The organism is Billgrantia endophytica (assembly GCF_002879615.1).
GTDB lineage: Bacteria > Pseudomonadota > Gammaproteobacteria > Pseudomonadales > Halomonadaceae > Halomonas > Halomonas endophytica.
In genome coordinates this window covers 20481-72260 of sequence record NZ_PNRF01000015.1, presented here as the reverse complement: position 1 = coordinate 72260, position 51780 = coordinate 20481, and the positions used below count along the sequence as shown (strand labels likewise).

At 64.6% G+C, this 51780-nt stretch carries 50 protein-coding genes and 1 pseudogene; 28 read left to right on the top strand and 23 right to left on the bottom strand.

The window, feature by feature from the left end; all coding sequences use genetic code 11:
- From C1H69_RS08245 to pqqA, 7 genes and pseudogenes are all read right to left on the bottom strand, one after another.
- A pseudogene (locus C1H69_RS08245) lies at positions 1 to 1109 on the bottom strand (S-(hydroxymethyl)glutathione dehydrogenase/class III alcohol dehydrogenase).
- Between the two features lie 213 nt (positions 1110 to 1322).
- Positions 1323 to 3842, bottom strand: a complete 2520-nt coding sequence (locus C1H69_RS08240) for an insulinase family protein (protein ID WP_102652926.1) — start codon at positions 3840 to 3842, stop codon at positions 1323 to 1325.
- Positions 3839 to 5002, bottom strand: coding sequence for a pyrroloquinoline quinone biosynthesis protein PqqE (pqqE, locus tag C1H69_RS08235; RefSeq protein ID WP_102652925.1), 1164 nt, complete (start codon positions 5000 to 5002; stop codon positions 3839 to 3841). Before pqqE ends, C1H69_RS08240 begins: the two co-directional genes overlap by 4 nt.
- Positions 4995 to 5294, bottom strand: a complete 300-nt coding sequence (gene pqqD / locus C1H69_RS08230) for a pyrroloquinoline quinone biosynthesis peptide chaperone PqqD (RefSeq protein WP_240609881.1) — start codon at positions 5292 to 5294, stop codon at positions 4995 to 4997. Before pqqD ends, pqqE begins: the two co-directional genes overlap by 8 nt.
- On the bottom strand, positions 5291 to 6070 hold the full coding sequence (gene pqqC / locus C1H69_RS08225) for a pyrroloquinoline-quinone synthase PqqC (RefSeq protein WP_102652923.1): 780 nt from the start codon (positions 6068 to 6070) through the stop codon (positions 5291 to 5293). Before pqqC ends, pqqD begins: the two co-directional genes overlap by 4 nt.
- Before the next feature lie 108 nt (positions 6071 to 6178).
- Positions 6179 to 7108, bottom strand: a complete 930-nt coding sequence (gene pqqB, locus C1H69_RS08220) for a pyrroloquinoline quinone biosynthesis protein PqqB (protein ID WP_102652922.1) — start codon at positions 7106 to 7108, stop codon at positions 6179 to 6181.
- A gap of 85 nt (positions 7109 to 7193) precedes the next feature.
- Positions 7194 to 7265, bottom strand: a complete 72-nt coding sequence (gene pqqA / locus C1H69_RS08215; RefSeq protein WP_102652981.1) for a pyrroloquinoline quinone precursor peptide PqqA — start codon at positions 7263 to 7265, stop codon at positions 7194 to 7196.
- A gap of 352 nt (positions 7266 to 7617) precedes the next feature.
- Here pqqA and C1H69_RS08210 point away from each other — a divergent pair, with 352 nt between their 5' ends.
- From C1H69_RS08210 to C1H69_RS08175, 8 genes are all read left to right on the top strand, one after another.
- Positions 7618 to 9441, top strand: coding sequence for a methanol/ethanol family PQQ-dependent dehydrogenase (locus C1H69_RS08210; protein ID WP_102652921.1), 1824 nt, complete (start codon positions 7618 to 7620; stop codon positions 9439 to 9441).
- A 157-nt stretch (positions 9442 to 9598) separates the two neighbouring features.
- On the top strand, positions 9599 to 10075 hold the full coding sequence (locus C1H69_RS08205) for a c-type cytochrome (RefSeq protein WP_165789441.1): 477 nt from the start codon (positions 9599 to 9601) through the stop codon (positions 10073 to 10075).
- Between the two features lie 34 nt (positions 10076 to 10109).
- Positions 10110 to 10943, top strand: coding sequence for a quinoprotein dehydrogenase-associated putative ABC transporter substrate-binding protein (locus tag C1H69_RS08200; protein ID WP_165789440.1), 834 nt, complete (start codon positions 10110 to 10112; stop codon positions 10941 to 10943).
- Positions 10940 to 11593 (top strand): hypothetical protein, encoded by a 654-nt coding sequence (locus C1H69_RS08195; protein ID WP_102652918.1) that lies wholly within the window; start codon positions 10940 to 10942, stop codon positions 11591 to 11593. Before C1H69_RS08200 ends, C1H69_RS08195 begins: the two co-directional genes overlap by 4 nt.
- A gap of 53 nt (positions 11594 to 11646) precedes the next feature.
- Complete coding sequence (locus C1H69_RS08190) at positions 11647 to 12858, top strand: ABC transporter substrate-binding protein (protein ID WP_102652917.1); 1212 nt, start codon at positions 11647 to 11649, stop codon at positions 12856 to 12858.
- Positions 12846 to 13847 carry a PQQ-dependent catabolism-associated beta-propeller protein gene (locus C1H69_RS08185; protein ID WP_102652916.1) on the top strand — a complete coding sequence of 334 codons (1002 nt, stop codon included), beginning with the start codon at positions 12846 to 12848 and terminating at the stop codon, positions 13845 to 13847. The genes C1H69_RS08190 and C1H69_RS08185 overlap by 13 nt, the downstream gene beginning before the upstream one ends.
- Complete coding sequence (locus tag C1H69_RS08180; protein ID WP_102652915.1) at positions 13844 to 14608, top strand: ABC transporter ATP-binding protein; 765 nt, start codon at positions 13844 to 13846, stop codon at positions 14606 to 14608. The genes C1H69_RS08185 and C1H69_RS08180 overlap by 4 nt, the downstream gene beginning before the upstream one ends.
- Positions 14605 to 15414: an ABC transporter permease gene (locus C1H69_RS08175; RefSeq protein ID WP_205738437.1), complete on the top strand. Its 810-nt coding sequence runs from the start codon at positions 14605 to 14607 to the stop codon at positions 15412 to 15414. Before C1H69_RS08180 ends, C1H69_RS08175 begins: the two co-directional genes overlap by 4 nt.
- Positions 15415 to 15467: 53 nt before the next feature.
- On the opposite strand, the gene C1H69_RS08170 is transcribed toward C1H69_RS08175, so the two are convergent.
- The 9 genes from C1H69_RS08170 to C1H69_RS08130 all read right to left on the bottom strand — a co-directional run bounded on the left by C1H69_RS08170 (position 15468) and on the right by C1H69_RS08130 (position 21521).
- Positions 15468 to 16223 carry an ABC transporter ATP-binding protein gene (locus C1H69_RS08170; protein ID WP_102652914.1) on the bottom strand — a complete coding sequence of 252 codons (756 nt, stop codon included), beginning with the start codon at positions 16221 to 16223 and terminating at the stop codon, positions 15468 to 15470.
- A complete protein-coding gene (locus C1H69_RS08165; protein ID WP_102652913.1) occupies positions 16220 to 16960 on the bottom strand; it encodes an ABC transporter permease in 741 nt (246 codons plus the stop codon). The genes C1H69_RS08170 and C1H69_RS08165 overlap by 4 nt, the downstream gene beginning before the upstream one ends.
- Positions 16957 to 18000 (bottom strand): ABC transporter substrate-binding protein, encoded by a 1044-nt coding sequence (locus C1H69_RS08160; protein ID WP_240609880.1) that lies wholly within the window; start codon positions 17998 to 18000, stop codon positions 16957 to 16959. Before C1H69_RS08160 ends, C1H69_RS08165 begins: the two co-directional genes overlap by 4 nt.
- 127 nt (positions 18001 to 18127) lie before the next feature.
- Positions 18128 to 18523 (bottom strand): c-type cytochrome, encoded by a 396-nt coding sequence (locus C1H69_RS08155; RefSeq protein ID WP_102652912.1) that lies wholly within the window; start codon positions 18521 to 18523, stop codon positions 18128 to 18130.
- A 7-nt stretch (positions 18524 to 18530) separates the two neighbouring features.
- Entirely contained in the window at positions 18531 to 18890 is a 360-nt protein-coding gene (locus tag C1H69_RS08150) for a hypothetical protein (protein ID WP_102652911.1), read from the bottom strand.
- 121 nt (positions 18891 to 19011) lie between these two features.
- Positions 19012 to 19407 (bottom strand): hypothetical protein, encoded by a 396-nt coding sequence (locus C1H69_RS08145; RefSeq protein WP_240609879.1) that lies wholly within the window; start codon positions 19405 to 19407, stop codon positions 19012 to 19014.
- A 100-nt stretch (positions 19408 to 19507) separates the two neighbouring features.
- The gene (locus tag C1H69_RS08140; protein ID WP_102652909.1) at positions 19508 to 19816 is read right to left on the bottom strand and encodes an AzlD family protein; all 309 of its coding nucleotides are present in this window, start codon (positions 19814 to 19816) and stop codon (positions 19508 to 19510) included.
- Complete coding sequence (locus tag C1H69_RS08135; protein WP_102652978.1) at positions 19813 to 20529, bottom strand: AzlC family ABC transporter permease; 717 nt, start codon at positions 20527 to 20529, stop codon at positions 19813 to 19815. Before C1H69_RS08135 ends, C1H69_RS08140 begins: the two co-directional genes overlap by 4 nt.
- Complete coding sequence (locus C1H69_RS08130; protein ID WP_102652908.1) at positions 20526 to 21521, bottom strand: LLM class flavin-dependent oxidoreductase; 996 nt, start codon at positions 21519 to 21521, stop codon at positions 20526 to 20528. Before C1H69_RS08130 ends, C1H69_RS08135 begins: the two co-directional genes overlap by 4 nt.
- A gap of 246 nt (positions 21522 to 21767) precedes the next feature.
- Here C1H69_RS08130 and C1H69_RS23540 point away from each other — a divergent pair, with 246 nt between their 5' ends.
- The 4 genes from C1H69_RS23540 (at position 21768) to C1H69_RS08115 (ending at position 24987) form a co-directional block, all read left to right on the top strand.
- On the top strand, positions 21768 to 21944 hold the full coding sequence (locus C1H69_RS23540) for a hypothetical protein (protein WP_165789439.1): 177 nt from the start codon (positions 21768 to 21770) through the stop codon (positions 21942 to 21944).
- A gap of 12 nt (positions 21945 to 21956) precedes the next feature.
- A complete protein-coding gene (locus C1H69_RS08125; protein ID WP_102652907.1) occupies positions 21957 to 22655 on the top strand; it encodes an extensin-like domain-containing protein in 699 nt (232 codons plus the stop codon).
- Between the two features lie 104 nt (positions 22656 to 22759).
- On the top strand, positions 22760 to 23707 hold the full coding sequence (locus C1H69_RS08120; RefSeq protein ID WP_102652906.1) for a cobyrinic acid a,c-diamide synthase: 948 nt from the start codon (positions 22760 to 22762) through the stop codon (positions 23705 to 23707).
- 50 nt (positions 23708 to 23757) lie between these two features.
- Positions 23758 to 24987, top strand: coding sequence for a toxic anion resistance protein (locus C1H69_RS08115; protein WP_102652905.1), 1230 nt, complete (start codon positions 23758 to 23760; stop codon positions 24985 to 24987).
- 6 nt (positions 24988 to 24993) lie between these two features.
- Here C1H69_RS08115 and C1H69_RS08110 read toward each other — a convergent pair whose 3' ends face one another.
- Together C1H69_RS08110 and C1H69_RS08105 are read right to left on the bottom strand one after the other, a co-directional pair.
- A complete protein-coding gene (locus tag C1H69_RS08110; RefSeq protein ID WP_240609878.1) occupies positions 24994 to 25341 on the bottom strand; it encodes a sll1863 family stress response protein in 348 nt (115 codons plus the stop codon).
- 148 nt (positions 25342 to 25489) lie between these two features.
- Positions 25490 to 26638 carry a PQQ-dependent sugar dehydrogenase gene (locus tag C1H69_RS08105; RefSeq protein WP_102652904.1) on the bottom strand — a complete coding sequence of 383 codons (1149 nt, stop codon included), beginning with the start codon at positions 26636 to 26638 and terminating at the stop codon, positions 25490 to 25492.
- A 111-nt stretch (positions 26639 to 26749) separates the two neighbouring features.
- Here C1H69_RS08105 and C1H69_RS08100 point away from each other — a divergent pair, with 111 nt between their 5' ends.
- Together C1H69_RS08100 and C1H69_RS08095 are read left to right on the top strand one after the other, a co-directional pair.
- A complete protein-coding gene (locus C1H69_RS08100; protein WP_102652903.1) occupies positions 26750 to 28129 on the top strand; it encodes an MFS transporter in 1380 nt (459 codons plus the stop codon).
- A 6-nt stretch (positions 28130 to 28135) separates the two neighbouring features.
- Complete coding sequence (locus tag C1H69_RS08095) at positions 28136 to 28882, top strand: sulfite exporter TauE/SafE family protein (protein WP_102652977.1); 747 nt, start codon at positions 28136 to 28138, stop codon at positions 28880 to 28882.
- Positions 28883 to 28907: 25 nt separating this feature from the next.
- Here C1H69_RS08095 and C1H69_RS08090 read toward each other — a convergent pair whose 3' ends face one another.
- The gene (locus C1H69_RS08090; protein WP_102652902.1) at positions 28908 to 30140 is read right to left on the bottom strand and encodes an E22 family MetX-like putative esterase; all 1233 of its coding nucleotides are present in this window, start codon (positions 30138 to 30140) and stop codon (positions 28908 to 28910) included.
- 153 nt (positions 30141 to 30293) lie between these two features.
- Here C1H69_RS08090 and C1H69_RS08085 point away from each other — a divergent pair, with 153 nt between their 5' ends.
- From C1H69_RS08085 to C1H69_RS08060, 6 genes are all read left to right on the top strand, one after another.
- Entirely contained in the window at positions 30294 to 30854 is a 561-nt protein-coding gene (locus C1H69_RS08085; protein ID WP_102652901.1) for a retropepsin-like aspartic protease family protein, read from the top strand.
- Complete coding sequence (locus C1H69_RS08080) at positions 30829 to 31821, top strand: YihY/virulence factor BrkB family protein (protein ID WP_102652900.1); 993 nt, start codon at positions 30829 to 30831, stop codon at positions 31819 to 31821. The genes C1H69_RS08085 and C1H69_RS08080 overlap by 26 nt, the downstream gene beginning before the upstream one ends.
- Entirely contained in the window at positions 31818 to 32870 is a 1053-nt protein-coding gene (locus C1H69_RS08075) for an NAD(P)H-dependent flavin oxidoreductase (protein ID WP_102652899.1), read from the top strand. The genes C1H69_RS08080 and C1H69_RS08075 overlap by 4 nt, the downstream gene beginning before the upstream one ends.
- Positions 32871 to 32902: 32 nt before the next feature.
- Positions 32903 to 34654: a VRR-NUC domain-containing protein gene (locus C1H69_RS08070; protein WP_102652898.1), complete on the top strand. Its 1752-nt coding sequence runs from the start codon at positions 32903 to 32905 to the stop codon at positions 34652 to 34654.
- Positions 34651 to 36990, top strand: coding sequence for an ATP-dependent DNA helicase (locus C1H69_RS08065; RefSeq protein ID WP_102652897.1), 2340 nt, complete (start codon positions 34651 to 34653; stop codon positions 36988 to 36990). The genes C1H69_RS08070 and C1H69_RS08065 overlap by 4 nt, the downstream gene beginning before the upstream one ends.
- A gap of 86 nt (positions 36991 to 37076) precedes the next feature.
- Positions 37077 to 37256 carry a PLD nuclease N-terminal domain-containing protein gene (locus C1H69_RS08060; RefSeq protein WP_102652896.1) on the top strand — a complete coding sequence of 60 codons (180 nt, stop codon included), beginning with the start codon at positions 37077 to 37079 and terminating at the stop codon, positions 37254 to 37256.
- 68 nt (positions 37257 to 37324) lie between these two features.
- On the opposite strand, the gene C1H69_RS08055 is transcribed toward C1H69_RS08060, so the two are convergent.
- Together C1H69_RS08055 and C1H69_RS08050 are read right to left on the bottom strand one after the other, a co-directional pair.
- On the bottom strand, positions 37325 to 37870 hold the full coding sequence (locus tag C1H69_RS08055) for a GspH/FimT family pseudopilin (protein ID WP_102652895.1): 546 nt from the start codon (positions 37868 to 37870) through the stop codon (positions 37325 to 37327).
- Positions 37871 to 38004: 134 nt separating this feature from the next.
- Positions 38005 to 38268, bottom strand: a complete 264-nt coding sequence (locus C1H69_RS08050) for a PP0621 family protein (protein ID WP_102652894.1) — start codon at positions 38266 to 38268, stop codon at positions 38005 to 38007.
- Between the two features lie 98 nt (positions 38269 to 38366).
- Here C1H69_RS08050 and C1H69_RS08045 point away from each other — a divergent pair, with 98 nt between their 5' ends.
- Complete coding sequence (locus C1H69_RS08045; protein ID WP_102652893.1) at positions 38367 to 39998, top strand: NAD+ synthase; 1632 nt, start codon at positions 38367 to 38369, stop codon at positions 39996 to 39998.
- Positions 39999 to 40045: 47 nt separating this feature from the next.
- On the opposite strand, the gene C1H69_RS08040 is transcribed toward C1H69_RS08045, so the two are convergent.
- Complete coding sequence (locus tag C1H69_RS08040) at positions 40046 to 40867, bottom strand: outer membrane protein assembly factor BamD (protein ID WP_102652892.1); 822 nt, start codon at positions 40865 to 40867, stop codon at positions 40046 to 40048.
- Between the two features lie 121 nt (positions 40868 to 40988).
- Here C1H69_RS08040 and rluD point away from each other — a divergent pair, with 121 nt between their 5' ends.
- The 5 genes from rluD to ilvN all read left to right on the top strand — a co-directional run bounded on the left by rluD (position 40989) and on the right by ilvN (position 48365).
- Positions 40989 to 41948, top strand: coding sequence for a 23S rRNA pseudouridine(1911/1915/1917) synthase RluD (rluD, locus tag C1H69_RS08035; protein WP_102652891.1), 960 nt, complete (start codon positions 40989 to 40991; stop codon positions 41946 to 41948).
- A complete protein-coding gene (pgeF, locus tag C1H69_RS08030) occupies positions 41945 to 42700 on the top strand; it encodes a peptidoglycan editing factor PgeF (protein ID WP_102652890.1) in 756 nt (251 codons plus the stop codon). Before rluD ends, pgeF begins: the two co-directional genes overlap by 4 nt.
- A gap of 370 nt (positions 42701 to 43070) precedes the next feature.
- Positions 43071 to 45653, top strand: a complete 2583-nt coding sequence (clpB, locus tag C1H69_RS08025; protein WP_102652889.1) for an ATP-dependent chaperone ClpB — start codon at positions 43071 to 43073, stop codon at positions 45651 to 45653.
- 496 nt (positions 45654 to 46149) lie between these two features.
- Positions 46150 to 47874 carry an acetolactate synthase 3 large subunit gene (locus C1H69_RS08020; RefSeq protein ID WP_102652888.1) on the top strand — a complete coding sequence of 575 codons (1725 nt, stop codon included), beginning with the start codon at positions 46150 to 46152 and terminating at the stop codon, positions 47872 to 47874.
- Positions 47874 to 48365 carry an acetolactate synthase small subunit gene (ilvN, locus tag C1H69_RS08015; protein ID WP_102652887.1) on the top strand — a complete coding sequence of 164 codons (492 nt, stop codon included), beginning with the start codon at positions 47874 to 47876 and terminating at the stop codon, positions 48363 to 48365. Before C1H69_RS08020 ends, ilvN begins: the two co-directional genes overlap by 1 nt.
- Before the next feature lie 49 nt (positions 48366 to 48414).
- On the opposite strand, the gene ilvY is transcribed toward ilvN, so the two are convergent.
- A complete protein-coding gene (ilvY, locus tag C1H69_RS08010; RefSeq protein WP_102652886.1) occupies positions 48415 to 49302 on the bottom strand; it encodes an HTH-type transcriptional activator IlvY in 888 nt (295 codons plus the stop codon).
- Between the two features lie 179 nt (positions 49303 to 49481).
- Here ilvY and ilvC point away from each other — a divergent pair, with 179 nt between their 5' ends.
- Positions 49482 to 50498: a ketol-acid reductoisomerase gene (gene ilvC, locus C1H69_RS08005; RefSeq protein ID WP_102652885.1), complete on the top strand. Its 1017-nt coding sequence runs from the start codon at positions 49482 to 49484 to the stop codon at positions 50496 to 50498.
- A 148-nt stretch (positions 50499 to 50646) separates the two neighbouring features.
- Positions 50647 to 51525 (top strand): CDP-diacylglycerol--serine O-phosphatidyltransferase, encoded by an 879-nt coding sequence (pssA, locus tag C1H69_RS08000; protein WP_102652884.1) that lies wholly within the window; start codon positions 50647 to 50649, stop codon positions 51523 to 51525.
- Positions 51526 to 51780: the final 255 nt, after the last annotated feature.

Here is a 51780-nt window from a genome sequence, read left to right as displayed (position 1 = left end):
TCAATAGTGCAGCACCGTACGGATGCTCTTTCCGGCATGCAGCAGGTCGAAGGCCTCGTTGATCGTCTCGAACGGCATGTCGTGGGTGATGAACTCGTCGATCTTGATCTCGCCGTTCATGTAGCGCTCCACATAGCCCGGCAGCTCGCTCCGGCCCTTCACGCCGCCGAACGCCGAGCCACGCCACACCCGGCCCGTCACCAGCTGGAACGGCCGCGTCGAGATCTCTTCGCCGGCCCCCGCCACGCCGATGATCACCGACTCGCCCCAGCCCTTGTGGCAGCACTCCAGCGCCGCGCGCATCACGTTGACGTTGCCGATGCACTCGAAGGAGTAGTCCACGCCTCCATCGGTGAGGTCGACGATCACCTGCTGGATCGGGTCCGAGTGCTCCCGGGGATTGACGACGTCGGTGGCGCCGAACTGGCGGGCCAGCTCGAACTTGTCCGGGTTGACGTCGATGGCGATGATGCGGCTGGCCTTGGCCATCAGCGCGCCCTGGATCACCGCCAGGCCGATGGCGCCCAGGCCGAACACCGCGCGGTGGAGCCAGGCTCCACCTTGGCGGTGTTGAGTACCGCGCCGATGCCGGTGGTGACGCCACAGCCGAGCAGGCAGATCTTGTCCAGCGGGGCCTCCGGCGAGACCACCGCCAGCGACACCTCGGGCAGCACGGTGTATTCGCTGAAGGTGGAGCAGCCCATGTAGTGGTGCAGCGGCTTGCCTTCCAGCGAGAAACGCGAGGTGCCATCCGGCATCAGCCCCTGGCCCTGGGTGGCGCGCACCGCCTGGCACAGGTTGGTCTTGCCCGAGCGGCAGAACTTGCACTGCCCGCACTCGGCGGTATAGAGCGGAATGACGTGGTCGCCGGGCTTGAGGCTGGTGACGCCGGGGCCGACTTCCTCGACGATGCCGGCGCCCTCGTGGCCGAGCACGGAGGGGAACAGCCCCTCCGGGTCGGCGCCGGAGAGCGTGAAGGCGTCGGTGTGGCAGACGCTGGTGGCCGCGATACGAACCAGCACCTCGCCGGCCTTGGGCCCTTCGACGTCGATCTCGACAAGCGCCAGCGGCTTGCCGGCAGCCAGGGCGACGGCGGCACGTGATTTCATGGGGCGCTCCTTGTTATTGTCATCGTTATTGTCACGGGTCGTTGCCGTTGCGCGATTGCCACAGCGTAAAGGATTGACACTGAGGTCAGTCTAGGTGAACCGCATCGGGAAGATTGTGTCGCCATGGCACAAGTGCGTTGCCCCCTGGCAACATTGCGACGGATTGAATTGCCAGTGGGCGCCATAGTGAACGCAGCGGTGGAAGCGACAGGTTCAGCGCGGGGCGTGCAGCCACCAGTGGCATGGCAGTTCGCCCGCCACCAGGGACTCGGCGAGGCGGGCAAGGTCTTCGGTGCCGAGTGAGGCCAGCGATTGCGCCTCTTCTTCCCAGGGGGCCAGCCGCCATGTCGCTCCGGGTGTCTCGATGGTGGGCCGACGGCGCAGCGCCTGCCAGGCGCGTGCGATGGCCTCCGGGCGGGTTTCGGGTGAGCCCTGCCGGGAGGCCAGTCCGCGACGATGCCGTGCCAGTTCGGCCGGGTCCAGGCGGGCCAGTTCCTTTCCCCGCGTCATGATGAAGTCGAGGATGGCCTGGCGAAGGGCATCCGGCGGGGCGCCGGGCGACTGCACCACGTAACCGAGCCGTGGCCAGCCGGCGGATTCCCGGTAGCGCACCGCCGCCACGTAGCCGAACCGGCGGTGCTGACGCATCTCGTGATGAAAGGCGGCGTCGTGACACTGGGCCAGCAGTTGCATCAACCAGCGGCTGCGCGAGCTGTCGTCACCCCCCATCACTTCCAGCATCACCGCCTGATCCTCGCCCTGGGGTGGTAGCCAGGTGGTACCGCCGCTGGCGGGCCTGTCCGGTGAGACGGCAGCTGCCAGGAACTCGCCGAGGGCGGGATGGCTGCTGAACTCGCGGGCGTGATCCCGGGCGTCACAGGCATCGATATCGCCGCTTGCCCAGCACAGCAGGCGCGAGTCGCCGGCCCCTCGTGCGCCGCCAGGTGGCGGTCTTGCCTCGAGGCGATCCAGCATGCGCTGGGCGACCAGTCCCGTCGCAGCGGAGGGCGGTACCTGAGCCGCTTCCCCATGGGCCGCCCGCCATGCGTCCAAGGCCTGCTCCACCAGGGGAACGAGCCGGGTGGCTTCTCCCGATGCCATCAGCCAGTCACCCCGGCTGTCGCCTTCCGTCCTCAGGGTCATGCCATGCGCCCAGGCGGCCTGGCGCAGCGCCAGGCTGCGCTGTCGCCAGCGAACGAGACGAGCCGTCTGATCCGATGCCGCCGCAGGCCAGCCCAGACACCAGCTCGCCTCGCCAGCGGAGCCCGGCCAATCCAGCCCGCCCCACCAGAGGCTGAGCCTTTTTTCCTGCAGCAGGCGTCCCGGCCTTGCGCTGCCCCCGTGGCGCCGTGACGGGCGGGGTGGAAACGTCGGTGCGCCCAGCCCGGGCAGGTCCCGTGGGGAAGCCATGGCGGGCAGCGGCAGCTGCCGGAAGCGGGTGCCGGTCTCTTCCAGCACGTTCCAGCAGGGGGTGGCGTCGGGTGGGCGCTGCCACAGCAGCCGGCACTGGTCGGCGGTCAGCCGGGGCGTCAGGGCGTCAAACGGCATGTCGCCGGGCGTCGTGGCGATGCTCATCCCGCCAGATGCCAGACGGCGGGCCCACCGGCGGGTCCAGGCGTCGAAGTCGGCCGGCTCCGGCCATGGTGTGTCGAATGGCTCGACGAGGGCGGCATCGAGAGCCTGGCGACAGCAGGCCAGTAGCACCTCCAGAGGCGGGTCGGGGGCGACGAGCTCGAGTCGCAGGGTCAGGGCGTTCCCGGCACCAGGAGCGATCGTGCCGACACTCAGGTCGGCAAGGTCGGTCGCCCGTTGCAGGGCAACCGCCAGGGCGCCATCGGCCAGCCTTGCCCTCAGGGTCGAGAGGCCTGTCATGTGGATCTCGTCCATGCCTTCGGGCAGCGGCCAGAGCAGTTCCAGCACCGAGGCATGGGAGTCGGTGACGGTGTCCGGCAGGCACCACATCACCCCATCCGGTGCGTTCCAGCGCCAGGAGCGGGCGTCGCCGGTCATGGGCACGGCACGATGGGCGGCGAATGCCTTGCCGTGGCGCTCCAGCAGGGTCAGCTGTGCCTCGAGCGGCTGGGGGCCGAGCATCACCAGGGCCATGCGCTCGGGCCGGTAGTGGCAGCGGTGGAAGTCGCGCAGCTGCTGGGTCAGCCGTTCAGTATCGTCGCCCAGTGTCGTGCGATTACCGGCGTGGCAGGCCCTGGCCGGATGCGTCGGCCGGCACAGCAGGCCAAGGGCGGCCAGGCGATGCAGTGCCGGGTCGGCTCGCCGCGCGTGGAACTCGGCATCGAGCACGTCCACCTCCCGGGCGATGTGATGGGGGGCGAGCAGCGGCCGAGACAGCAGGTCGATCAGCCGTACCAGGCCCTCCTCGGCGGCATCCGGTGGCAGATGCAGGTGGATGTCGGTGGTGGTCTCGTCGGTGCGGGCGTTGTAGCGTCCGCCCAGGCGTCCGACCCAGCCGCTCAGTTCGCTCTCTCCGGGAAAGCCTTCGGAGCCGAGGAAAAGCGAATGTTCGAGCAAATGTGCCAGGCCTCGACAGGTCGCCGGCTCGTCCAGATAACCGGCACCTACCGCGCCGACCAGCCGCAGCTGCCGCGCCTCGGGCACTTGTGCGGCCAGAATCCACAGACCGTTGGCCAGGCGCGCCGAATGCAGCCGGCTACCCGTTGGCAACCCCTCGCGCCGGGCCGCGTCGATGCTCGCGGCGGACGGCGGTGCGCTCATGCGCGGCAGAAGATTCGAGAGGCGTGGACGTTGCGCAGCGTCAGTTCGTTCAGCGTACGGGCGTCGCCGGCGGCTTCGCGGCGGGCCGCCTCGATCAGGTGGTGATCCGGCGAGAGGTCGCAGACCGGGTCGGTGGCCGCCGGGTCCCCGGTGAGCAGGTAGGCCTGGCAGCGACAGCCGCCGACGTCCCGGCGGCGCTCGTCGCAACTACGGCAGGGCTCCTGCATCCAGCTGTCGCCGCGGTAGCGGTTGAACGGTTCGCTGTCGTACCAGATCTCGCGCAGCGGCCGCTCGCGGACCGTGGGGAAACTCATCGGCAGCATGCGGGCGCTGTGGCAGGGCAGCACCGCGCCGTCCGGCGCCACGGTCATGAAGATCGCGCCCCAGCCACCCATGCAGGCCTTGGGGCGGTCGGAATAGTAGTCGGGCACCACGAACAGCAGGCGCATGTCGCGGCCCCGTTCGGCCAGCGTCTCCCGCCAGCGCCGGGTGGTGGCCTCGGCGGCCTCCAACTGGGCTTCGCTCGGCAGGAGCCCCGCGCGATTGAGGTGTGCCCAGCCGTAGAGCTGGCAGTTGGCGAGCTCCACGGCGTCGGCGCCCAGGTCATCGCATAGGGCAATGATGTTGTCGAGCTGGTCGATGTTGTGGCGGTGCAGCACCACGTTGAGCACCATCGGATAGCCGGCCGCCTTGACCGCCCGGGCCATGGCCAGCTTCTTCGCATGCGCCTTGCGCGAGCCGGCCACCGCCGCGGCGACATCGGGGTCGGAGGCCTGCAGGCTGATCTGGATATGATCGAGCCCGGCCTCGCGCAGGGCCAGGATGCGCGCCTCGTCGAGGCCCAGCGCCGAGGTGATCAGGTTGGTGTAGAAGCCGAGCCGGCGCGCCTCGGCCACCAGCATTTCCAGGTCCTGTCGCACCAGCGGCTCGCCGCCGGAGAATCCCATCTGCACCGCACCCATCGCGCGAGCCTGGGTCAGCACGTCGATCCATTCGTCGGTGGTGAGCTCCTCCTTGACGTCGGCGAAGTCCAGCGGGTTGGAGCAGTAGGAGCACTGCAGCGGGCAGCGATAGGTCAGCTCGGCGAGCAACCAGAGCGGCGCGCCGGTATGACCGTGCAGGGGCTGGTTCGCGGCAGCGGTGTCGGTATGGTCAGTCATGGTGGATCCACCCTTGTCGGTCGGCATCGGACAGGAACTCATGCACGTCCTGCTCGATCGCCGCAGCGGGGGCGTCGGGGAACTGCGCCTGCAGGGTTGCCACCACGGCATCCACATCGCGCTGGCCGTCCAGGGTGGTGAGAATGGCGCCGGCGCTGTCGTTGAGCTGCACCATGCCTTCGGGGTAGAGCAGCACGTGGCGTTGCTGGGCCTCCTCCCACTGCAGGCGCCAGCCGGGGCGCAGGCGATAGACCGTGCTGCCGTTCATGCCGGTGTCCGCGGTAGTGCTCATGTCAGCCCCCGGTGATAGACGCGCTGGTCGGTGACGGTGTGGTAGGGCGGCCGTCCGAGCTGGTAGGCCATGCTCATGGCATCGAGCATCGTCCACAGCACATCGAGCTTGAACTGCAGTATCTCCAGGGCGCGCTCCTGGGCCTCGCGGGTGGCGCATACGGCCATCGCCACCTCCAGGCCGTGCTCGACGTCTCGTCGGGCCTCGGTCAGGCGCTTGCGAAAATAGCCGTAGCCGGCCTCGTCGATCCAGGGGTAGTGGGTCGGCCAGGTGGCCAGGCGGCTCTTGTGGGCCTCCGGGGCGAACAGCTCGGTGAGCGAGGAGATCGCCGCCTCGCGCCAGTCGGCGCGGCGCACGAAATTGACGTAGGCGTCCACGGCGAAGCGCACTCCCGGCAGCACATGCTCCTGGGACCAGAGTTCGTCACGGGTCAGGCCCACTGCCTCGCCCAGGGTCAGCCAGGCTTCGATACCGCCATCGTCGTCGTCATGGCCGTCGTGGTCGAGCAGGCGCTGGATCCAGCGCCGTCGGGTGGCGGCATCGGGACAATTGGCCAGCAGGGCGGCGTCCTTCTGGGGAATGTTGACCTGGTAGTAGAAGCGGTTGGCCACCCAGCCTCGCAGCTGTTCGGGAGTGGCCCGTCCCTCGGCCATGTCGACCTGGTAGGGGTGATGAATATGATAGTAGGCGCCCTTGGCCATCAGGGCCTCGCGGAAGTCCGCGGGACTCATGGCCCCCTTCGTGGCGTTGGCCAGCGGCGACGTGATACCTGTCATTGCGAGGCTCCTCTTTCCTTCCGGTTGTTGTTCTCTATCCGGTGATTCCAGCCGGGCCGAAAGCGACGTCGATCTCTCATCATTGAGACGACCATCGCTTCTGCGGGTTCAGATCTCCAGGCGCATACCGTCGCAGGCCACTTCGATACCGGCCCGGTCCAGGGAGGCGCGCTCCTCGGAGCGTTCGTCGAGAATCGGGTTGGTGTTGTTGATGTGGATCAGCACCCGTCGGGTGGTTTCCGGCAGGCTGGCCAGCTCGGCCAGCAGGCCCCGCTCGCCGGCCAGTGCCAGATGACCCATATCGCGCCCGGTGGACTTGCCGACACCGGCGCGAATCAGTTCATCGTCATGCCACAGGGTGCCGTCGACCAGTACGCAGTCGGCTTGGCCGAGAAAACCGCGTACCCGATCGTCCAGTTCCCCGAGCCCCGGGGCATAGAAGAGTTGCGTGCCACGACGCCTGTCCTGGATCAGCAGGCCGATATTGTCGCCTGGGGTCGGTGCCCCCCGGCGAGGCGAATAGGGCGGGGCGTTGCTGGTCAGGGCCACGGCGGTGAAGCCCAGCCCGGGGCAGTCGGGCACCTCGAACTCGGCTTCCAGGTGATCGTCGTCGATAGCGATGGGCCGCCAGTTCAGGCCACCCTGCCAGTGTTCGAGCATGCGGAACAGCGGGAAGCCGCCGCTCAAATCCTGATGCACGTTTGGGGTACACCAGACATCGAAGGGGCACCCTTCCCGCAGCGACAGGAGCCCGGTGGCGTGGTCGATCTGGCCGTCGACCAGCAGCACACCGGTGATCCCGCTGTCGCGTGGGATGTGTCTGGGATGCAGCTCGGGATTGCTGGCGAGCTGGGCACGGATATCCGGTGAGGCGTTGCACAATAGCCAGCGTTCGCCATCGCTGCTGATCGCGATCGAAGACTGGGTGCGCGGTGTGGCCTCGATAGTACCCTGGCGCAGGCCATGACACAGCGAACAGTTGCAGTTCCACTGGGGAAATCCACCACCCGCGGCGGCGCCCAGTACCAGTACATGCATGTCGCTCTCCTGAATCCCGAAAAAAGAAAGGCCGATGCTCCCCTCCGGGGGCATCAGCCAGACAGGTACTGCCTCAAGGGGGAGTTCAACGATTGGAGATATACAGCGTGACCTCGAAGCCTAGGCGCAGGTCGGTATAAGCAGGCTTGTTCCACATAGGAGTTCCTCCACGAATTGGTGGATGTCAGACGTGCCCTACTAGTTAAGCAGCTGACGAGCACTCTACCTTTCGACCAAAGTCTATATTTGCCAAGAAATGTCGTTATCGTCCTCGGTGAATGTCCCGTTTGAGCGAAGGGGCCGGGGTTTGGCAGGGATAAAGAGGGATTGTTGCTCACCAGACAATAGTCTTTTGACTGCAGGCAACGCGCAAATCGCACCCAAGTCGAGTGGCGTTACTGAAAGTTGTGCTAGACCTTTTTAAGTGTCAATGGCTGAAACGAGACAATAACCACAACGAGATGTGCCATTTCCCCAGGCACACCTTTCAGTATCACGGAGAAAACGCCATGCTTCGGGAGATCGGTTACGCGATGACGGTCACTGGTTTGATGGCCGCCTCCTTGGCTCACGCCAATGAGAACCAACTCGAGCTCCAGCAGAACCCGGAATACTGGGCCACTCAGCTGGGTAACTATCAAGGCAACCGCTTCAGCGAACTGGACCAAGTCAACCGCGATAATGTCAATGAGCTGCGCTCGGTCTGGCAGTTCTCCACCGGCGTACTGCGTGGACATGAGGGCGGCCCCCTCTATGTCGGCGACGGGCGCCTCTATATCCACACCCCCTTCCCCAACAAGGTATTCGCCCTCGACCTGGAAGATGAAGGACGGGTGGTCTGGAGCTACGAGCCGGATCAGGACTCCCGCGTCATCCCGGTCATGTGCTGCGACACCGTCAACCGGGGATTGGCCTATGCAGACGGCCGCCTCTTCCTGGGTCAGGCCGACAACACATTGATTGCCCTGGACGCCGAGAGCGGCGAACTGCTGTGGGACGTCAGCAATGGCGATCATACCGTCGGTGAGTCCAACACCATGTCGCCCCTGGTGGTACACGACAAGGTGATCGTTGGCATCAGCGGCGGTGAATACGGCATTCGTGGCCATATCACCGCCTACGACGTCGAGAGTGGCGAGATGGTGTGGCGTGGCTACTCCACCGGGCCGGACGATGAGGTGCTGATCGATCCGGAAACCACCCTGATGATGGGCGAGCCGATCGGTGAGTCCGACCTGGGCGTGGCAACCTGGCCCGACGGAGAATGGGAGCGTGGCGGCGGGGCCCCCTGGGGCTGGGTCACCTACGATCCCGAACTCGACCTGATCTACTACGGAACCGGTAACCCGGGCACCTGGAACCCGGACCAGCGTGCCGTGGATGGTGAACCGGCCGACAACAAGTGGGCGATCACCGTCTTCGCCCGCGACCCCAACAACGGCGAGGTCAAGTGGGTCTACCAGAAGGTGCCCTTCGATGAGTGGGACTACGACGGCGTCAACGAGAACCAGCTGATCGATGTCGAATTCGAGGGCGAGCAGCGCAAGGGCCTGGCGATCATCGATCGTACCGGCTTCGGTTTCCTGATGGACCGTGAAACCGGTGAATTGCTGCTGGCCGAGAAATTCGCACCGGAAACCAACTGGGCGGACAGCTACGACATGGTGAGCGGTCGCCCCAACGTGAACGAGGAGTACAGTACCTTCCGGCAGGGGGTGGACGTCAACACCACCGATATCTGCCCCACCGCCATGGGCGCCAAGAACATGCAGCCCAGCGCCTACTCGCCGAGGACCGGCCTGATCTATTCCGGGATCAACCGGATCTGCATGAACTACGAACCCTACGAGACCGACTATGTGGCCGGCCAGCCCTATGTGGGCGCCACCCTGACCATGATGCCGGCTCCAGTGGAGAACGGCGGCATGGAAGGTCGCATGGGTAGCTTCATCGCCTGGGATCCGGTGGCAGGCGAAACCGTGTGGGAAGTCGACGAGCGCTTCGCCGTGTGGAGTGGTGCGCTGGCCACGGCCGGTGACCTTGCCTTCTACGGAACCCTCGAGGGGCACGTGAAGGCGGTGGATATCGAGAATGGCGAGGAACTGTGGAGCTTCAAGACTCCCTCGGGAATCATCGGCAACGTCAATACCTTCATGCACGAGGGCAAGCAGTACGTGGCCGTGCTCTCGGGGGTCGGTGGCTGGGCCGGTATCGGCCTGGCGGCGGGTCTCGAGGATCCCGAAGAGGGCCTGGGTGCGGTGGGAGTCTTCTCCGCTCTTGGCGACTACACCAAGCTCGGCGGGGTATTGACGGTCTTTGCCCTGCCGGATTGAGCCGTGTCAGTGCGCACAAGGTGGGCACGGGTATCGCACCCGTGCCCCTCTACGATCCCTCTCCAGGCGTCACCCGCGCAAGGCGAAGGGGGCTCCTGCCGTACCCAGAAGGAAGCGCTGCATGACGGTATTGAAGAACGCTTCATCACGAGTGGTCATGTTGACTGGCGCACTCGTACTGCTGCCCATGGCTGGCCCGGCAACACAGGCCATGGCCGACGAACACCGCGTGACCGGTGAGGCACCGGGCGCCTTCGTCGTCGAGGATGGCAAGGTGGATCCCGGTACCTACGAGGGATATCTCGTCTACACTCGAGCCTGCTCGGCCTGTCACGGACCGGATGGTCTGGGCTCATCCTTTGCTCCCAGCCTGATCAGCGCCGCCGAGCGACGCGGTTGGGACGATTTCGCCGGCACCATCGCCGCCGGGCGTGAGATCCAGCCGGGCCAGGTGATGCCCTCCTTTGCCGACGATACCTATGTCATGGGCAACATCGAGAATATCTTTCGCTATATGCGTGCCCGTGGTGAAGGCGACCTGGGGCGCGGCCGCCCTCAGATCATCGAGTCGATGCAGGAGGAGGCTGACGAGGCTGCCGAGGAAGCGACTACCGAAGACGAGGCCGAGGAATGAGCAGTGGGGCCCATCACGCCGAGTGGGAGGGTACATGAGAAGAGCCTTTTGCTTCTTGCTGCTATGGAGCGTGCTGGCCTTGGGGGGCGGAGTCGCTGTGGCGAATCCGCCGGAGCGCCACGAACGCGAGGCCCTGAGGGTATGCACTGACGGCAATAACATGCCCTTCAGCAACGAAGCCGGGGAGGGCTTCGAAAACCGCATCGCCGAACTGATGGCCGAGGACATGGGGGTTCCCCTCGTCTACGTCTGGGCTCCCCAGGTCATGGGTTTCGTGCGCAATACTCTCGAGCTGCGCATCTGCGATGTGATGATTGGCGCCGTCGCCGGCTATGAGTTCGTGCAGAACACCAATGAATACTACCGCTCGATCTACGCGCTGGTGGTGCCCGAGGATTCCGGAATCGAGGCGACCAGCCTGGAGGACCCGTCGCTGCAGGGCCTGCGTATCGGCGTGGTTGCCGAAACCCCACCGATGGTGGCGCTGCGTCGTACCGGTGCCGTCGTGGCGGGTTATCCGCTGATGGTCGATACCCGGGTACGGGCGCCGGTGCGTGATGCCATCGAGGACGTGGCCGCCGGCAAGACCGACGGTGCCGTGCTGTGGGGCCCGTTGGCCGGCTATTACGCGTCCCGCCAGGATCCGCCGTTACGTGTCCTGCCACTGGTCGACGACACATCCGATGCCCGGCTGGGCTACCGTATCACCATGGGCATTCGCCGTGGAGAGCCCCATTGGAAGGACTGGATCAACGACTTCATCGACCGGCACCAGGACGAGATCAATACCATTCTTGCTGAACACCGGGTGCCCCTGCTCGATCGCCGTGGTCAGCTGATCGTGCCAGGCGAGGGAGGCGAATCATGAGGCGTTCGGCTCTCTACCCGTTTCGCTCGACCCTGCTGGTGCTGGGCCTCGGTTCGGCCCTGGCATTGACCGGCGTGGCCCAGGTGGAAGCGCAGCGGGCTGCGGCGGGCCCGCCCGACTGGCCCTGCGTTCAACGGCTCATTCCCGACATGGCCTGGGGCTCCATCTGGGCCGGACCCTCGCTGGACGAGTTGGAACGGCAATGGTGGGACGACGAGGAGGTCGGCCGTGTGGTGCGCTTCGCGACCACCCGTGCCACTCCCGAAGGCGAAGGCCTGGAGCGGGTTCGCGAGTTCGTGGCTGCGGTGGATGATGACGAGGCCGAAGAGCGGCTCACGTTGCTGTTCTCCGGCCTTTTCGAACTCACCAATCGCGAGCGCCGGCGCACTATCGACAGCATACGGCGTACTTCCCGTGCCCAGGTGGCCCGTCTTGACGTCATCTCGGAGATGGTCGATGAGTTGGAGAAACGGCGTGGTGAAGAGGCGGCGGACGAGACTGAGATCGAACGCCTGTCGGAAGACCTGTTCTGGGAGCAGCGTACCTTCCAGCTACGCCAGCAGGCACTGCCGGCGATGTGTGAACTGCCCTACCTGCTGGAGGAGAAGCTCAGCCGGATGACGCGGGTGATCATGGAGCGCCTGCCTTGAAGCAGAACGAAATTGATAACAACAGCGGCAGCACGACTGCCTGAGGAGCACGTATGATGACCCCGTCACGTTCCCTACGCTGGCTCGCAGCGGGAGGGATAGCCATCGGCCTGGCCTGGCCGGCAGTCGTGCCGGCCGAGACGCCGGCTTCCATTACCCTCGGCTATCTGGGCATGGAGCGTCCGGACGATCTCGAACCGCTCTCGGTGCTCGACCCGGTGATCGACGACGAAGGCATTCAGGGCGCACGGCTGGCGATCAACGACAACAATGCCACCGGCCAGTTTCTCGGGCAGGAGTTCGTGCTGGTCGAGGCCATGGTGGAGCCGGGCGGCGACGTTGCCGCCGGCCTCGAACAGCTCATCGAGCAGGGTGCCGACTGGATCATCAGTGGCCTGAACGCCGAGGACCTGCAGGAGGTGATGCAGCATCAGGCGCTGGGCGAGCGCATCGTGTTCAACGCCGCGGCGCGGGATAACGACCTGCGCGGTGAGTCGTGTCACGTCCAGCTGTTCCACACCGTGCCCAGCCGCCGCATGCTGACCGATGCACTGGCGCAGTTCCTGGGCTACAAGCAGTGGGATGACTGGGCGCTGGTCTATGGCAACACCGATGAGGATCGCCTGCTGGCCGAGACCCTGCGCGAGTCGGCCGAGCGCTATGGCCATACCATCGTTGGCGAGGAAATGTGGCCTTACGACCCCATGGCGCGTCGCTCCGAAGGTGGCTTCCACGACATCCAGCGCGAAATTCCGGTGTTCATGCAGGAGCTCGCCGACCACGATGTGCTGGTGATCGCCGACGAGACCGACTACTTCGGCGAGTATTTCCCCTTCCAGACCTGGTTGCCGCGGCCGGTGGCGGGTTCCCAGGGGCTGATCGCCACCGCCTGGCACCGCTCCCACGAGTCCTGGGGTGCGGTACAGCTACAGCGACGCTTCGAGAGGGCCGCCGACCGCTGGATGACGCCGAACGACTTCGGTGCCTGGCTGGCGGTACGCTCACTGGGCGAGGCCGCCGCGCGCACCGGCTCGGTGGAGCCCGACGAGGTGATCGAGTACATGCTCAGCGATGAATTCGAGCTCGCCGGCTATCTGGGCTTCCCGGTCAGCTACCGCACCTGGGATCACCAACTACGTCAGCCGATCCTGATCACCGGCCCGCGCATGGTCGCTTCGGTATCGCCGCAGGAGGGCTATCTGCATCCGCGTACCCCGCTGGATGCCATGGGTGCCGATGAGGGGGAATCACAATGCCAATTCTGAGCCGGGAAACCACTGCAATGATCAAGCCGGCGCTGGCCGGTCTGGCGCTGGGCGCGCTGGCACTGGCGCCTTTCGCCCACGCCGAACGCATCTTCGTCTCCAACGAGCAGGACAATACGGTGTCGGTGATCGATGGCGAGAGCCTGGAGGTGATCGAGGTGATCAATGTCGGGCGCCGGCCACGGGCGATGGCCTTCAGTAGCGACGGCAGCGAGCTGTTCGTCGCCGTGGGCGATGACGAGGCCATCGACATGATCGATCTCGAAACGCTCCAGGTGGTGCGCAGCCAGTCGTCGGGCGAGGATCCGGAGGTGATCCGCGTCGACCCCAACCGACCCTATATCTATGTCTCCAACGAGGATGACAACATCGTCTCGGTGCTCGACTACGAGCGTCGCACCCTGGTCACCGAGATCCCGGTGGGCGTCGAGCCGGAGGGCCTGGGCATCAGCCCCGACGGGCGCTGGCTGATCGCCACCACCGAAACGTCCAACATGGCGCATATCATCGACGCCGAAATCATGGAGGCGGTGCATCACCGCCTGGTCGGCGCGCGGCCACGCCACGCCGAGTTCAACCATGACGGCAGCAAGGCCTGGGTCTCGGCGGAAATCGCCGCCACGGTGTCGGTGCTGGACATGGTCGATACCTTCGATGTCGAGCACACCATCCGCTTCGACGTGCCCGGCGTGCCACGCGAGACCGTGCAGGCGGTCGGGGTTCAACTGACCTCGGACGGTCGCTACGGCTTCGTCGCCCTCGGTCCCTCCAATCGCGTGGCGGTGGTCGACCAGCAGACCTATGAGGTGCTCGACTATATCCTCGTCGGCCAGCGGGTCTGGCACCTTGCGCTCAACGCGGATGAGTCGCGCCTGTATACCACCAACGGCGTCAGCGGCGACGTCACGGTGATCGATGTCGAGAACCTGACCGCGCTGCAGTCGATACCGGTGGGACGCTTCCCCTGGGGGGTGATCGTCCAGCCATGAGGGAGGGCGGTCGTGATGATGCCCCTGCACTCGAGGTGGACGGGCTGAGTTTCAGCTACAGCGGCAAGCCGGTGCTGGAGGAGGTCGGCTTCCGCCTCGAGGCGGGGCAGTTCACGGTGCTGCTGGGGCCCAATGGTGCCGGCAAGACCACCCTTTTCTCGCTGATCACCCGGCTCTACGATCGCCGCGTGGGCACGATTCGTGTCGACGGCTTCGAGCTGCGGCGTCATGCCGTGGCGGCCCACGCCCGCATGGGCGTGGTGTTCCAGCAGCCGACCCTGGATCTCGACCTCTCGGTGCGCCAGAACCTCACCTATCATGCGGCGCTGCACGGCATGGGCCCGCGGGAGGCACGTCGCCGGGCCGAGGAGCAGGTCGCACGGGTCGGGCTCGGCGATGCGCTCAAGACCCGGGTGCGGCAGCTCTCCGGCGGCCAGCGTCGCCGGGTCGAGATCGCCCGTGGCCTGCTGCATCGGCCGCGCCTGCTGCTGCTCGACGAGCCGACGGTGGGGCTGGATATCGCCGCGCGACGTGACCTGGTCGAACGGGTGCATCGGCTCTGCGTGGAGGAGGGCGTGGCGGTGCTGTGGGCGACCCACCTGATCGATGAGGTCTATCCCGAGGATCGTGTGGTGGTGCTCGACGGCGGCAAGGTCCGCGCCAGCGGCAGCGTCAGCGAGATTCTCGCCGCCAGCGGCGGTACCTCGATCGGCGAAGCCTTCGATACGCTAACCACCGGGCCAGTGGAGGTGGTCTCATGAGTGTCGGCATGGGACGCTACCTGCACTGCATGCGGGGCGTGGTCAGCCGCGAACTGCTGCGCTTCGTGCACCAGCGTTCGCGCTTCGTCGCGGCGCTGGTCAGGCCGCTGATCTGGCTGTTCGTGTTTGCCGCCGGCTTTCGCATGGCGCTTGGGGTGGCCATGACCGACCCCTACAAGACCTACATTCTCTACGAGGTCTACATCATTCCCGGGCTGGTGGGCATGATCCAGCTGTTCAACGGCATGCAGAGTTCGCTCTCCATGGTCTACGACCGCGAGATGGGCAGCATGCGAGTGCTGCTGGTCAGCCCCTTTCCGCGCTGGTACCTGCTGGTGTGCAAGCTGCTCGCCGGGACGCTGGTTTCCATTGCCCAGGTCTATGTGTTCCTGACCATCGCCTGGTTCTACGGCATCAAGGCGCCACCGATGGGCTACGTGTGGATCCTGCCGGCGCTGGTCGTCACCGGCTTCATGGTCGGTGCGCTGGGCATGTTGCTGTCGACCTTCGTCAAACAGCTGGAGAATTTCGCCGGCGTGATGAACTTCGTGATCTTCCCGATGTTCTTTCTCTCTTCGGCGCTCTACCCGCTGTGGCGCATCCGCGAGGGCAGCTACCTGGTCTATCAGATCGCCGCCATGAATCCCTTCACCTACGCCGTCGAGATGATCCGCTTCGCGCTCTACGAACAGCTCAACCTCGACGCCGTCATGATCGTCGTCGCCACCACCCTGGTGCTGTTGGCGCTGGCCATCCTCGGCTATAACCCGGCGCGCGGCATGATGGCCAGGAAGGGTGGCGGCTAGCCAGGCGGCGATGGCCAGACGCGGACGGACCCCGTGCGGACGTGGCGCGGCACTCAGCGTACCTCGAGCATACCGGACAGCAGATCCGGGTGGCGTTCGAACAGCCGCTCCTGAAGGGCGGCGATCTCGCTGCCTTCCAGGCGGCGTGGGCGGGGCAGGGGAACATGATAGTCGAGCACGACACGGGCCGGCGGCGAGGACAGAAACAGCACTCGATCGGCCAGGGTCAAGGCCTCTCGCAGATCGTGGGTGACGAACAGCACCAAGGGGCGGTCCCGTTGCCAGAGGTCCAGCAGCAGGTCGCGCAGCCGGTTGCCGGTCGGCATGTCGAGGGAGACGAAGGGCTCGTCCATCAGCAACAGGCGCGGGGCGACGACGAACGCCCGCGCCAGGGCGACCCGCCGCAGCATGCCGCCAGAGAGCTGGGCCGGCCAGGCATCGATGGCGTCGCCGAGCCCGACCTCGTGCAGCAGGGCCATGGCCCGGCCTTCCCCGTCGGTGCTCCCGGCCTGTACCAGGCGCACATTGTCCAGGGCGTTCAGCCAGGGCATCAGGCGCGGCTCCTGAAACATCATGCCCAAGCGCTCCGGGGCTTCCCCCGGCCGATGGAGCGGTGCGCCGCCCCAATGGATGCTCCCCTCGAAATCGTCGTCGAGCCCGCCGATCAGGTGCAGCAGCGTGCTCTTGCCGGTGCCGGAAGGTCCGACCAGTGCCAGGAACTCGCCGTCGTCGGCGCCGAAGCCGAGTTCGTGCAGTACCAGGCGTGAGGCGAAGCGCTTTGCGTGAATACGGATGTCCAGGTCCCTCATCCGCGCCACCTCGTCAGGTGTCTGTCCAGGGGGCGCATGACCAGCCCCTCGATCAGCAGGATCACCGTGGCGAAGGCCAGGGTATAGGCCAGGATGGCGGTGATATCGAAGAACTGATAGTAGCTGTAGAGTTGGAAGCCCACACCGTTGCTGCGACCCAGCAGCTCCACCACCAGCACGATCTTCCAGATCAGCGCCAGGCCGTTGCGCGCCGCCGCCATCAGGTAGGGATAGAGCTGCGGCAGATAGACCTTGCACAGGGTCCGCAGCGCCGGCAGCCGGTAGGCTCTGGCGACATCCAGCAATTCCGTGTTCACCGCGCGTGCGCCCTCGCGTACGGTGACCACCACGGTGGGTATCTTGTTCAGGGCCACGGCCAGCACCGCGGCGACATCGGTCAGGCCGAACCAGATATAGCAAAGGATGACCGTGACCAGGGCCGGCAGGTTCAGGCCCAGTACCAGGGCGCCGTCGAGCGCGACATCGAGTTTCCGGTAGCGCCCCATGAGGATGCCGATGGCGGTACCGATGCCCATCGCCAGCAGGAAGCTCACAAGGACCCGGCCGAGCGTGGTCGAGAGGTGGTAGGGCAGCTCGCCGCTCAGGGCATGCTGCCAGGCATTGATCAGAACCGCCAGCGGCGAGGGCAGTACCGGCGAGGCGGCGATCCAGGCGGCCAGCGCCCAGAGCAGGGCGATGCCCAGCAGCGAGGTGCCACGCAGCCACCAGGAGCTCATGGCAGGCGGAATCCATCCCAGAACACCTGCGGATCCAGGTGCCGAACGCCACCGACGAGCGCGCCGCCGCCTTCTTCGGCGAGGATCTCGAACAGCCGTTGGGCGGCCTCTATCTCGGCGTCGCCATAGCGTCGTGGAATGCCGTCGCGGTAGCCGGCCTTGAGGGTGGAGAACATGCGCTCGTCTTCCGGCCTGACGAGGGTGCGCAGTGGCTCCCAGGCGGTGTCGTCGGTGGCGAGAATGCGTTTGGCTTCGTAGGTGGCGGCCAGGAACGCTTGCAGCGCCTGGTGATGACGCTCGGCCCACTCCTCGCGGAAGACCCAGCCCAGCAGCGGGGGCAGGGGCTCGATACCGAGGTCGGCCAGCATCTGCTCGATGGTGAGCAGCGCTTGCATGTCGCGGGATTCGAGCCGGGCATTGTAGTGCCAGAAATTGACCGCGGCGGGCAGGGTGCCGTCGAGCATCAGGGCATTGATCATCGGCGGAGCCGCGTAGGTGGGCTCGACGGTCGCGCCGAGGTCGAGGTCGTGGCGCTCCCGTGCATAGGCGCGCAGCAATATCCAGGTCTTGTCGACCGGCCCTCCGGCGATGCCCAGTTTGCGTCCGGGCAAGTCCGTGACGCCGTCGATGCCCGCCGCCGGATCGATCATGACGGCACCGATCGATAGCGAGTAGGGGGCGAACTGGTAGGCGTGGCCGGCATCGCGCTGGCGTGCGGCCCACAGCCAGTCGGAGACGATCAGGTCGACCCGGTCGCCCTGCAGGGCCACGGCCAGGGCGTTCTCCGACGCCAGCGGCACCACCTCGAGCGTCACGCCGTGGGGGTCCAGCAGGCCGTGGCGACGCAGCGTCTCCAACTCCCAGGTGACGGTGCCGAACTGCAGCACGCCCACGCGCAACGTCGTCGTCTCATCGGGCGGGTTCCCCCGGGTGTGTTCCACGCCGAGCCAGCAGACGACCAGCAGCAGCCCCAGTCCCAGAAGCCGGCCCACCCCCGACCGGTCGCGACCAGTGGTGGGCGTAGTGGCATGTTCCAGCATGGCGTTCTCCGCGCTCACGAACGTTGTTGTTATTGATCGAGTATAGGAGGACAGGCGCACCACTTACCATGGGCGCGCGTGCAAGGCGGCAACGGCGACCGAGGCTGGATGTTCCCTCTCCATGGGTTCAGGGTGCGAGGCTTTCGAGAAAGAGGATGATGCGCCGACGCGAGCGCTCGTCAAGCCCCCAGAACACCATGCGATTGCCGGGCAGGAATGCGGCGGGGTCGGCGAGGAAGGCATCGAGAGTCTCGGCGTCCCACACGAGATCGGCATCGCGCAGCACAGCCGAGTAATCGAAGTTCTCGAGGCTGCCGGCGGGGCGCCCGATCAGCTCATGCAAGCTGGGGCCGGCGATATGCACGCCGGGATCCGTGCTGTGGCATCCGACGCACTGGGCTCGAAACAGGCGCTCGCCCTGGGTGCGTTCGGTGGTGTCGTCAGCCTGGACCGAGCCGGTCACCAGCGCCATGAACAGCAGCCCGCCAGCCAGTCGCCGAGAGGGCCGGGTACGGTTTGGCATGCGGGCCTCAGAAACAGCGCAGGTTGGCGTCGGCCTGGGCTCGGTGCAGCGCCTGCATCTGGTCCTGCATGCCGCGTTCGGTGCGGAACAGGACGCCCAGCTCGCCGCGTTGGTCCTGCATTCCCATGACCGTCTCGACCTGCTCGTAGGTGTCATAGGGAAGGTGCTCGGCGATCACGTCAATGCTGCAGGAGCACTTCTGCATGGTCAGGTAGCTGTTTCCGTTGGCGGCCATGCAGCCCAGCACGTAATCGACACGAGCCTCGGTGGGGTAATCGTTGGCCAAGGCTGAAAGGGGAAGAGCCGTCAGCAGCGCGGCAAGAGCAAGGTACGGAATGCCGGACGGCATCATCCGAAGTATCGGCATTGTTGTTGTCTCCGGAGCCGGGTCAAGGGGAAGTCTCCCCTTCACGTTATGGTACTCCGGGGAGTTTTTCCATTATTCGGCCATTTCTTTGCTGCTGCTCATGAATAGCAGCGCCGGCAGGTCAAGGCTTCCCTTTCTCGCTGTCTTCATCCTTGATCTCGTAATCGCCTTCCAGCACCTGCTGTTCACGATAGGTGTCACCGCCGGCCTGGGTCCTCCGGTAACGGGTCTCGCGGTAGTGATAGCTGGAACCGACATCATTGGCCTGCTCGGCGCGAATGTTCTCCAGACGCTTTTTCATGCGATAGCGCACGATCGGCAGCATGGCCCAGCCAATCAGCAGGAAGAACAGGCCCAGCACGGTGCCGATGATCAGCAGGATGCCGAACAGCAGCCAGGTCAGGACCAGTTTCAACCCGCCGAGTGGACCGCGGGGAGGTGTTTGGCGAGCGCGTGCACGCCACTGCTGGGCAGCATGCCAGGCGGCATTGCGGCGAGGGTCGTTGGGGTCGGTCATGGACATCTCCATCAAGAGGATGACGCCGCCTTCGTGGAGGCGTGCTGAGTGGCTCTCCCTTGGAGGCCTCCGAGGGATAAACGTTCCTGGGCGCGACACGCTACCACAGTCGCCACAGGGCAGCGGTGACGATGCCGGCGGTAATGGCGGGCAAGGGCTTCTGAAGGGTCAGCATGACCATCAGGGTGGCGACCAGTGCCAGGCGGGCGCCCCAATCACCGTGGATGGCCATTGGCGTGATCACCGCGACCAGCACCGAGCCGGCCATGGCATTGATGAAGCGCTCTATCCTCGGGCCGATGGGCACCCGCGACATGGCGAAGACCCCGCCAGCACGGGTCAGGTAGGTGACCAGCGCCATGATGACGATGGCAGCAATCGCACCCGCCGCCGAGGCCGGGAGAGTCATGGGCTACCCTCCTTCCTTGGAGGCAGCAGCATGCCGGCCAGCCCGCCCGCCAGGGCGCCGACGATGACGTGGGAGTGGGTTGGCAGCCAGGCCATGGCCGCCAGAGCGGCCAGTGCCGCGGCGCCCCATGGCAGCAGCATCGATAGGTCACGACGGCCGCCAACCAGCATGGACAGCAGGAAGCAGCCCATGATCACGTCCAGCCCGAAGCGCTCCGGCTGCTGGATGCCGCTGCCGAACACGACGCCGAGCAGTGTGCCGAACAGCCAGGTGACCCATAGCGCGATACCGCCGCCGACCAGCATGCCGATGTTGGTCTCGCCTTTCTGGTGGTCGGCGGCGGCCATGGCCCAGTTGGAGTCGCTCATCAGCATCACGCTGCCATAGCGTTGGCCCGGCGGCAGATGGGCCAGCCAGGGCTGGATGGCAGCACCCATCAGCAGGTGGCGGGCATTGATCGCGAAGGTCGTCGCGATCAGCGGCAGCAGCGGAATCTCGGGTCCCCATAGCTCCAGGGCGGCGAACTGCGAGGCGCCGGCGAACACCAGGGCGCTCATCAGCATCGCCTCCAGGCCGGAGAGCCCTCTGGACAGGGCCGCCACCCCGAAGGCCAGGCCGAAGACGACCACGAACAGCGACAGCGGGGCCATGCGCCGGATGCCGACGAGGGTGCCGGCCAGATCCAACTGGGCGCCCTGGGATCGCGAGGTCATGAACGCCATGCCTCGGCAACGATCTCGTAGCTCCTGAGACGGTCCGCGGCATGGTAGACATCGGTATTGAGCATCAACTCATCGGCGCCGGTCTGCTCGAGAAAGCGCTCGAGCCCCGAACGTATGGTTTCCGGCCCGCCGATTATCGCGGCGCCGAGGAATTGGCCGACCTGGGCCTGTTCCATGGGTGTCCAGTCGAGTGCTTCCACCGGTGGCAGAGACCGGGTGCGTCCACCGCGTACCAGGTTGAGGAACTTCTGCTGGGCGGTGGTGGCCAGGAAACGTGCCTGCTCGTCGCTCTCCGCGGCGATCACCGGCAGGCCGACCATGGCGTGGGGTTTGTCGAGCACGTGGGAGGGCCGGAAATTGTCCCGGTAGAGCCGCAGTGCCTCATGCAGGTATCCCGGGGCGAACTGGGCGGCAAAGGCGAAGGGCAGCCCCTCCCTGGCTGCCAGTTGGGCGCTGTAGCCGCTGGAGCCGAGCAGCCATAGGGGTACGTGAGTGCCCTGCCCCGGTACCGCTCGGACACGCTGCCCCGGCTGCACATCACCGAGGAAGTCCTGCAGTTCGGACAGGCGCTGGGGAAAGTCGTCGACACCGGCGCGGGGATCACGGCGCATGGCCGCCATGGTGGCGGCATCGGAGCCCGGGGCACGACCCAGTCCCAGGTCGATGCGTCCCGGGTAGAGGGTTTCCAGGGTGCCGAACTGCTCGGCCACCACCAGCGGGGGGTGATTGGGCAACATGATGCCGCCACTGCCGATACGCATGCGCGAAGTGGCGCCGGCGATATGGCCGATCAATACCGCGGTGGCGGCGCTGGCGATGCCGTCGAGGCTGTGGTGCTCGGCCAGCCAGTAGCGGGTGTAGCCAAGCCGCTCGGTGAGCTGGGCCAGGCCCACGCTTTCCTGGAAGCTGTCGGCGATGGTGCCTCCCTGGCGGATCGGAGCCAGATCAAGCACGGATAGGGGCGTCTTGGCGAGTCGGGGCATGGGACGGTGCTCGAAGGTTGGTTAGCCTGCTTGCTATCGTATGGTTATGGGGGCACCCGCCGGGAAATGCAATTATTTTATAAGGCTTCAAAAAATAAGTGATTTTTTGTTAACGGGTTCTTGGCTTGTTCACCTGGGTGTCGGCGACTATCCATCGCGAAAGTGGGTGGAAGCGAGTCGATGGCAGTAGTCAGGCGCCGGCGCAGGCCGTAAGCTCCAAGGAAATGGTGAAATCGGACTTCTACCATGTCTCTCATCAGCCCGGGCCGCGGCGAATCACGCCGTGGCGCCACTCGCCGGCGCAAGCCGCATCGCCCTGCCAGGAACCGTCTCGACCGCTGGCTGGACAGGGCGGTGGATATTGCCGTCATCACGGCCCTGCTGGTGGGTGGGGCGGCGCTGGTATTGAATCTGCTGCTGTGAGAGTGAGGCCGGATGCGTTTTTTGCTGGTTATTGTCGTGTTGGCTGCTGGCGCGGCCCTGGCCTGGTGGCAGTTCGAGGATCGGATTCCTCGCCACTGGCATCCGGGGGAGCCGCTTGCCGTGGATGATCCTCTGACACCGATCACGAAATGGAAGCTGCGGCGCCTGGCCGATGATCGAGACGGCTGCCTGGCGGCTCTCGCGACGGCTCCGGAGGATGGGCTGCATTTCACGCCGCTGGACGATCACGAGCCGGCGCCGGGCTGTCCCCTGGAGAACGTGGTTCGCGTGCATGGCAGCGGGGTCGACTTCAATGCCAGCTTCGTTGCCAGCTGTCCATTGGCGCTGGCATGGGTGCTCTTCGAGCGCCAACGCCTGCAGCCCGCCGCCGAAGCGGTCATGGGCAGCCGGGTGGACAGCATCGAACACTATGGCAGTTTTGCCTGTCGCCATGTCTACGGCCGCGAGAGCGGCCGTCTCAGCGAACATGCCACCGCTGAGGCGCTGGACGTGGCGGCCTTCCATATGGCTGATGGGCGCCGGGTCCGGCTGCTGGACCACTGGAATGACGAAGGCGAGCGGGGTGAGTTCCTGCATGAGATACGAGACGGCGCCTGCGACCTGTTCGGTAACGTGCTGGGGCCGGATTACAATGCGGCCCATGCCGACCATTTCCATTTTGGAATGCGTGGCTTCCGGCTGTGCCGTTGACCGCCTCGGCGAAGCGTTATCCCATGAGGGAGGTCGCGTGCGGCCGGGAGCCCCCGTACACTCATTGCTAGCATCTTTCCGACGATCACCGAGTAACGAGGCCTATGCTGGGATTTTTGCAGGGGTTTGCCTACGGGCTGTTTGTGACCTGTTTGCCATGGCTCCTGGTGGGGCTGGCCAATCCGCGCCTGGCGGTGCCCACCGAGAACCCCAGCCGGTTACAGGTCATCTTCCGCTACTGCCTGCTGGTTCCCTTTGTCAGCATGCTGCTGTGGCTGACCTCGCTATGGGGAGGCTTCGGGCCGAGCCTGACAGGGTGGATTGCCGGCCTGGCGGGTGTCGCCGTGTCTCTTCCTCTCGAGCGGGGCTGGCGTCGCTGGCGGGCCCGTCGTCACAAGCGTCGGCTGGAGGCGCGACTGGAAACCGAGGCCGCGCGACGCCGTGGCGAGCAGGAGCGCGAGGCCCGTGAGGCCGGAGTGGCCGTGCTCGACCCGGCCCGGCCGCCGGTCAACGCCGATGATCTGGTGCTGGCCCTGTGCCGGGCCAAGCAGGAGCTGCTCGACGTTCGCCGACCCGACCTCGCCATCCAGGCCGACCGCTTCTACACCCGCTATAGCCATGTGATGGACGTCCTGGTTGCCCGCTTCGACAGCCGCGAGCTTGCCTTCGGGCGTTCCAGGGACCTGGTGACCGAGGTGTGCCTCGGTGCGGTCGATACCTTCACCTCCATGGCTTCCCAGGCGCGCGGCGTGATGGGGCTGGATGGCGGTTTCGTGCACCGTCGGCTGGAACAGGAAGGCTCCCGGCTTTCCGTCGAGGAGCGCATTGCGCTCAAGCGTCGCCTGGAACTGATCGATGATACCGAGACTCGATTGCGTCGACTGGTTGCGCGAAACGAGTCGGCCCTGACCGTGCTCGACGACGCCGCCGTGGCGCTGGCCCGGATCGAGACGGGGCGCCCCCAGGCCTCGGTGGCCACCGATCAGGCCCTGGAGGAGCTGAGGCGTTTCATCGACCGTGCCGAGCGCTACGGGCGCAATACTCAGCGTTAGCGCCGAGCGGCTGCTAGCTTGTAGGGTATGGCTTCAAAGGAAAGGGACATATGAATCAGTCATCTGAAAGAGGATCGCGCCTCTCCTTGCCATCGGTGGAGGAGATCGCCACAGAGTTGGTGGAAACCATCCCCGAAACGGTGAGGGGTGCCGACGACATCAGTGACGACCCCGAACTGGTGGCCATGGCCGATGCGTTCGTCGAGGAAGTGCTGGCCAGTGGCGAGGAAGGCACCGCCCTGGAACAGCAGCGTCGCGCGGTCGATGAGATGGGGCTCGAGCTGCAGCAGCAGGCCGCCCATCAGAGCGACATGCTGCAGACCCCGTTGCGCAAGCTGGCGCACCAGGGCGACGATGGCGGGCCGGTGGCTCGGGCGCTGGTCGACCTGCGTGGCAGGATGCAGGAGCTGGACCCGCGTCAGCACCGGATATCGCCTGGGCGGCTCGACCGTGTGCTGGCCCATATCCCGGGCGCCGGCAGCCGGGTGCAGCGTTACTTTCGCAAGTTCGAGAATGCCCAGCAGGCACTGGATGCGATCATTGCCGACCTGGAGTCCGGGCGCGACATGCTCCATCGCGATAACCTGACCCTCAATGACGACCAGGATGCCTTGCGCCAGATACTGGGCAGGCTGCAGCGACAGATCGACCTGGGGCGGCTGATCGATCGGCGGCTACAGGAGGTTGTCGCCCGCTTCGACGGGGAGCATCCCCAGCGTGTGTTCATCGAGGAGGAGCTGCTTTTCCCGCTGCGTCAGCGCATCGTCGACCTGCAACAGCAGCTGGCCGTCAGCCAGCAGGGAATCCTCGCCCTCGAGGTGATCATCCGTAACAATCGGGAACTGATACGTGGTGTCGATCGTGCCATCCATGTCACCGTCTCGGCCCTGACCGTGGCGGTTGCCGTCGCCCTGGCACTGGCCAACCAGCGGCTGGTGCTGGATCGCGTCGAGTCCCTCAACACGGCCACTTCGGACATGATCGCCGGTACCGCCAGGTCGCTGCGTCAACAGGGGGTGGAAATCCAGACCCGGGCAGCCTCGGCACAGCTTGACATGCAGGTGCTGGAGCAGGCCTTTGGCGATGTGATGGGTGCCATAGAGGATCTGTCGCGCTATCGGCAGGAAGCGTTGCCCCGGCTGGATGATCAGATAGACCGGCTGTCGGCACTGGCCCGCCAGGGTGGCGAGGCGATCGAGCGCCTCCAGCGTGGCAGCGAGGCCCAGCCTGGGCCGGGCGACGGCCAGGGCCGTTCGCCGGATCACAAGGATGTCCGATAGGGCGGGCTACGGCCTGCCAGGCCCATCGTCGCGGGAATCGGGCGATGGCGGGGCATCCGGGGGGGAGGAGCGGTCATGGGAGGCGGCATCGCGAAAGGCCTTGCGCATCAGCTCCCAGGCTTCCTCCATGCCTTGGCGAACCGAGTCCCAGGCTGCTTCACTGGCGTGCTGCAGATCGTCGAGCCTTGACTGGGTCTCGTCGCGGCGCTTCCTGAGTCGTTCGATGTCCTCCTGATACTTGACCTGGGCTTCGTCACTGGCCTTCCGAGCCCTGGCCGCCAGCTCATCGATCTCGGCGTTCCATTCGTCGAGTCGAGCCTTCATCTGTTCGACGAACTCGTCACGCTTGTTCATGATGCCTCCCCCCTGTGGCTAATGAGATGGTGTTTCATACCGATCCGTTTTATCAGAGGGGGTTCCCCCCATGTTTCGGACGCAGCCTCCCGACACGGTGATTGGAGGAGGGGTATACGGCCCCTCCCGGTCGCTGCCGTATGGACGCTCAGTCGGCGGGTTCGAGACGGTAGAGGGCGCCGTCCTCCTCATCGCTGAGTAGATAGAGATAGCCGTCGGGGCCTTCCCGGACGTCACGAATACGGCCGATCTCACCGCGCAGCAGCTCTTCCATGTGTACGACCTCCCGATCCTCGATCACGATGCGCAGGACACGTTCGGAGGCCAGCCCACCGGCAATCAGGTTGCCTTGCCAGTTCGGGTATCGGTCGCTCGTCACCATCGCCAGCCCCGATGGTGCCAGGGTGGGGAGAAACTCGTGGATCGGGTCGACCATGTCGCCCTCGTCGCGCAAGGCGCTGCGTATGGTGTCCTCTATGGTGTCGCCGGTGGCATAGTCACGGCCCATCGTGACCTGGGGCCAGCCATAGTTCTGCTCGGCTTCGATGACGTTGAGCTCGTCCCCGCCCCTTGGGCCATGCTCCGTGGCCCATACCTCATCGTTGTCCGGATTCACGACGAGACCCTGGATGTTGCGGTGCCCCCAGGAGTAGATTTCCGGCAGCACTTCGGCATGATTGATATGCGGATTGTCTTCGGGTGCCAGGCCTTGGGGATCCAGGCGCAGAAGAGAACCCGCATGGTCGGCAGTATCCTGGGCGCGGTCGGGCTCGCCCCGGTCGCCGATGGACATCAACAGGGAGTCGTCCGACAGCCAGGCCAGCCGTGAACCGTAGTGGCGGCCGGGTTCGGAACGTTGGTTCTGCTCGAACAGGTCTTCCCATTCGACCAGTTCATCGCCCGCCAGCTGCGCTCGGCCAAGGGCGGTGGCGGTTGCTTCGTCATCGCCCTTGGAATAGGTGAAATAGAGCCAGCCGGTATCGGGGAAGTCGGGGGATGGGACCACATCCAGAAGGCCTCCCTGATTATGGGCCTCGATGTCGGGAAGCCCGCCCACTTCCTGTACCTCGCCATCGTGGATCATCTGCAGGCGTCCGGGGCGTTCGGTGATCAGGTAGAGGTCGCCGGGAAGTATGGCAACGCTCCAGGGGTGTTCGAAGCCACCCGCGACCTTGACCAGGCGCAGGTCCTGATACTCTGTTGCCAGGTTGTCCTCGATCACGTCTTCCGCCAATACGGCGTGGGCTGGAAGGACGGCCAGTGCCATCAGGGGTATGGCACATGCGTTTTTTTTCATTACGAGCCTCCTGTTGGGTGCACTCCCAGTGTAGTGAATGCTCGTCTTTCGTCATTAACTGGTAGGCTAGGGGCCGAAGGGCCCAGTCCCGCACGGCAAGGAAGAAACGGTATGAGTGTGGTTCCAGCGGCTGCGGGCCAGATACTTCGGCAGCGGGCGTCGAGAAAGGAGATATTCGGTTGGGCGATGTTCGATTTCGCCAACCAGGCGTTTACGTTGCTGATCATCACCGTCGTCTTTGGTGAGCTGTTCACCACGGTGATCGTCGGAGACCGTGGCGATGACTATCGGCTGGCCAACCTGCTGTGGAGCCTGGCGCTGGCCGTGAGCTACCTGCTGGTGGTGATCACCGGGCCGCTGTGCGGGGCGGTGATGGACTACCAGGCCTCCAAGAAACGCTTCCTGTTCGTCAGCTACCTGGCCACCGTGGCCACCACCGCCATGCTCTATTTCGTGGCGCCGGGCTACGTGATCCTCGGGCTGTTGCTGATCGTGGTCTCCAACTACGCCTACTCCATGGGCGAGTCGTTCATCGCCGCCTTCCTCCCCGACCTGGGCCCGCCGGAGGATCTCGGCAAGATATCCGGCTTCGGCTGGGCGCTGGGCTATGTGGGTGGGCTGTTCGCCGCCGGTTTCACCCTGGTGGCGCTGGGCGAGGCTACGGCCGAGAATTTCGAGCGCGTGCGCTGGGTGGGCCCCTTCGCCGCTGCCTTCTTCCTCATCGCCGCCATTCCCACCTTCCTGTGGGTGAAGGAACGGGGCATACCCCAGCCGCCCGGTCGCAGCTATCGCGAGATCGCCTGGGAGCGGGTCTCGACCACCCTGCATGAGCTGCGTCACTTCCGTGACCTGGGCATCTTCCTGGTCTCGCTGCTGTTTTCCATGGCCGGGGTCTACATCATCATCGCCTTCGCCTTCATCTACGGCGCGCAGGTGATCGGCTGGGACGAATCGATCCGCAACCTGATGTTCATCATCGTACAGATCACCGCGGCGGCGGGAGCGCTGGGCTTCGGCTTCATTCAGGACCGTATCGGCACCAAGTTCACCTACCAGTGCACTCTCGTGCTGTGGGTGGCGGCGATACTTGCCATCTGGGCGACTCCGGAAGTCACCGCCTTCCTCAATGTCCGCTTCGATCTCGGCTGGGAAGCCCAGCACCTCTTTCTGTTCGTGGGCTGCCTGGCGGGGCTCTCTCTAGGCTCCAGCCAGTCGGCCAGTCGCGCCCTGGTCGGCCTTTTCTCACCGAGCCGCAAGGCCGCCGAGTTCTTCGGCTTCTGGGGCCTGGCCAACAAGCTGGCCGGGGTGTTCGGCATCATCGGGCTGGGGTTGCTGCAGTCGGTGGTGGGTCTGCAGGCATCGATCCTGTTGTGCGCCGCGCTCTTCATCATCGCGATTCTGATCTGCCTCGTGGTGAACCAGTCCCGAGGTCAGCAGGCGGCGCGGGACTGGGAGGCACGCAATGGCCATGACCCGACGGAGGCGCGCTGAGTGTCGATGATAGATCCTCTATTGCTGGTTCTGGTTGCGGCCACCTTTCTCATGGCCGGCACCGTGAAGGGAGTCATCGGCATGGGCATGCCGACCGTCTCGCTGGCGCTGCTGACGGCGACCGTGGGCCTGCAGTCTGCCATGGCATTGTTGCTGGCGCCCACCATCATCACCAATATCTGGCAGGCGCTGGTGGGCGGTCATCTGCGCCAGATCGTTCGGCAGCTGTGGCCTTTCCTGCTGGCTTCGGTGGTCACCGTCTGGTTGGGGGTGTCGGTGCTGGCGCGGGTCGATGTGCGTTGGCTCTCGGCGCTGCTCGGTGTTCTCATCATCTTCTATGCGCTCTCCGGCCTGTTTCGCCTCGGCGTTGGGACACTGGTGAGCCACGGGCGGCACGCCGGCGTGGTAAACGGGGCCTTGACCGGATTGCTGACCGGCATGACCGGGTCGTCGGTCTTTCCCGGTGTCGCCTACCTGCAGGCGCTGGGACTGCCCCGGGACATGTTGATTCAGGCCATGGGCGTGCTGTTCGTCGTCACGACAATGGCACTGGGGCTTTCCATGGGTGAGCAGCGGCTGCTCAGTGTCGAGCTGGCGGGACTCTCCCTCGCCGCGGTGATACCGGGCATTCTCGGCATGCAGCTCGGTCAGCGGCTACGCCGCCGGCTCTCGGAAGCGACCTTCCGGCGGGTATTTCTCACCGGGTTGCTGATCATGGGTGGGTACCTGCTGCTGGGCGCGCTGATCGGTTAGTCCAACCGGTCAGCGCGGGGGGCCTTCACTCGCTGAGGAACGTGCGGATCCGTTCTCCCGCCTGCTCGATGGCTACCACGCCATCCAGGTGGCCGCGGCCGCCTTCCAGCGCGATGAGTTCCACCGGGGTGTCATCGGCACCAATCAGCTCGGCGGTTTCGCGTACCCCTTCAGGCGCAAAGACCAGGTCGTTCTCGCTGTAGAGCATCAGCGTCGGGGCGTCGATACTGGTCAGCCCCTCTTCCAGGCTGTCGCCATGGCCAGCCATGAAGGCCTGGTTGGCCTTGACCAGGTAAAGCAGGTGGTTGGCGTCGGCGACCTCGGCCCTGGCCGCGGCGATGTCGTCGAGGATCTGCTCGATGGCATAGCGGGCATGGATGTCGCGTGCCGGGTCGGCGTCTTCATCGGCCCAGCTGCGGTCGAAGGTCTCGTTGGCCCAGTGCCAGTGGTTGGCGTTGAGCGTCACCAGCTTGAGGGCTTCCCGCAGGCCGTCCAGCGGCGGTTCCCCGTCGTAGTAGTCGCCTTCGTTCCAGTTGGCATCGACCCGGATCGGCGCCGCCCAGGCGCTGAGTGTGGCAAGCAGCCAGGGGTCCGCCACGCCACCCCCAATGACAGGGATCAGCCGCTCGACTCGATCCGGATAGGTACTGGCCCACTCATAGGCCTGTAGCGCCCCCATGGAGGCGCCCATCACCGCATGCAGTTCTTCGATGCCCTGGCTCTCCAGCAGCGCCTTTTGCACCTCGACGAAGTCGCGTATGGTCACGACCGGGAAATCCAGGCCCCAGGGCTCGCCCGTTTCCGGATTGACGGTTGCGGGCCCGGTGGTGGTGACGTTGGGGTCATGAGCATTGAGGTTGACCAGGGTATCCGAGGCGATGATGTAGTACTCGTCGGTATCCAGTGGTTTGCCAGGGCCGATGATGGCATCCCAGTAACCCACTGCCTCGTCACCCTCGGCATAGCGGCCTGCCGCGTGGCTGGTGCCGGAAAAGAAGTGGGTGATCAGGATGACATTGTCCCTTGCCTCGTTGAGCGTGCCGTAGGCCTCCCAGCCAACGCGCACGGGGGCAATGGTTGCGCCGCTGACGGTGGTGTATTCCTCCATCTCGAAGACCTGCTTCTCCACCAGCCCGTCCCACGCCAGCGCCTGGGCAGCGATCAGCGGCAGGGCGCCGACGAGGAGGGCGGAGGCGAGGCCACGGAAGAGGGAATGCTCGGCGGTGTTGGTGGTCGAACGCTCGATGCTGTCTTGCATGGGGCTATCCTTGTTCTTATGAAACGAGTTCTCGTGGACCGTCGCTGCCGTCTTCGCAGACCTTGTCGTGCCAGGCGGTCTTCAGTACAGACAGCACGCCCCTGACTGTCAACGTGGAAGCCGTCGATGTGAGCAAACCAAAGGGAGAAGCGCATGGGCCATAATGACGGTTCGGTCCGGGGAGCCGGGTTTGGGATGATGCTGCTGTTCTGGGTGCTGCTCATCGGCGTCGGCACCTGGTGGTTCCAGGGCTTTATCGAGAACCAGCGCAATCCCAATACCCACCTGGTGAATGCCGTGACTGGCGATGGTGAGCCGATCGTGCTGGAGCGCAGCCGGTCAGGCCACTTCATGGCGACTGGCCGGATCAATGGTGAGCCGGTGGAGTTTCTGCTCGACACCGGCGCCACCTATGTGGCCGTGCCGGCGAGTCTGGCCGACCAACTGGGTCTCGAGCGGGCGGGCTCTGCCTGGTTCAATACGGCAAACGGGCGGGTACGCGGTGACCTCACCACTCTGGATGAGGTCAGCCTGGGCGGTTTCTCCGCCACGGAGGTGCGAGGCTCTATCAGTCCCGGGCTGGAAGGAGAGGTCGCCCTGCTGGGAATGAGCTTCCTCAATCGTTTCGATATCGAGATCCGAGATGCTCGCATGGTCCTGCGCCCGGCACAGCAACCCAGAGGAGCACATGACGAATCCCCCTCGAGGCCGTAGCGCCGAACAACCGAAAGAGATACCGGGTCCTGGCTGGCTCGACATTGTCTGGCGCGTCAAGGATGGGCTGGGCGACGATCGCGTCAACATGCTGGCCGCCGGCATTGCCTTCTATTCCCTGCTGTCGCTGTTTCCTGCCATCGCTGCCGTGATCTCCTTGTGGGCGCTGGTGTTCGATCCCCAGGACCTGACTCGTCAGATCGGTGAGCTGAGCCGCTTTGTCCCACCGGGCGGGGCGGGTCTGATCACCGGGCAGGCCCAGGAGGTCAGCGACAATACCGATACGGGACTCAGCCTGACGGCTCTGTTCAGCCTGGCGATTGCGATGTTCGTCGCCTCCAAGGGGGTTCGGGGCATGATGGTCGGGTTGAATGTCGTCTATGGCGAGCAAGAGCAGCGTGGCGTGTTTCATCGGGCGCTGGTCGTGGCAGCGCTCACCCTGGGGCTGATCCTGATGTCCCTGGCCACGATCTCCTTCATTGCACTGTTTCCCCTGGCCATCGGCATGCTTGGCCTCGACAGCACTTCCGTCAGGGTGATCGGCTGGCTGCGCTGGCCGGTGCTGTTGCTGATCATGATGTTCGTCATCGCCGTGCTCTACCGTTTCGGTCCCTATCGCAGATCCCCTCGTTGGGAGTGGGTCAGCGTCGGGACCGTTACCGCAACCCTGCTCTGGCTGCTCGGCTCTGGCGGACTCTCGCTCTATGTCGGCCACGTGGCGCACATGAGCGAACTCTATGGCTCGCTGGGTGCGGTAGTCGTGCTGATGCTGTGGTTCTGGCTCTCCGCCTTCGTCGTATTGCTAGGCGCGGAGATCAACGCTGAAATGGAACGACAGACCCGGCATGACACCACCGTCGGCCCAGACCGGCCCATGGGTGAGCGAGGCGCCTATGCCGCCGACACCCTGGGCCCGAAGGAACCCTGGCAGCAGGCCGACACCCCACGACACGGAGACGACCCATGAGCCTGACCCATCGCCTTGGTATCGACCTTCCCATCCTGCAGGCGCCCATGGCCGGCGTGCAGGGGGCGGATCTTGCAATCGCGGTGTCGGAAGCCGGGGGGCTCGGGGCCTTGCCCTGTGCCATGCTGAGCCCGGCCGTCATGGCCGAAGAGCTCGGCCGGATTCGTGCTGCCACCTCGCGCCTGGTCAACGTCAATTTCTTCTGTCATGTTCCACCTGAGCCCGATGCCGCCCGACAGGCTCGCTGGCACGAGGCGCTGGCTCCCTACTATGACGAGTTCGGTCTCGATATCGCCAGGGTGCCGGATGGCGCCGGGCGTCGGCCCTTCGACCAGGCGGCCTGTGATGTGCTGGAAGCCTTTCGCCCCGAGGTGGTGAGCTTCCACTTCGGCTTGCCTGCCCCCGGCCTGTTGGAGCGGGTAAAGGATTGGGGAGCCATGGTACTGTCGTCGGCCACTACCGTGGAGGAGGCCACCTGGCTGGAGGCGAATGGTGCCGACGCGGTCATTGCCCAGGGTCTCGAGGCGGGTGGCCATCGCGGCATGTTCCTTTCCGACGACCTCACCACCCAGCTTGGCACCTTCGCCCTGCTGCCCCAGGTCGTGGCGGCGGTGTCGATACCGGTCATTGCCGCCGGGGGCATCGCCCACTCCCGCGGTGTGGCGGCAGCGCTGGCGCTGGGTGCCGATGCGGTCCAGGTCGGCACGGCCTTCCTCTGCTGTCACGAGGCCAGTACGTCGGCAATCCACCGCCGTGCGCTCATGAGCGAGGCGGCGGCGCATACGGCGCTGACCAATCTCTATAGCGGCCGTCCGGCGCGCGGCATCATGACCCGGCTGATGCGCGAACTGGGCCCGATCGGTGACGTGGCGCCCGCGTTTCCCCAGGCAACCGCCGCCATTGGTCCGCTGCGCAGCGCCGCCGAGGCGGCGGGAAGCGGGGCGTTTTCACCGCTCTGGGCCGGACAGAATGCGAGCGGCTGCCGTGAGATTCCGGCGGGCCTGAAGGTGAGGGAACTGATGGCTGAAATACCTCGCCGGGAGTCCTGACGAGGTACCGGCGGGACTGATATCATGGATGCATGAACAGTATCCTGCCTGCCATACCGGTCACGGCCCCGCTCGATGACCCCTTCTATTACCTGACGAACTTTCGCTTCGTGCTGGGCTGGGTGAGTGAGCGCCACGACGACCTGCTCGGCGAGCCGGAACGGGACTTCATTGCCGGTTTCGCCAGGATGCCGCTGCCGTCCCAGGCGCTGCTGGTGCGCATGGTCATGCGCAAGGGCGAGCACTTTCGTACGTCACGGCTTGGCTACGACGAGATAGGGGACCCGTTGGCGGCACTTGAACCGCTTGTTGCGGCCGGCTGGGTCGAGGACGATCCACCGCTGACGCTCGATGAGCTCTTTCGCCAGTTGCGCCTGGGCGAGCTTCGCCGGGCCCTCGGCGGTGACATCGTGGCGGCAGGGTTACCGGCGTTGGCCAGCAAGGCGGCGCTGTTGGCGACGCTGCTGCCCATGCATACGACGGAACGGCGACTGGGGGAATGGTGGCCCGGGGTGCAGGCCGGGGAGCGCATCGTGCGCCTGACAGTGATGCCCGTCTGCGAACGCCTGCGGCTGATGTTCTTCGGTAACCTGCACCAGGGCTGGGCGGAGTTCGTGCTCGCCGAATTGGGAGTGCAGCGCTTCGAGCGGGTTACCTTCGGCGCCGAGTCCCGCGCCTTTCAGCGACGGGAGCAGGTCGATGCCTACCTGATGCTTCACCGTCTACGTGAGCGGCTGGAGCAGGGCGAGTCCCCCGGGGTGATTCGTGGTGATGTTCCGGAAGTGCCGGAGGGCAACGCCTGGCTGGCGGAGCGACGGGCCAGGCTGCTCTACCGCCTGGGGCAACAGGCCGAGCGCGCCGGACAGCATGAACTGGCGCTCACGCTGTATGCCGACGGTGGCTGCGGTGAAAGCGGGCAGGTCGACGCACGCATTCGCCGCCTGCGGCTTCTGGAGCGCCTTGGCGAGCATGGCCGTGCCTTGGCGCTTGCTTCCCTGACATTCGACTCGGCAACCGGTGATACCCCGGTCAGTGAAACGGAATGCCAGGCCATCGAACGCCTGTTACCGCGGTTGCGACGGCGGCTGGGGCTGCCGGCGGCGACGCGGCCTTCCGAGCCCACCCCGGAGCGCTGGGAGTATCGCCTCGAGAGACAGAGTCCGGGCGGCACCATTATGGGGGTGGAGCAGGCCGTCTGCGTCCATCTGAGTCGCCCGGATGCACCGGTGTACTATGTCGAGAACGCCCTGCTCACCGGTCTGTTTGGCCTGCTCTGTTGGCCGGCGCTCTTCGCTCCGCTGCCGGGTGCGTTCTTTCATCCTTTCCACAGTGGTCCGGCGGACCTCTATCGTCATGACTTCGTGGCCCGCCGTCGGGACCTGTTCGATGCCTGCCTGGCCCGGCTGGAGGATGGCAGCTACCGCGAGGCGATCCTGGCTACCTGGCATGACAGGCAAGGGGTGTCTTCTCCCTTCGTGTACTGGGACGTTCTGGATGAAACGCTGATCGACCGGGCCCTGGCGTGCATCCCCGCGTCTCACCTGCATGCCTGCTTCGATCGAATGCTGGCCGATCTCAGGGCCAATCGTGCTGGATTGCCGGACCTGATCCAGTTCCTGCCGGAAGACGGCCCGGACCAGCCGCGCTATCGACTGATCGAGGTGAAGGGCCCCGGTGATCGGTTGCAGGACAACCAGCGCCGCTGGCTGGCCTTCTTCCATGCCCAGGGCATTCCCACGGCCGTTTGCCATGTCACCTGGCAGAGCCGGGACGCTGCCTCGTGAGCGAGTCGTTCCGTTACCGTGTCGCGGTGCGGGCGCTGTGCGACTTCACCGCTCGCGAGGGTGACCTCGACCATCGCTTCACTCCCTCGCCCAGCGCTCGGGAGGGCATTGCGGGGCACGCTCTGGTGGCAAGTCGCCGGGGCGAGGGATATGAAGCCGAGGTTCCGTTGTCGGGCTGTTATGCGGGTCTCGTCGTCAGTGGCCGTGCCGATGGGTATGACCCGGTGGCCAACCGGCTGGAGGAGGTCAAGACCCATCGTGGCGACCTGTCGCGCATGGCCGCGAATCATCGTGCCCTGCATTGGGCTCAGGTAAGGGTCTACGGTGCGCTGCTTTGCGCCGAGCGCGATCTCGAGAGCGTATCGCTGTCCCTGGTCTATCTGGAGATTGCCACCGGCCGTGAGACGCTGCTGACCGAGGAGTGGACGGCCAGCGAACTGTCGGAATTCTTCGTGAGTCAATGCCGGCACTTTCTCGCCTGGGCCGAGCGGGAGAGCGGTCATCGGGAGCAGCGTGACGACGCGTTGCGGCATCTGGCCTTCCCCCATGCCGGCTTTCGTCCCGGGCAGCGAGAGCTGGCCGAGGGTGTCTACAAGGCCGCCGCCACGAGACGCTGCCTGCTGACCCAGGCGCCCACCGGGATCGGCAAGACCATTGGCACGCTATTTCCCTTGCTTACCGCCATGCCGCGCCAGGGGCTCGATCGTATGGCGTTTCTGACCATGAAGACGCCGGGTCGTCGCCTTGCCCTGGATGCGCTTGCCCGACTGGGTGCCGGCAGGTATGACAACGTGGCAAAGCATGAGACGACAGTCTTGCCGCTCAGGGTGCTGGAGCTGGTTGCCCGTAGCAAGGCCTGTGAACACCCGGACAAGGCGTGTCACGGCGAGGCCTGCCCGCTGGCGGCTGGCTTCTATGACCGACTGCCGGCGGCACGCGAGGCCGCCGTGTCACGCGGCTGGCTTGACCGCGAGGCGCTGCGGGAGGTGGCCGTAGAGCATGCTATCTGCCCCTACTACCTGGGCCAGGAGCTGGCGCGCTGGTGCGACGTGACCGTAGGGGATGTGAACCATTACTTCGACGCCGGCGCCATGCTGCATGGATTGGCCCAGGCCAACGGCTGGCGTCTGGCCGTGCTGGTGGACGAAGCCCACAATCTCGTGGAGCGGGCCAGGGGCATGTATAGCGCCGAGCTCGATCAGCGTCGTGTCAACCGGCTCCACCGCTCGGCGCCACCGGCTCTTCGCCGCCCGCTGGGGCGCCTGGTGCGGCAATGGCAGACACTCGTTCGCGAGGCGTGTCAACCGTCGGGGGGCGAGGAGGAGAGCCAGGAGCGCCCGGTATACCGGGTGCTCGACGGGCTTCCCGACAAGCTGGTGGGCTCGTTGCAGCAGACGGCGGCCTCCATCACCGATCACTTGAGTGAACACCCGGCCGGAACGGATCCCGAGCTTCAGGAATTGCTGTTCGAGGTTCTCGCCTTCTGTCGGCTGGCGGATACCTTCGGTCAGCATTCGTTGTGCGATCTGGCGCGTCATGGGCGAGGTCATGCCGTGCTTGGCATACGCAATCTGGTACCCGCGGACTTCCTGGCGCCTCGCTTCGCGGCAGCCCACAGTACCGTGCTGTTTTCGGCGACCTTGAGTCCCGGTCACTATCATCGCGACCTGTTGGGATTGCCCGAGAACACGGTCTGGCAGGAGGTGGCGTCCCCTTTCACGGCCAACCAGCTCGACGTGCGCATACGGGACGATATCTCGACACGGCTACGCGACAGGGCGGCATCCGTGGCGCCTGTCGTCGCGGAACTCTCCCGACAGTATCGGGCCAGCCCCGGTCATTACCTGGCTTTCTTCAGTAGCTTTGCCTACCTGGAGGCGGTGCTGGAGCGATTTCGCGAGACGCAGCCGGCGATTCCCGCCTGGTCCCAGTGCCGTGGCATGACGGAGGCGGACAGGGATGCTTTTCTGGCACGCTTCCAGCCGGGGGGACAGGGCATCGGCTTTGCGGTCCTCGGTGGTGCCTTCGCCGAAGGCATCGACCTGCCTGGGGACCGGCTGATCGGTGCCTTCATCGCCACGTTGGGGCTGCCACCCTTCGATTCCTTCAACGAGGCGCTCAAGGCCAGGCTTCAAGAGCGATTCGGTCGCGGCGATGAGTACGCCTATCGCATACCCGGGTTGATCAAGGTGGTGCAGGCGGCCGGCAGGGTCATTCGTGGCCCGCAGGATCGCGGTACACTGGTGCTGATGGATGACCGTTTTGCACGTCGCGACATCCAGGCGTCATTGCCTGCCTGGTGGCAGGTAGCACTCCGTCGGCGTTACGGTTCCTGACACTTTGCTACAGTTTCAGTTTGTTACTGTGCCTGTCGGCGTGCTACTCCTAGTAATGACACACTGACGAGACAAGGAGATGTCTGATGGGAATCGAAGTAGGCGGCCTACTGGGCCTGATTTGGCTGATCATCCTGGTATGGGCCATCGTCAAGGTCGCCAAGAGCCCTGCCGGGCCGGTGGCCAAACTGCTGTGGATCATCGTCCTGCTGCTGTTCCCGCTTGTCGGGTTGATCATCTGGCTGTTGATGGGACCAAAGGGCTAGCGATCCGTCAGAGAGCCTGATGTGTTTCTCGCCCCGAGTGTTTACGTTGCCAATGTCAACGACCGGTGTCAGCAGCTCGGGGTGCTGTCGACCCTCACTCGTCCGAAGTTGCTGAGGATGACCTGGGCGCCGGTGTCCTCCCGGCCGCAGATACGGAAGGTGCCGTTATGGCCTGCCGGCCGACCCAGGGGCCCGTAGCGCACCGGCCGTCCATCCTGTCTGTAGCGGGTCGAGACGACGCGGCTGCCGTTGAACACGCGCAGTATTTCCGCATTGCCGATGTTCCCGCTTTTCAGGTCTCCCAGCACGACCACCAGCGGTGCGGTCCAGTCGTCAGTGCTGCAGGTCACCCGATCCTGGCTGGGGCAGAGGGTAACGGAAGTGCGTCGGGTAATGGCCGTATTGCGTGCCAGGGCCAGAGCGGTCTTGATCCGCTGCACTTCGGTGATGACCTCATGTCGGGCGTTCATCGCCTGGAAGCCGGGCACTGCCCAGCCGAACAGGATGGCCAGCAGAGCCATGACGACCAGCAGCTCGACAAGCGTGAAGCCGAGTTGGCGGGTGCCGCTTGACCGGTGGCGGGGTCCCGGACCGTCTGGAGAAGGCGTTTGCATGGATCGTCCCCGGGCGTGAGATCCCTGTCACTTGGGTCTTTCACTTTACACGGGGACAGAAGATGGCTTCGTAAGCCATTTCTGATAAATGACGTACGCCATCGCCAAATGCGGACCGTGGCAATGGGGACGGACTAGTCGTCGGGTTTCTGCTCTTCCAGATAGCGGTCGCGGTGGGCGCTGGAGCAGAACCATTCTCCCTTGTCGCGCAGGGCCTCGGTTTCCGGAACGTGTACCTGGCACCAGGTGCAGCGGACCATCTTGCCGCCTTCCTGGTCGGGGTCGTTTTCCAGCAATTCCTCGCGCTCGAGCTTCCATGCGCGGTACATACGGTAGAGTTTCAGGCCGGCGAAGAGCAGCAGGCCAAAAATGATCAGGCGAATAAGCAACAGGTTCATCCTTATCGGGCTCCCGGGTGAGGGGTAGCGGCTTTGCTAGCCGGACGTTCATGCGGGACAATGTGATGACTTTGGATTCTCAAGAGATTTCTACGCTCATGCAAGACTTGACGCTGGTGATGGCTCAGTTGGATCCGTTGGTGGGAGACATTCCCGGTAACGCCGACCGTGCCATTGAGGCCGTACGCGAGGCACGAATCGAGCATGGCGCCGATATCGTGGTGTTTCCCGAACTCTACCTGAGCGGCTATCCCCCCGAGGATCTGCTGCTGAGGCCATCCATGGAAACCCGCCTGCGCGAGGCGCGTGCCCGCATGGCGGCCAAGGTGGCACGTGATGTGCTGGTGGTCATCGGCTACCCGGGGCGTCGCGAAGGCAGCACTTACAACCTGGCTGGCCTGCTCTACAACGGCGAATGGCTCGACGAGTATGCCAAGCAGGTGCTGCCCAATTACCAGGTGTTCGACGAGCGGCGCTATTTCGCCACCGGCGAGCGCAGCCTGGTGATCGACCACAAGGGGGCGAAACTTGGCCTGCTGATCTGTGAAGATCTCTGGGACGGGGGCCCGGTAAAGGCGGTCCGAGATGCCGGGGCCGAGATCCTGATTACCCTCAATGCGTCGCCCTACCATCAGGACAAGCCCGGAGAGAGGCTGCGCCTGCTCGAGCAGAGGGCAGCCGAGGTCAATCTGCCGGTGGTCTACGTCAACACCATCGGGGGGCAGGACGAACTGGTCTTCGACGGCGGCTCGGCCTGTGTGGATGGTGACGGCAGGATCCGCGTACTGGCCCCCTACTGGCAGGCGGGCCTGATGCCCGTGCAGTTCGTTCAGGAAAACAGCCGTTGGGTGCCGCAGGAGGGAGAGATCGAGCCCCAGGAAGAGCCCGAGGAGAGCCTCTATTGCGCGCTGGTCAGCGGTCTGCGGGACTACGTCAACAAGAGCGGCTTCGACGGCGTGGTGCTGGGTCTTTCCGGTGGTATCGATTCGGCCCTGTCTCTGGCCATAGCCGTGGATGCCCTGGGCCCGCAACGGGTTCATGCGGTGATGATGCCGTATCGCTATACCGCCGATATCTCCCGGGAGGATGCCGCCGAACAGGCCAGGCTGCTGGGCGTGGACTACCAGGTATTGCCCATCGAGCCCATGGTCGACGCCTTCATGGAAACCCTGGCGGACACCTTCGCCGGAACCGAACGCGACACCACCGAGGAGAACCTGCAGTCGCGCTGTCGCGGTGTGCTGCTGATGGCGATCTCCAACAAGAAGGGCTTGATGGTCCTTACCACGGGCAACAAGAGCGAGATGGCGGTGGGTTACGCCACCCTCTATGGCGATATGGTGGGAGGCTTCAACGCCATCAAGGACGTCTACAAGAGCTGGGTCTATCGCCTGGCCCGCTGGCGCAATACCCAGTCGCCGGCGATCCCTGAGCGGGTCATCGAGCGGCCGCCTTCCGCCGAACTGGCGCCCGAACAGAAGGATAGCGACTCGCTGCCGGAGTATGACGTGCTCGATGCCATCCTGATGCGCTACATCGAGGGGGATATGAGCGCCGAGGCGATTATCGATACCGGCTTCGATCGCGAGGATGTCTACAAGGTGGTGAAGCTGGTCGATCGCTGCGAGTACAAGCGTCGTCAAGCTCCGGTGGGCGTTCGCGTGACACCACGGGGCTTCGGCCGTGATCGTCGTTATCCCATCGTCAACGGCTGGCAGCCCGGCGAATAGGCCCAAGAAACCCGCGACGATGTCGCGGGTCCTCTTCGGGGCAAGGCTCAGGCCGAGAGCGACTGGGTTCGTACGTGCTGAGGCTCGAAGGTACGGCCGCGCAGGCGATCGTTGCCCGGGTCGTTCTCGATCAGCACCTGCAGTACCTCACGGGCACGGTCGCGCATGTCGAGACCGAGGTAGCCTTCCACCATCACGGCCAGGGCATCGCGCGTGGCTTCGGCTTCCGGGTAGTTCTCCACCACCCAGCGACCGCGCTCCACGGCTGCCAGATAGGCACCCTTGCGCAGATAGAAGTCGGCAATGTGCAGTTCGTGACGAGCCAGCAGATTGCGCAGGTAAACGATGCGCTGCTCCGCATCCGGGGCGTATTCGCTGTCCGGATAGCGGCTGACCAGTTCGCGGAAATCGGTATAGGCATCGCGAGAGGCGCCCAGGTCACGTTTGGATATGTCGATCAGCCGCAGCCGTTCCAGGCTGAAGCGTCCCGCCTGCCAGGAAGACAGTCCACGCATGTAGAGGGCGTAGTCGGCCTGGGGGTGGGTGGGGTGCAAGCGGATGAAGCGGCTCGCTGCGGCTCGGGCAGCTTCCCAGTCACGGGTCTCATAGTAGGCGTATATGAGCTCCAACTGAGCCTGCTCGGCATGACGGCCGAACGGGAAGCGAGTATCGATGGCCTCCAGCCGGGAAATCGCCGTGGTGTAGCGTCCCCCCTCAAGCGCATCTCGGGCTTCTTCATAGAGCTCCTGCTCGGCAACGCCGGCAAACTCATCCTCGTCTTCCGTGTCAGCCCTGCCGGCACAGCCAGTGACCAGGGCGGCGGCCAGCAGCAGGGCGACAAGGCGTGTAGCGATGGTGGAAACGCGCATCGTGATCCTCGTGTCAAACAACCCGTGTCGGCCATGGTAGGATTGGCCGTAACCCATCCACTATAAAGCACCTTGCGAAAAAACGCAGTCCTCAGGTGCCTGCTCGGTGATTGCCTCCGCTATGCCCCATACTCTGGAAGCTCAGCAACGCGTGCCCGTAACCCTCGCTGGAATACGCCTCGACCAGGCGGCTTCCGAGCTCTTTGTCGGCCATTCCCGTGAGCGGCTCAAGGGCTGGATCAAGCAGGGCGCCCTGACGGTGGACGGCCGCCCGGGAAAACCCAAGGACAAGGTCGTGGGTGGTGAGTGGCTGAGGCTCGTTGCCGAGATCGAGGACGATACCCGTTTCGAGGCCGAGGATATCCCCCTGAATGTGGTCCATGAAGACGACGAGGTGATGGTGATCGACAAGCCGGCCGGGCTAGTGGTGCATCCGGCCGCCGGCAACCCTGATGGCACCTTGCTCAATGCGCTGCTTCACCACTGCTCGGCGCTTGCCGGTGTGCCGCGGGCGGGTATTGTCCATCGGCTGGACAAGGACACCACAGGGCTGATGGTGGTCGCCAAGACCCTGACGGCCCAGACCGCCCTGGTCGAACAGCTGCAGTCACGTACGGTCTCCCGTGAATACGATGCGGTCTCCGTAGGCGTGATGACTGCCGGGGGCACCGTGGATGCCCCCATCGGCCGCCACCCCCGTGACCGCAAGCGCCAAGCGGTGAATGTCAACGGCAAGCCCGCCGTGACCCACTATCGGGTCGTGGAACGCTTCCGCGCCCATACCCACGTGCGCTGCCGTCTGGAAACGGGCCGCACCCATCAGATCCGTGTCCACATGGCCCACCAGCGCTTCCCGCTGGTGGGCGATCCGGTCTACGGGGGCCGTCTCAAGCTGCCGCCCGGCGCCAGCGAAGGTCTCAAGGAGCTGCTACGGGGGTTTCCCCGCCAGGCGCTGCACGCCCGCAAGCTGGCCTTTGATCATCCCGGCAGCGGAGACCGGGCAGAATTTCGCGCCGCCTTGCCCGATGATCTACTGATGCTGATCGATTATCTGCGCGACGACCGCGAGGCGATGCTATGAGTGATGCCCCCCATCTGCAACCGACCCTGATCGAGCCGGACTGGCCCGCCCCCGCCTCCGTTGGCGCCTTCATTACCACACGTGAGTCAGGCCCCAGCCAGGGGGATTTCGCCTGTTTCAATCCGGGGGACAAGGTGGGCGACAATCCCAACCATGTCGCGCTGTGTCGTCATTTACTGGCTGATGAACTACACGATGACCGCCCGCTCCTGTGGCTGAACCAGGTCCACGGTGCCAGGGTTCAGGCGAGCCACACGGATGCGCTGCCAGAGGCGGATGCCTCGGTGGCCTTCGACCGTGGACATGCCTGCGTCGTGCTGACGGCAGACTGCCTGCCGGTATTCTTCTGCGATCGCCAGGGGACCCGGGTCGGTGTCGCCCATGCCGGCTGGCGCGGCCTGGCCGGCGGCGTGCTGGAAGCCTTGGTGGCGGCGCTGGGAGTGTCTCCCGAGGACCTGATGGCCTGGTTGGGCCCGGCCATCTCGAATGCCCAGTTCGAGGTGGGGCCCGAGGTCCAGCAGGCCTTCGTCGGCGTACACCCCGAGACGGAAACCGCCTTCGATCCCAGCCCCTATCGCCTTGGGCACTACATGGCCGACCTCTACAAGCTGGCGCGGCTGCGACTGGAGCGCCTGGGGCTGTCACATATCAGTGGCGGTCATTTCTGCACCGCCTGTGAGTCGCGCTTCTACTCCCACCGCCGCGATGATGGCCGAACGGGACGGATGGCCAGCGTGATCTGGCTAAGGTGAGCTTGTCCAGGCACTAACGAGCGTCTTTCAGGCGCCAGGCCTTTGCGGAGGCGCTGTAAACCCTTCCATGGGCGCTACATTTGCCCTGCTGCGCTCTCGCATCCTGCTCCGCTTGCAGGACCGGTGCTGGCCATCCATGGCCAACCCGTTCGGAGCAATGCTCCTCACCCATGGCAAATGACCTCCGCTACGACCTGTCCCCTGCGCCGCTCTTCCTGGCACAGCCTGACCTGTGTCAACCTAAAACCCCTTTCCCTGGCGGGCGACTTGAAAGCCGCCCACTCTGACTCCATTGATACTGTCAACGCGATTTGACAGGGCCAAGCGGCGCGTCCAAGCAGCGCTGCCACCCCAATGGAGGATATTCCGGATGCGATTCGACAAGTTCACCGCCAAACTGCAGAACGCCGTGGCCGACGCCCAGTCCCTGGCCGTGGGGCGCGGGCATAACCAGCTCGACCCGGGCCACCTGCTGCTGGCGCTGCTGGATACCAGGGATACCGGCCTGAAGGCGCTGGTGCAGAAGGCGGGCGGCGATGCCGCTCGCCTGCGCGACAGCCTGGCCGGCTACCTCGATAATCTGCCCAAGGTCGGCCAGTTCGACGGAGAGGTCCAACCTTCCCGTGACCTGGTGCGGCTGTTCAATCTCACCGATCGGGAGGCCCAGAAACGTGGCGATCAGTTCATCGCCAGCGAACTGGTGCTGCTGGCGGCGCTGGAGATGGGTCATGCCGTGAGCAAGCTGCTGACCCAGGCTGGCCTGAGCCGCAAGACCCTGGAGGCGGCCGTCGACAGCGTGCGTGGCGGTGAGAGGGTTGACGATCCCAACGCCGAGGATCAGCGCGAGGCGCTGGAGAAATACACCCTGGACCTGAACGAACGGGCCGCCAACGGCAAGCTCGATCCGGTGATCGGCCGCGACGACGAGATCCGCCGCACGATTCAGGTGCTGCAGCGGCGCACCAAGAACAACCCGGTGCTGATCGGCGAGCCCGGGGTGGGCAAGACCGCCATCGTCGAAGGGCTGGCCCAGCGTATCGTCGACGGTGAGGTGCCGGAAGGGCTCAAGGACAAGCGCGTGCTGTCGCTGGACATGGGCGCGCTGCTGGCCGGCGCCAAGTTCCGCGGTGAGTTCGAGGAGCGCCTCAAGTCGGTGCTCAAGGAGCTGTCCCAGGAAGAGGGACGGGTGATTCTGTTCATCGACGAATTGCATACCATGGTCGGTGCCGGCAAGGCCGAGGGCGCCATGGATGCCGGCAACATGCTCAAGCCGGCCCTGGCCCGCGGTGAGCTGCACTGTGTGGGTGCCACCACCCTGGACGAGTACCGCAAGTACATCGAGAAGGATGCCGCCCTGGAGCGTCGTTTCCAGAAGGTTCTGGTGGATGAGCCCAGCGAGGAGGATACCGTGGCCATCCTGCGCGGTCTCAAGGAACGCTACGAGGTTCATCACGGTGTCGATATCACCGATGGGGCCATCATCGCAGCGGCCAAGCTCTCGACCCGCTATATCACCGACCGCCAGCTTCCCGACAAGGCCATCGACCTGATCGACGAGGCGTCGTCGCGCATCCGCATGGAGCTCGACTCCAAGCCCGAGGAGATGGACCGCCTCGACCGACGCCTGATTCAACTGAAGATGGAGCGCGAGCATCTCAAGAAGGAGACCGACGAGGCGTCGAAGAAGCGCCTCGAGGCTCTGGACGGCCAGATCCATGAGCTCGAGCGTGAATACGCCGATCTCGACGAGATATGGAAGGCCGAGAAGGCCAGCATCCAGGGGGCGGCCCAGTTCAGGGATGAGTTGGACAAGGCACGTATCGACCTGGAGCAGGCCCGCCGTCAGGGCGACCTGGCGCGCATGTCCGAGTTGCAGTATGGCCGCATCCCCGAGTTGGAGAAGCGCATCGCCGAGAGTGGCGAGGGCGAGGCCGACACGTCAAAGCACCAACTGCTGCGCTCCAACGTCACCGAGGAGGAGATCGCCGAGGTGGTCTCGCGCTGGACCGGGATACCCGTGTCCAAGATGCTCGAAGGCGAGCGGGACAAGCTGCTGCGCATGGAGGAGGCACTGCATGAGCGCGTGATCGGCCAGGAGGAGGCGGTCGGGGCGGTGTCCAATGCGGTGCGGCGTTCCCGTGCGGGGCTCGCCGATCCCAATCGTCCCAACGGCTCCTTCCTGTTCCTCGGCCCGACCGGGGTGGGCAAGACCGAGCTGTGCAAGGCGCTGGCCGGCTTCCTCTTCGACACCGAGGAGGCCATGGTGCGCATCGACATGTCGGAGTTCATGGAGAAGCACTCCGTGGCACGGCTGATCGGGGCACCTCCGGGCTATGTGGGCTATGAGGAAGGGGGGTATCTGACCGAGGCGGTACGCCGCAAGCCCTACTCGGTGCTGTTGCTCGACGAGGTCGAGAAGGCCCATCCGGACGTGTTCAACATCCTGCTGCAGGTGCTGGAGGATGGCCGCCTGACCGATGGCCAGGGCCGTACCGTGGACTTCCGCAACACGGTGATCGTCATGACCTCCAACATGGGCTCCGACATCATCCAGCGCATGGGGGGTGACGACACGGACTACGAGCAGATGAAGGGAATGGTCATGGCGGTGGTGGGGGACCACTTCCGTCCGGAGTTGATCAACCGCATCGATGAGGTCGTGGTCTTCCATGCCTTGAAGCAGGACCAGATCCAGGCCATCGCCGGCATCCAGCTCGACCGTCTGCGCTTGCGGCTTGCCGAACACGACATGGGGCTCGACGTGAGTGACGAGGCCATGGCGCAGTTGGCGGTGGTGGGCTTCGATCCGGTCTTCGGGGCCCGGCCGCTCAAGCGAGCCATCCAGAGCCGGATCGAGAACCCCCTGGCCCAGGACCTGTTGGCTGGAAGGTTCATGCCCGGCGACGTGATTCACGTTACAGCCGAGGACGGGAAACTGGTCTTCACAACCTAACGGCACAAAGCGTTACGTTGTCGATCGGGCGGCCAGTCGGCAACTGTCTACACTGAAAGTCAGGTTGCGTCCTGTAACCCCTTTGCCCGCCAGCTCCCCCAGCAGGCGGGCTTTTTTACACGCCGGGGCCTTGCCGGAATCACCCTTTTGGACTAGCGAATGTCGCTTGGCGGTTGACACTGCCCCGGGGCTATTGGAATCTTGAGCGTTCCTGATTTGCGGGCGCGGATTCCAGCGGGCAACCCCCCATTACCGCGCGACGGGTAGGCCACGTTGCCTCTACCCGCCGAAGGACTACCGGGACGGGTCAACCGCTCGTCCTGGCCAACGCCCCGACGCGGCGATCTGTCGTGATGAGAGTGCAGGCCCCAACCGGGCCAATGCCAGGGTTTGGCATCAGGTGCCGGCGTATCCGGCAGCGACATACCGTCGCACTCGAACCCGTGCCCGTCGAAGGGCGCGGATCGCACTCGAGACCTCCAGGGGAGATACATCAGTGGAATTGCTTTCCGGCGCGGACATGATCGCCCGATTCCTGCAGGATGAGGGCGTTGAATACATTTACGGCTATCCCGGCGGCGCGGCGCTGCATATCTACGACGCGCTGTTCCGCCAGGACAAGGTCAAACACATCCTGGTGCGCCACGAACAGGCGGCTACCCATGCCGCCGACGGCTACGCCCGGGCTTCGGGCAAGCCCGGCACGGTACTGGTCACCTCGGGGCCCGGTGCCACCAACGCCGTCACCGGCATCGCCACCGCCTACATGGACTCCGTCCCGATGGTGGTGCTGTGCGGCCAGGTGATGAGCCACTTGATCGGCGACGATGCCTTCCAGGAAACCGACATCATCGGCGTGACGCGGCCCATCGTGAAGCACAGCTTCTCGATCAAGCACCCCTCCGAGATTCCGGAAGTCCTCAAGAAGGCCTACTACCTGGCGGCAACCGGGCGCCCGGGTCCGGTAGTGGTGGACATCCCCAAGGACATGACCGCGCCCACCGAACGCTACGAGTACGTCTATCCGAAGAAGGTCAAGATGCGCTCCTACAACCCGGTGGCCCGCGGTCATACCGGCCAGATCAAGAAGGCCGTGGAGCTGATGCTCAAGGCCAAGCGGCCGGTGTTCTATACCGGCGGTGGCGTTGTCACGGGCCGGGCCTGCGAAGGGCTGACCGACATGGTCAAGCGTCTAGGCTTTCCGATCACCACCACGCTGATGGGGATTGGCTCCTACCCCCAAAGCGATCGGCAGTGCCTGGGCTGGCTGGGCATGCACGGCTCCTATGAGTCGAACATGGCCATGCACCATGCCGACCTGATCATTGCCATTGGCGCGCGATTCGACGATCGCGTCACCAACAACACCTCGAAGTTCTGTCCTACCGCCAAGATCGTGCACGTGGACATCGACCCCAGCTCGGTTTCCAAGACGGTGCGTGCCGACGTGCCCATCGTCGGGCCGGCGGGCAGCGTGATCAGCGAGATGATCAGCCTGATCCAGGGCAAGGAGATCGCCCACCCCGAGGCTCTGGCCGAGTGGTGGCAGAAGATCGACGGCTGGCGCGAGGAGCGGGTTGGCAAGCTCTACGAGCCCTCCGAGCCCGGCGAGGCGCTCAAGCCGCAGGAAGTCGTCGAAGCGGTGTGCAAGGTCACCCGCGGCGAGGCCTATGTGACCACGGACGTGGGTCAGCATCAGATGTTCGCTGCCCAGTACTACAAGTTCGACAAGCCCAATCGCTTCATCACCTCGGGCGGCCTCGGCACCATGGGTTTCGGCTTTCCGGCCGCCATGGGTATCAAGAAGAGCTATCCCGGCGATGACGTGGTCTGCATCACCGGCGAGGGCAGTTTCCAGATGATGATGCAAGAGCTCTCGACCTGTAAGCAGTACGCGGTCGGCGTCAAGATCGTCAACCTCAACAACGGCTCACTGGGAATGGTGCGCCAATGGCAGGACCTGAACTACAAGTCCCGTCATGCCCACTCCTACATGGAGTCGTTGCCGGATTTCCAGAAGCTGATCGAGTCGTATGGTTTCACGGCCATCAAGGTAGAGCGTCACGAGGATCTCGAACCCGCCCTCGAGCGGGCCTTCGCTGATACGAACGAGCTGGTGTTCCTCGACATCTATGTCGATCCGCGCGAGCACGTTTATCCGATGCAGGTGCCCCTGGGCTCCATGCGTGACATGCTGCTTTCCAAGACGGAGCGGACCTGATGCGCCATATCATCTCGATTCTGATGGAAAACGAACCGGGCGCCCTGTCTCGCGTGGTGGGGCTGTTCTCGCAGCGCAACTTCAACATCGAGACGCTGAACGTGGCGCCCACCGAGGACGAGACCCTGTCCCGGCTGACGGTGACCACCGTAGGCGATGACCGGGTGATCGAGCAGATCACCAAGCACCTCAACAAGCTGATCGATGTGGTCAAGCTGGTGGATCTCACCGAAGGCAACCATATCGAGCGCGAGCTGATGCTGGTGAAGGTGAAAGCGCTGGGAGCGGCGCGTGATGAAGTCAAGCGCACGGTGGATATCTTCCGTGCCCAGATCGTCGACGTGACGCCGAGCCTCTATACCGTTCAGATCACCGGCGATGCCGGCAAGCTGGATGCCTTTCTTCAGGCCATGGGGCCGGTGGGCATTCTCGAAGTGGCGCGTACGGGGGTCTCGGGTATTGCCCGGGGAGATAAAGTATTGAGCCTTTAATGCCACGTTGTCGTATCGGCTCAGGCCGCCCTCCAGGGCGGCTTTTTTGTCAATGCTCTTTCACTTCATCCCATAGGGCCTGGATCAGCGGGCTCTTAAGGCGCCGATTGAGAACGCAAAGACCGACATCGTAGTGAGGCAGCTCCGGCTTGACCGGCAGGACTCTGACGCGCTCGGCCAGCGGGCTGTTGTCGAGTACGATCTTCGGCACCACGCCGATCCCGAAGCCCAGGCTCACCATGCTGACGATGGCTTCGTGGCCGGCTACCTGAGCGTAGATGCGCGGCGTGACGCCAAGGGCCTTGAACCAGGTATCGCTGTATTCCCGTGACAGTCCTGCTTCGGAAAGGATCATCGGAACTGCCTGCCACTGTTCCGCCGAGGGAGATTCCGGCGTGGAAGGAATCCAGTCGGCAGGTGCTCCAGGGGCGATGAAGACCAGTGGCGATCGGGTCAGCGACTTGAAGGCCAGGGCGGCAGGCGCACTGCGTGGACGTGGTGTGATCGCCATGTCTTCCTCGCCGTTCAGGACTTGGGACATGGATTCGGCCGGGTCGCCGGTGTGCAGTTTGAGCTCGATATGTGGGTGACGCAGGCGAAATTCGCTGAGCAGGTCGTAGAGGAAGCTGTAGCTGGCCGTTACCGAGCAGTAGATGCTGATCTCGCCGGAGAGTTCGCCCTCCTGCGTGCTCAATGTATGACGTAGCAGCTCCCACTGGCTCACCGCATCTCTGGCGTAATCCTGGAAGACGAGACCTTGGCGGGTCGGGGTGACATGGCGATTATCGCGCTCGAACAGTCGTGCCCCCAGGCTTTGTTCCAGTTGACGAATGGTCCGGGAGAGCGTCGAGGGGCTGACATGGCAGAGCTCGCTGGCTCGGCCGAAGTGCAGCGTGTCGGCCAAGGCGAGGAACTGCTTGAGGGCGCGTATATCCATGGCGGCATTATTGCATGATTTGGCATACCATGTTGCATATATAGCATTTTACGCAACATCCCTGGCGGCGTAAGGTGGACCTCATCGAATGCACCGAAACCCAGTGCCGCGACAGACGGCGCGGGTGGCCATCAACGCTGATACCTAAACCCTCGGGTCAACCAATTCAGGAGCACACCATGCGCGTTTACTATGACAAGGACTGCGACCTCTCCCTCATCCAGGGCAAGAAGGTCACCATCGTGGGCTATGGCTCACAGGGCCATGCCCATGCCAATAATCTGAAGGAGTCCGGTGTCGACGTCACCGTCGCCCTGCGTGCCGGTTCTTCCTCTGCCGCCAAGGCCGAGGCGGCTGGCCTGAAGATCGCCAGCGTGCCGGAAGCCTGCAAGAGCGCCGACGTGGTGATGATCCTGGCGCCGGACGAGAACCAGAAGGCGATCTACGAGCAGGAAGTCGAACCCAACCTCAAGGAAGGTGCGACCCTGGCCTTCGCCCATGGCTTCAACATCCACTACAACCAGATCGAACCGCGCAAGGACCTGGACGTGATCATGATCGCGCCCAAGGCACCGGGTCACACCGTGCGCTCCGAGTTCGTCAAGGGTGGGGGCATCCCCGATCTGATCGCTATCCATCAGGATGCCTCCGGCACTGCCAAGGAGCTGGCTCTCTCCTACGCGGCAGGCGTTGGCGGTGGCCGTAGCGGCATCATCGAGACCACCTTCAAGGATGAGACCGAGACCGACCTGTTCGGCGAACAGGCCGTGCTGTGCGGTGGCGCCGTGGAGTTGGTCAAGGCCGGTTTCGAGACCCTGACCGAGGCAGGCTATGCGCCGGAGATGGCGTATTTCGAGTGTCTGCACGAGCTCAAGCTGATCGTCGACCTGATGTACGAGGGCGGCATCGCCAACATGAACTACTCCATCTCCAACAACGCCGAGTATGGCGAGTACGTGACCGGTCCCGAGATCATCAACGACGAGTCTCGTGCCGCCATGCGCAATGCGCTCAAGCGCATCCAGACCGGCGAATATGCCAAGATGTTCATCAACGAGGGCAACAGTAATTACCCTTCGATGACCGCTCGTCGTCGCTTGAATGCCGAGCATGATATCGAGCAGGTTGGTGCCAAGCTGCGCGGTATGATGCCCTGGATCGCTGCCAATCAGCTGGTCGACAAGACCAAGAACTGATCTGGGCGGCGTATGAGCCGGACAAAGGCGCGGAAAACCGCGCCTTTGTCGCATCTGAATCATGGTCGATTCGCTTTTCGCCCCGGTATCACCGTGTAGAATGAAGTCTCACCTTCGGGTGAGCCCATTCTGGCAACGGACGAGACGAATGAGTCAGGATCCCCGCAATACCGAGCACGACACTCATCGGGATGGCGCCGAGTCTGGCCCCGCCGAGGACGAACGGATTCCGCCGGCCGAAGAAGACATCGCCGCTGCCTTTGTGCGAGAAACGGAGGTGATCGAGGAATCTATCGAAGATGGCAAGAAGGTGCGCAGGAAAGGCATCTACCTGTTACCGAACCTTTTCACCACTTCCGCCTTGTTTGCCGGCTTCTTCTCGGTGGTGGCCGGCATCAATGGCGACTTTACCGCAGCAGCGGTTGCGATCTTCATTGCCATGGTGCTCGATGGCCTGGATGGGCGTGTCGCCCGCATGACTAACACCCAGAGCGCCTTCGGGGCTGAATATGACAGTCTTTCCGACATGGTCTCCTTTGGTGTCGCGCCGGCGCTGGTCGCCTTTACCTGGATCCTGCAGGACATCGGCAAGACCGGTTGGGTAGTCGCCTTCCTCTACGTAGCCTGTGCGGCTCTGCGTCTGGCACGCTTCAACGTGCAGATTGGCAGCACCGACAAGAAATGGTTCATTGGTCTGCCGAGCCCATCGGCCGCCGCCTTCGTGGCGGCGAGTGTCTGGACCTTCCACAGCTTCGATGCCGATGCGGTCGGGTTCAAGGTATTGATGCTATTGGTTGTTGCGGCGGCCGGTGTATTGATGGTCAGCAACATCCGCTACTACAGCTTCAAGGAGATCGATCTCAAGGGGCCGGTGCCATTCGTGGTGCTGTTGGCCATTGTGTTGGGCTTCGTGGTGATTTCCGTCCAGCCCTCGGTGATGTTGCTGTTGCTGTTCAGTGCCTATGTGGCGTCAGGACCGGCCATGGCCATCATGCGCAAGATAAAGCAGCCGACCGTTACCGGCTGAATCCGGACGCTTTCCGCCATGGCGCCCGCCCAGCGCGGGCGTTGTCGTCTCGGGTCGGCAGCCGAGCTACCACAGGCATTCGTGACCGAGTGCCTGTGGAACACCCTTCCTGCGCCGGCTGAAACTTTTTTACCCAAAGCCCTTGCGGCCGAGCGCGCCAGCCCGTAAAGTACGCATCCGCTGCCGGCAACGGCTAACGTTGCCAGCGGTGGAAGTGGAGAAAGTGCTTGTTTCTGTTTGGTTTTTTCGAATCGG

What these genes read in the sequence shown, in the direction of transcription:
- pgeF (WP_102652890.1), top strand. Translation starts at nt 41,945, where the DNA reads ATGAGTGATGCCCCCCATCTGCAACCGACCCTGATCGAGCCGGACTGG.
- C1H69_RS08240 (WP_102652926.1), bottom strand. Translation starts at nt 3,842, where the DNA reads ATGAGCGCACCGCCGTCCGCCGCGAGCATCGACGCGGCCCGGCGCGAG.
- C1H69_RS08190 (WP_102652917.1), top strand. Translation starts at nt 11,647, where the DNA reads ATGATGACCCCGTCACGTTCCCTACGCTGGCTCGCAGCGGGAGGGATA.
- C1H69_RS08040 (WP_102652892.1), bottom strand. Translation starts at nt 40,867, where the DNA reads ATGCGCGTTTCCACCATCGCTACACGCCTTGTCGCCCTGCTGCTGGCC.
- C1H69_RS08145 (WP_240609879.1), bottom strand. Translation starts at nt 19,407, where the DNA reads ATGACCGACCCCAACGACCCTCGCCGCAATGCCGCCTGGCATGCTGCC.
- C1H69_RS08150 (WP_102652911.1), bottom strand. Translation starts at nt 18,890, where the DNA reads ATGCCGATACTTCGGATGATGCCGTCCGGCATTCCGTACCTTGCTCTT.
- C1H69_RS08120 (WP_102652906.1), top strand. Translation starts at nt 22,760, where the DNA reads ATGCTGGGATTTTTGCAGGGGTTTGCCTACGGGCTGTTTGTGACCTGT.
- C1H69_RS08075 (WP_102652899.1), top strand. Translation starts at nt 31,818, where the DNA reads ATGAGCCTGACCCATCGCCTTGGTATCGACCTTCCCATCCTGCAGGCG.
- C1H69_RS08105 (WP_102652904.1), bottom strand. Translation starts at nt 26,638, where the DNA reads ATGAAAAAAAACGCATGTGCCATACCCCTGATGGCACTGGCCGTCCTT.
- C1H69_RS08085 (WP_102652901.1), top strand. Translation starts at nt 30,294, where the DNA reads ATGGGCCATAATGACGGTTCGGTCCGGGGAGCCGGGTTTGGGATGATG.
- pqqD (WP_240609881.1), bottom strand. Translation starts at nt 5,294, where the DNA reads ATGAGCACTACCGCGGACACCGGCATGAACGGCAGCACGGTCTATCGC.
- pssA (WP_102652884.1), top strand. Translation starts at nt 50,647, where the DNA reads ATGAGTCAGGATCCCCGCAATACCGAGCACGACACTCATCGGGATGGC.
- C1H69_RS08090 (WP_102652902.1), bottom strand. Translation starts at nt 30,140, where the DNA reads ATGCAAGACAGCATCGAGCGTTCGACCACCAACACCGCCGAGCATTCC.
- C1H69_RS08080 (WP_102652900.1), top strand. Translation starts at nt 30,829, where the DNA reads ATGACGAATCCCCCTCGAGGCCGTAGCGCCGAACAACCGAAAGAGATA.
- C1H69_RS08195 (WP_102652918.1), top strand. Translation starts at nt 10,940, where the DNA reads ATGAGGCGTTCGGCTCTCTACCCGTTTCGCTCGACCCTGCTGGTGCTG.
- rluD (WP_102652891.1), top strand. Translation starts at nt 40,989, where the DNA reads ATGCCCCATACTCTGGAAGCTCAGCAACGCGTGCCCGTAACCCTCGCT.
- C1H69_RS08095 (WP_102652977.1), top strand. Translation starts at nt 28,136, where the DNA reads ATGATAGATCCTCTATTGCTGGTTCTGGTTGCGGCCACCTTTCTCATG.
- C1H69_RS08185 (WP_102652916.1), top strand. Translation starts at nt 12,846, where the DNA reads ATGCCAATTCTGAGCCGGGAAACCACTGCAATGATCAAGCCGGCGCTG.
- C1H69_RS08125 (WP_102652907.1), top strand. Translation starts at nt 21,957, where the DNA reads ATGCGTTTTTTGCTGGTTATTGTCGTGTTGGCTGCTGGCGCGGCCCTG.
- C1H69_RS23540 (WP_165789439.1), top strand. Translation starts at nt 21,768, where the DNA reads ATGTCTCTCATCAGCCCGGGCCGCGGCGAATCACGCCGTGGCGCCACT.
- C1H69_RS08205 (WP_165789441.1), top strand. Translation starts at nt 9,599, where the DNA reads ATGTTGACTGGCGCACTCGTACTGCTGCCCATGGCTGGCCCGGCAACA.
- C1H69_RS08045 (WP_102652893.1), top strand. Translation starts at nt 38,367, where the DNA reads ATGCAAGACTTGACGCTGGTGATGGCTCAGTTGGATCCGTTGGTGGGA.
- C1H69_RS08160 (WP_240609880.1), bottom strand. Translation starts at nt 18,000, where the DNA reads ATGCTGGAACATGCCACTACGCCCACCACTGGTCGCGACCGGTCGGGG.
- pqqE (WP_102652925.1), bottom strand. Translation starts at nt 5,002, where the DNA reads ATGACTGACCATACCGACACCGCTGCCGCGAACCAGCCCCTGCACGGT.
- C1H69_RS08165 (WP_102652913.1), bottom strand. Translation starts at nt 16,960, where the DNA reads ATGAGCTCCTGGTGGCTGCGTGGCACCTCGCTGCTGGGCATCGCCCTG.
- C1H69_RS08115 (WP_102652905.1), top strand. Translation starts at nt 23,758, where the DNA reads ATGAATCAGTCATCTGAAAGAGGATCGCGCCTCTCCTTGCCATCGGTG.
- C1H69_RS08200 (WP_165789440.1), top strand. Translation starts at nt 10,110, where the DNA reads ATGAGAAGAGCCTTTTGCTTCTTGCTGCTATGGAGCGTGCTGGCCTTG.
- C1H69_RS08135 (WP_102652978.1), bottom strand. Translation starts at nt 20,529, where the DNA reads ATGACCTCGCGATCCCAGGGCGCCCAGTTGGATCTGGCCGGCACCCTC.
- C1H69_RS08155 (WP_102652912.1), bottom strand. Translation starts at nt 18,523, where the DNA reads ATGCCAAACCGTACCCGGCCCTCTCGGCGACTGGCTGGCGGGCTGCTG.
- C1H69_RS08170 (WP_102652914.1), bottom strand. Translation starts at nt 16,223, where the DNA reads ATGAGGGACCTGGACATCCGTATTCACGCAAAGCGCTTCGCCTCACGC.
- ilvY (WP_102652886.1), bottom strand. Translation starts at nt 49,302, where the DNA reads ATGGATATACGCGCCCTCAAGCAGTTCCTCGCCTTGGCCGACACGCTG.
- ilvN (WP_102652887.1), top strand. Translation starts at nt 47,874, where the DNA reads ATGCGCCATATCATCTCGATTCTGATGGAAAACGAACCGGGCGCCCTG.
- C1H69_RS08180 (WP_102652915.1), top strand. Translation starts at nt 13,844, where the DNA reads ATGAGGGAGGGCGGTCGTGATGATGCCCCTGCACTCGAGGTGGACGGG.
- clpB (WP_102652889.1), top strand. Translation starts at nt 43,071, where the DNA reads ATGCGATTCGACAAGTTCACCGCCAAACTGCAGAACGCCGTGGCCGAC.
- C1H69_RS08210 (WP_102652921.1), top strand. Translation starts at nt 7,618, where the DNA reads ATGCTTCGGGAGATCGGTTACGCGATGACGGTCACTGGTTTGATGGCC.
- C1H69_RS08050 (WP_102652894.1), bottom strand. Translation starts at nt 38,268, where the DNA reads ATGAACCTGTTGCTTATTCGCCTGATCATTTTTGGCCTGCTGCTCTTC.
- pqqB (WP_102652922.1), bottom strand. Translation starts at nt 7,108, where the DNA reads ATGCATGTACTGGTACTGGGCGCCGCCGCGGGTGGTGGATTTCCCCAG.
- ilvC (WP_102652885.1), top strand. Translation starts at nt 49,482, where the DNA reads ATGCGCGTTTACTATGACAAGGACTGCGACCTCTCCCTCATCCAGGGC.
- pqqC (WP_102652923.1), bottom strand. Translation starts at nt 6,070, where the DNA reads ATGACAGGTATCACGTCGCCGCTGGCCAACGCCACGAAGGGGGCCATG.
- C1H69_RS08175 (WP_205738437.1), top strand. Translation starts at nt 14,605, where the DNA reads ATGAGTGTCGGCATGGGACGCTACCTGCACTGCATGCGGGGCGTGGTC.
- C1H69_RS08130 (WP_102652908.1), bottom strand. Translation starts at nt 21,521, where the DNA reads ATGCCCCGACTCGCCAAGACGCCCCTATCCGTGCTTGATCTGGCTCCG.
- C1H69_RS08055 (WP_102652895.1), bottom strand. Translation starts at nt 37,870, where the DNA reads ATGCAAACGCCTTCTCCAGACGGTCCGGGACCCCGCCACCGGTCAAGC.
- C1H69_RS08100 (WP_102652903.1), top strand. Translation starts at nt 26,750, where the DNA reads ATGAGTGTGGTTCCAGCGGCTGCGGGCCAGATACTTCGGCAGCGGGCG.
- C1H69_RS08060 (WP_102652896.1), top strand. Translation starts at nt 37,077, where the DNA reads ATGGGAATCGAAGTAGGCGGCCTACTGGGCCTGATTTGGCTGATCATC.
- C1H69_RS08140 (WP_102652909.1), bottom strand. Translation starts at nt 19,816, where the DNA reads ATGACTCTCCCGGCCTCGGCGGCGGGTGCGATTGCTGCCATCGTCATC.
- C1H69_RS08110 (WP_240609878.1), bottom strand. Translation starts at nt 25,341, where the DNA reads ATGAACAAGCGTGACGAGTTCGTCGAACAGATGAAGGCTCGACTCGAC.
- C1H69_RS08070 (WP_102652898.1), top strand. Translation starts at nt 32,903, where the DNA reads ATGAACAGTATCCTGCCTGCCATACCGGTCACGGCCCCGCTCGATGAC.